Raw genomic sequence first — 57,271 nt, 5'->3', positions numbered from 1 at the left:
TCGAGGCGTACGCTTATGTTCAGGGCACGTGCTTTGGCTCTTCCCTTTGATCGTGGACTTTAGTCACATCACATTCCTCGAAGGCACGGAAAAATCTAACTGCCCGTTGAAGTAGCTGCAAATGATTTTTATTTCGTTCTCTACGCAATCCCACAACTCTCCGGACAAACGTCTCGCAAACCCCCGACAGATATGGATTGGATACCGAAGCAATTCGACAAAAATCTTCATATCAAGTGTTTCTAATTGTCAAAATTACTTTCACGAAGCTGATGTCTTATTGAGGGGAGAGGGCGCGCGATCTTCCCACATATCAGTAAAACCGCCACCAGTCGGCACATGGCACTGAGACGTCGCTGAGCAGTTGCATGCGCCCAGACCGCCAATCGGAATCAAATAACGGAATTCGACGCTTCCACCGCCCGCGCGGTTTGCTCGCATTGCTGTAGGATTACCGCGCCCTTGTCTCGATCCACTCAACCGATGTCCGCCCCCGACTCCCACGCCCCGCTGTCCCGCCCTGCCGTCGCCAAGTCCTGGCATGGCCGCCTCGAACTCGGCTTCGCACAGCACGGCGCGCGCACGACACTCGTTCACCGGCTGCACGACGGCCCGCTGCGCGTGCAACGGCCGCTGTATCCGGAAGGCGACGCGATCTGCCACGCGGTAATCGTTCACCCGCCGGGCGGCGTCGCCGGCGGCGACCGGCTCGACATCGACATCGCACTCGGCGAAGCCACGCATGCCGTACTGACCACCCCCGGCGCCACCAAGTGGTACAAGTCGAACGGACTCGACGCGACACAACGCATCGGCATCACGGTCGGCGAGCGCGCGAAGCTCGACTGGCTGCCGCAGAACAACCTGTTCTTCGACGCCGCGCACGCCGCGCTCGACTTCACGGTAACGCTCGGCGCCGGCGCGACCGCGATCGGCTGGGACGCGACGCAACTCGGCCGGCAAGCAGCCGGCGAAACGTGGTCGGCGGGCCGCATCGTGTCGCGCTCGACAATCGCCGATGCCGACGGCCGGCCGCTATGGACGGAGCGCGCGCTGCTCGACGCGCATGATCCGCTGCGCGGCGCGCTACAGGGCCTCGCCGGCTTTCCCGCATACGGCACGCTGTGGGCGGTCGGTACCGCGTGCGATGCGGCACTTGCGGAAGCGCTCGCCGCGCGAATGCCGTTCGACGAGACGCTGCGCACCGGCGCGACCTGCGTAACGCCGGGCGTCGTGCTGGTGCGTGCATTGTCGACATCAATGGAAGCGCTGCAACGGCACTTCACCGACTGCTGGCTGTCTCTGCGCCCGATCGTGCATGGCGTCGATGCACGGCCGCTTCGTCTCTGGCAGACGTGATCGCCGCGAAAGCGGCACGCACCGTTTCGGCGCAGCGCGTCCGTGCGGGCCGCCCCCGTTCGATGCACCGCGCACCACGAACGCGCATTCGCGCACATTCGATCGGCATGGCACGGGCCTTGCTGCTTACATAACCGATATACGGCGCACGAGAAAGCGGCGCGGTGCTACGATGAGCCGCGCCCGGGCCGCCTTGCAGCGCATCGATAAAATTACGTTTTCCTGAACGAATGCCTTCATGAAACTGACTCCCCGAGAAAAGGACAAGCTGCTGATCTTCACGGCGGCGCTGCTGGCCGAGCGCCGGCGCGCGCGCGGGCTCAAGCTCAACTATCCGGAAGCGGTCGCGTTCATCACCGCCGCACTGATGGAAGCCGCACGCGATGGCAAGACCGTCGCCGAAGTGATGCACTACGGCACGACGCTGCTCACGCGCGACGACGTAATGGAAGGTGTGCCGGAGATGATCCCCGACATCCAGGTCGAAGCGACCTTCCCGGACGGCACCAAGCTCGTCACCGTCCACCACCCGATTCCGTGACCAGGGCCCCGCGCATGATTCCCGGCGAAATCCTCACCGACGACGGCGAGCACGAACTGAACGCGGGCCGCGCGACGCTGTCGCTCGTCGTCGCAAATACCGGCGACCGCCCGGTGCAGGTCGGCTCGCACTACCACTTCTTCGAAGTCAACGACGCGCTGTCGTTCGATCGCGCGGCCGCGCGCGGCTTCCGGCTCAACATCGCGGCCGGCACCGCGGTGCGCTTCGAGCCAGGCCAGACACGCACCGTCGAGCTCGTCGAGCTGGCCGGCGAACGCGCCGTCTACGGTTTTCAAGGCAAGGTGATGGGGCCGCTGTAAGCCGCCCACCGCTCTTCAGGAACAGCACATGACATTACGCTTGAGCCGCCGCGCGTACGCGGAAATGTTCGGGCCGACGACGGGCGACCGCGTGCGGCTCGCCGACACCGAATTGCTGATCGAGATCGAACGCGACTTCACCACTTACGGCGAGGAAGTGAAATTCGGCGGCGGGAAGGTGATCCGCGACGGGATGGGCCAGTCGCAGCGCGTGGCCGCCGACGTGCCCGACACGATCATTACGAACGCGGTGATCCTCGATCACTGGGGCATCGTGAAGGCCGACATCGCGATCAAGCACGGCCGCATCGCCGCGATCGGCAAGGCCGGCAATCCGGACATCCAGCCTGGCGTGACGATTGCGATCGGCGCCGCGACCGAAGTGATCGCCGGCGAAGGGCTGATCGTCACGGCCGGCGGCATCGACACGCACATCCACTTCATCAGCCCGCAACAGATCGACGAGGCGCTCGCGTCGGGTGTCACGACGATGCTCGGCGGCGGCACGGGGCCGGCCACCGGCACCAACGCTACGACCTGCACGCCGGGGCCGTGGCACATGGAGCGGATGCTGCAGGCGGCCGACGGCTGGCCGATCAACCTCGGCTTTCTCGGCAAGGGCAACGCGAGCCTGCCGCAGCCGCTCGTCGAACAGATCGCAGCCGGCGCGATCGGGCTGAAGCTGCACGAGGACTGGGGCACGACGCCGGCCGCGATCGACAACTGCCTGTCGGTCGCGGACGACACCGACACGCAGGTCGCGATTCACACCGACACGCTGAACGAAGGCGGCTTCGTCGAATCGACGGTCGCCGCGTTCAAGGGCCGCACGATCCACACGTACCACACCGAAGGCGCGGGCGGCGGCCACGCGCCGGACATCCTGAAGGTGTGCGGCGAGGCGAACGTGTTGCCGTCGTCGACGAACCCGACGCGGCCGTACACGATCAATACGCTCGACGAGCATCTCGACATGCTGATGGTGTGCCATCACCTCGATCCGTCGATCGCCGAAGATCTCGCGTTCGCCGAGTCGCGGATTCGCCGCGAGACGATCGCGGCCGAGGACATCCTGCACGATCTCGGCGCGCTGTCGATGCTGTCCTCCGACTCGCAGGCGATGGGCCGCGTCGGCGAAGTCATCATCCGCACGTGGCAGACCGCGCACAAGATGAAGGTGCAGCGCGGCGCGCTGCCGGAAGACAACGCGCGCAACGACAACTTCCGCGCGAAGCGCTACGTCGCGAAGTACACGATCAACCCGGCGATCACGCACGGCATTGCTCACGAAGTCGGTTCGATCGAACCGGGCAAGTGGGCCGACCTCGTGCTGTGGGAACCCGCATTCTTCGGAATCAAGCCGTCGATGATCCTCAAAGGCGGAATGATCGCGATGGCGCAGATGGGCGACCCGAACGCGTCGATCCCGACGCCGCAGCCGGTCCACTACCGCGAAATGTTCGCAACGCGCGGCGGCGCGCTCGCGCGCACGTCGCTGACGTTCGTGTCGCAGATGGCGGCCGACGCTGGCATCGCCGAGCGCTACGGGCTCGCGAAGCACATCGTGCCGGTGCGCAACTGCCGCAACGTGACGAAGGCCGACATGATCCACAACGCATGGCGGCCGTCGATCAGCGTCGATCCCGAAACTTACGACGTGATCGCCGACGGCCAGTTGCTCACCTGCGAGCCGGCGACGGTGCTGCCGATGGCACAGCGTTATTTCCTGTTCTGATTTCCGTTTTTTCGTTCCATGCGCACCCTTGATAAACGCATCGCCCCGAACGTGAAGCTCGCCGCATCGCTCGTCGCGCGCGCGCCGACGCTCACGCTCACGTACGAGGCCCGCTGCAAGAGCCGTCTCGCCGCGACGCTCGACACCGGCGAGGACGTCGCGCTCCTGCTGCCCCGCGGCACCGTGCTGCGCGACGGCGACGTGCTCGTCGCCGACGACGGTGCGCTCGTGCGGATCGCCGCGGCGCCCGAGACCGTGCTGCTCGTGCGCGCCGCCGATCCGCTCACGCTGACGCGTGCTGCGTATCATCTAGGCAATCGCCACACGCCGGTCGAGATCGGCGACGGGTATCTGAAGCTCGAAGCCGATCCGGTGCTCGCGGACATGCTGCGCCGGCTCGGCACGCAGGTCAACGAAACGAGCGCACCGTTCCAGCCGGAAGCCGGTGCGTACGGCGGCGGTCACAAGCACGGCCACGATGCGACGTTCGCGGAAGACTACGCGCTCGCGCAACAGGTGTTCGGCGAACATCACGGCCATTCGCACTCGCACTCGCACTCGCACTCGCACTCGCACTCGCACTCGCACTCGCACGACCACGATCACGATCACGATCACGATCATCAGCATGGCCCCGGCTGTGCGCACGGCCACCACGGTCATGACCACCACTGAGCTCGTCGCGCTGCTGCATCTCGCGTCGCCCGCACTGCCGATCGGCGCGTTCAGCTACTCGCAGGGCTTCGAAGCCGCGCTCGACGCGAACCTGATCCGCGACGCCGACACCGCGCGCGACTGGATCGCGAGCGGGCTCGTCGACGTGCTCGCGCACGGCGAATTGCCGTTCCTCGCTCACCAGCTCGCGCGCTGGCAAACGCATGAGCCCGCCGCGCTCGCCCGCGAGAACGCGTGGTTCGTCGCGAGCCGCGAGTCGGCCGAACTGCGCCGCGAGACCGAGCAGATGGGCTGGTCGCTCGCGCAGCTGTGCGCGTCGCTCGAATGGGGCGATCCCGCCCGCCGCGCGACGCTCGCATCGCTCACGCCGATCGCGCTGCCGACTGCATTCGCTTACGCGGCCGCCGCGCACGACGCGCGCCCCGAAGCCGTGCTCGCCGCGTATGCGTTCGGCTGGATCGAAAACCAGACCGCTGCCGCGCTGAAGGCCGTGCCGCTTGGCCAGCTCGCGGGGCAGCGCATCATCGTCGCACTGCGGGATGCGATCGACGCGGCCGTGCGCCGCGCGCTCGCGACACCGCCCGACGCGATCAACACGTTCGCGCCGCAGCTCGGCATTCTGTCGGCACGGCACGAAACCCAGTATTCGCGGTTGTTCCGCTCCTGAACCACGACGCCTCACACCATGAACGCACCCGCCTCCTCCTCTACCCGCCGCACGAAGAAACTGCCGCCGTTGCGCGTCGGCATCGGCGGCCCCGTCGGCTCCGGCAAGACCACGCTGCTCGAAATGCTGTGCAAGGCGATGCGCGAGCGTTACGACCTCGTCGCGATCACGAACGACATCTACACGAAGGAAGATCAGCGCCTGCTGACGGTCGCGGGCGCGCTGCCCGAGGAGCGCATCATGGGCGTCGAGACGGGCGGCTGCCCGCACACGGCAATCCGCGAGGATGCGTCGATCAACCTCGAGGCGGTCGACCGGATGCTGTCGCGCTTTCCGGATGCCGACATCGTGTTCATCGAATCGGGCGGCGACAATCTCGCGGCAACGTTCAGCCCCGAGCTGTCCGACCTGACGATCTACGTGATCGACGTCGCGGGCGGCGAGAAGATTCCGCGCAAGGGCGGCCCCGGCATCACGAAATCCGACCTGCTCGTGATCAACAAGACCGATCTCGCACCGCTCGTCGGCGCGAACCTCGACGTGATGGCGTCCGACACGAAGAAAATGCGTGGCGAGCGGCCCTATGTGATGACGAACCTGAAGGCGCTCGAAGGCGTCGCTGACGTCGTCGCGTTCATCGAGAAGAAAGGATTGCTGACGGTGTGAACGGCAGCGCGCCGCCGCCTCATCCGCGCTGGGGCGGCGTTGCACCGCCCCGCTCAATCGCCGGCTGCGTGCTGCAGCGATTGCGCGCCGCGCTCGACCGGCGGCAGCAACGCCGCGAGCACATCGACCGAACGCGCGGTCGCGCCGCGATGACGCGATGCGAACGCGGCGCCGGCCGCACCCATCGCGACACGCCGCGCATGATCGGCGAACAACGCGTCGAGCACGTGCGCGAGATCGAGCGGATCCGCGACCTGCAGCGCGGCGCCCGCAGCGACCGCATCGGCTGTCGCCTGCGTGAAGTTGAACACGTGCGGACCGATCAGCACCGGCACGCCGACCGCACAGGCCTCGATCAGGTTCTGCCCGCCGAGCGGCAGCAGGCTGCCGCCGATGAACGCGACATCGGCTGCCGCGTAATACGCACCGAGCTCACCCATCGAATCGCCAAGCAACACCGTCACGTCGGCGGGCAACGGTTCAGCCGCGGCGGGCCGGCCGGCCGCGAGCGCCGCCGCATCCGCGCCCCACACCGAACGCCGTACGCACTTGAAGCCGTTGCGCGCGACCAGTGCCTCGACTTCGGCAAAGCGCTGCGGATGACGCGGCACGAGAATCAGCAGTGCATCGGGCGTTTTCATTGCGGCGAACGCCTGCAGTACCAGCGCCTCCTCGTTTTCACGCGTGCTCGCCGCAACCCATACCGGCCGCGTGCCGATCGCATCGCGCCATGCATGGCCGCGCGCCGCGAGTTCCGGCGGGGTTGTCATGTCGAATTTCAGATTGCCGAGCACCGTCACGTTGCGGGCGCCGAGCGACGTCAGCCGCTCCGCATCCGCGGGGCTCTGCGCGAGCACGCGCGAGAAGCCGCCGAACACGTCGCGCGTCGCCGCGCCGAACTTCGCCGCGCGCCGATGCGAACGCGCGGACATCCGCGCATTCGTCAGCACGAGCGGCACGTCTGCGCGTCGGCACTCGTCGATCAGCGTCGGCCATACCTCGGTTTCCATCACGAGGCCGAGCGTCGGCCGCCACGCGCGCAGGAAGCGCCGCACCGCGCCCGGCATGTCGTACGGCAGATAGCAGCGCAGCACGCGATCGCCGAAGATCTGCTCGCCGGTCGCGCGGCCGCTCGGCGTCATGTGCGTGAGCAGGATGCGCGCGTCGGGACGCGCACGCATCAGCGCATCGATCAACGGCTGCGCGGCACGCGTCTCGCCGACCGACACCGCATGCACCCAAATCAGCGGCGCGCGATCGTCCGGTGAACGGCCCGCGACGTGACCGAAACGTTCGCCGATGTGTTCGCGATAGCCGCGCTCCTTGCGCGAGCGCACGAGCAGCCGGATCACCGCGATCGGCGTGACGAGCCACCACAGCGCGCGATAGATCGCCCTCAGCATGCGGCGGCCCCCATGTTGCGTCGAAACTGGCGCGCGCTCAAACCAGCGTCCTGCCGGTCAGGCGCTCGAGAATCCCGAGCGGCGCGCATTCGCGGCGCACCATCGCGTCGACCGGCAGGAAAAAGGTCTGCTCGAGCATGAACTGGCCGGACATCACAGCGTGCGAAGTCTGATCGGAGAAACATATCCACACGCTGCCCGGCGGAAACGGCATCGTCTGCTGCGGACATGTCTTCTGGTAGTCAAGATCGGCCTTCATCCCGTCGTGCAGGTTCAGCATCAGGTGGTCGTACGCGCTGCGCGGCGACTTCGTCACGTGCAACAGGTTCAGCAGCCACGCCGAGCCCGGCAATTGCGGACGGATCTTCGGCAGGAAACGCTTCGCGACGTCCTCGAACGGCTCGCCGACACGCCACACGCGCGGCTGCCCGGCCGGATTCACGTTCGTGAACACGCGCAGGATCCGCTCGCCGTAATTCGGCCGCGACGGGAATGCGTCGACGTGCAGCCGGCTGTCGTCCTTGCGCCACGACGTCTGACGCGTCTCGACCTGCATCAGTCGCAGGCTCGTCGGCGCGACGCGCAGCTTGCCGCGGTATTCGGGGAACAGGCCGTCGACAAGCGTGCCGGCCTGCTGCTGAAAGCGCGCGACCAGCGCGCGCACGGCCGACTGCGTGACGCTGTCGCCGAGCACACCGGCGAGCGCGCCGCCGTTCGGCGCGAGACTGATGTTCTTGCGTTTCGGGTCGGCAAGCGCCGGATCGAGCAGCGCTTCCTCGCCGCCTTCGATCGCGAAGCGCAGGTGCGGGAAATACAGCACCTTGCCCTCCTCGACCGCGGCCAGCAGCTGCTCGCGCGGCGCCGACAGGTTGTGTCCGCTCCAGTCGGCGGACGAGACTTCGATGATCTGGGATTCGCTCATGATCGGTTCGCGTGCATGACAGGCGGCAATGGCGGGACGGGCATGGCGGACGCAGCACGCATCAGAGCAGGCCGAAGCCCGCGAGCGCCGCCTTCACCTGCGCGATCGATGGTGGCTGCCCCGCCGTGCCGAGATTGACGACGTTCGGCGACCAGTAGCCGCCGGTGCGCCACGCCGTCGCGAAATTGTACAGTTCGACGGTCGGGCGCTTCAGCGCCGCCGCGATGTGAACCAGACCTGTATCAACCCCGACCGTTGCGGCCGCGCCGTCGATCAGCCCGACCACGGCGGGCAGCGACAGCTTCGGCGGCACGATCGCGGCCGCACCGAACTCCTTCGCGAGCCGCTCGCTGGTCGCGCGCTCCGCGTCGTTGCCCCACGGCAGCACGAGCGACGCGCCGCGCCGCACGAGCGCCTGCCCGAGATCGATCCATGCGGCGTCGGGCCACTGCTTGTCCGCGCGCGACGTCGCGTGCACGAACACCACGTACGGCACCGGCAGGTTCAGCCCGAGCGCCGCGACCGCGAGCGCGGCCGCGCGCGTATCGAGGCCGAAGTCGACCGGATCGGCCGGGGTCGGCGCCGGGTCGCCGAGCGCGGCCGCGACGAGCTGGCGCGAACGCTCGACCACGTGCGTGCGCGGCGCGATCGGCACGCGCTTGCGATAGAAGAAGCGCACCGGCCACTCATAGCCCGCGCCGTCGGTGCGGTTGCCGAGGCCGGCGAGCGGGCCGCGCGCCCAGCTTGCGACCCACGCCGTCTTGATGAGCCCCTGGCAGTCGATCACGAGGTCGTACTGCTCGGCCGCGAGCCGCTTGCGGAACGCGCGGATCTCGCGCCACGTCGCACCCGAGAACGGCTTCTTGCGCCAGCGGCGCAGCGAGAACGGCAGCACGTCGCGCACGCCGTCGACAAGGCGCACGAGGTCGACGAAGCTCTCCTCGACGAGCCAGTCGATCTGCGCATCGGGGTGGCGACGCCGGATATCGGCGATCACCGGCATGTTGTGCACGACGTCGCCCAGAGACGACACGCGCACGATCAGGATCTTTTGCACGCTGAAAAAACGCCGGCGGACGGCCGGCGACAGGCATAAAGACGCGATTTTATCGCGCCCGGACAGTCACACAGACAAAAAGCGGCCGCATGCCCGTGACATGCGCCGCTTTTCGGGGATGGCGCGCCGATTCGCTCGACCGCCGTGCCGCGGGCAGCCCGCAGGCCGCCCGGGTTCAGAACGGGAGCTTGACGTCCGGCTTCGCGGCCGTCAGCACGCGGCGGAAATCCGCCTGGATGCGCTGCAGGCCCTCCTGCGTCTCGGACTCGAACCGCAACACCACTACCGGCGTCGTGTTCGACGAACGCGCGAGGCCGAAACCGTCCGGATACTCGACGCGCAGCCCGTCGATCGTCACGACTTCGTCGGCGCCGTCGAACTTCGCTTCCTTTTGCAGCTTGTCGATCAGCTGGAAGTTTTCGCCTTCCTCGAGCTTGAGCTGCAATTCGGGCGTGCTCATCGCATCCGGCAGCGCGTTGAGCACAGCGCTCGGGTCGGCCGTCTTCGCGAGGATTTCCAGCAGGCGCGCACCGGTGTAGAGACCATCGTCGAAGCCATACCAGCGATCCTTGAAGAACACGTGGCCGCTCATCTCGCCCGCGAGCGGTGCGCCCGTCTCGCGCAGCTTCGCCTTGACGAGCGAATGGCCCGTCTTCCACATCAGCGGCTCGCCGCCCTTCTCCTTCACCCATTGCGCGAGATGGCGCGTGCACTTCACGTCGTAGATGATCTGCGCGCCCGGGTTGCGCGACAGCACTTCTTCCGCGAACAGCATCAGCTGACGGTCCGGATAGATGATCTGACCGTCCTTCGTGACGACGCCGAGGCGGTCGCCGTCGCCGTCGAACGCGAAGCCGAGTTCGGCATCGGTGTCCTTCAGCGCCTGGATCACGTCCTGCAGGTTTTCCGGGTGGGCGGGATCCGGATGGTGGTTCGGGAACGTGCCGTCGATGTCGGTGAAACGCTCGACGAGCTCACAGCCGAGCGCCTTGAACAGGCGCGTCGCAAGCGGGCCCGCGACGCCGTTGCCGGCATCCACCACGAGCTTCAGCGGGCGCGCGAGTTTCACGTCGCCGACGATGCGCGCGACGTACTGGTCCGCGACGTCGAACGCTTCGAACGAGCCGCTGCCCGTTTCATAGCGTTGGTCGACGATGCGGCGGTACAGCGCCTGGATCTGCTCGCCGTAGATCGCCGCGCCGCGCAACACCATCTTGAAGCCGTTGTAGTCCGGCGGATTGTGACTGCCCGTGACGACGATGCACGAATCGACGCGACGCTCGCCGCCCTTCAATGCGAGCGGCACGCTCGCCGCGAAATAGCCGACCGGCGTGGGCACCATGCCGACGTCGACCACGTCGACGCCTGCCGCACGCAGGCCATCGGCGAGTGCGCCGACCAGCTCGGGCCCCGACAGGCGCCCGTCGCGCGCGACGACGACCGCATCGCCGCCCTGTGCGCGCACTTCGCTGCCGAATGCGCGGCCGATCGCGCGCGCCGTGTCGGCGTCGAGCGTCTTGCCGACCACGCCGCGGATGTCATATGCCTTGAAGATGGATTGGGAGATCATGAGTTCTCTCTCGGTTGCGTGCATGGAAAATAATCTGGCCGCCTTTCGCGCATGCCCGGCATCATACATGCGGGCCCGGCGCTATCAGGAACGGGACGGCTGGCGCAGTCCCGATCCCACTTATAATCGCGGGTTTTGATGACGCGAATTCCGTCCATTTTAATGCCTAGCCGTTCCGCCGCCGCCCACCTGCCGCCTTCGGGCGCCCTGCCGGCCGCCTCGCATGCATGCGGCTGCCCCGCATGCTGAAGCGATTCGGCAATCCGGACGTCGCGAAGGCCGTCGCGAACCTCGTCTGGCTCGGGCTCGAACGGCTCACGCAAATCGGCGTCGCGATCGCGATCAGCGGCCTTCTGGCCCGATATTTCGGGCCGGACGTGTTCGGCAAATGGCAGTATGCGAATACGCTTCTCCTCGTACTGGCACCGCTCACCTGGGTGTGCGGCGCCGAAATCCTGGTTCCGACCATCGTCCAGCGCCCGCCCGCGCAACTCGGCGCGGTGCTCGGCAGTGCGTTCGCGCTGCGCATCGGCGTGTCGGCCGCCGCGCTCGTCGCGACCTGGATCGCGATCGCGGCCGGCGCGTTCGATCCGCTCGTCGGCGCGATGCTCGCGGGCCTCGCGGTCACGATGGTGTTCCGCGAGCCGTTCGTCGGCGTGATCAACGCGTGGCTGCAGAGCATGACCTACAGCAAGCCGCAGCTCGTGACGAGCATGGTCACCGCGCTGGTCAAGGCGCTGCTCGTGTGGCTGCTGGTGCGCGCAGCCGCCGGCCCGGCCCGCTTTGCGTGGCTGTGGGCGCTGGAAGCCGCTGCGATCGGCTTCGCGCTGCTGCTCTACTACCGCCATCGTAACGGCGGCACGCTCGGCTGGACGTTCGACAAACCGCTGTTCGGACACTTTGCGACGGCCGGCACCGTGTTCTGGCTCGGGCTGATCTGCATGTACCTGTTCCTGAAGCTCGATCGGCTGATGCTCGAGCGTCACGTGTCGTTCGCCGACCTTGGCCGCTACGCGGCGGCCCAGCAGCTCAACGAGAACTGGATCACGCTAGCGCTGATGCTCGCGCAGACCATCGCACCCGCATTCGTGTACCGCGTGCAGGACGTCGCGCGGCTGCGCCGCAACATCGTCCGGCTGATCGCGATGACGGCCGGCGTGATGACGGCCGGCGCGCTCGTACTGGACGCGGCCGCACCGCTCATCGTCGGCAAGGTGTTCGGCCGCGGCTACGAGGCGTCGGTCGACATCTTCCGCTGGGCGGTCTGGCTGTCCGTGCCGGCCGGCATCGAGGCGATAGGCAATCTTATCGTTCTCAAATATCAAGCAAAATTCGTGTTGCTGGCGAAATGGGTGCTCGCGCTCGCGATCGCCGCGCTCGTCAACGTGTTCGCGATCCCGCGGCTCGGCCTGTACGGCGCGCTCGTCGGGCTCGCGACCGGCTATGTCGCCGCCGCCACCGTTAACTTCTATTACATTCGTTTCAAGCTGCGCCCATGACGTCTTCCGCTTGCCCGCCCGTGCTCGACGACGTGGCCGTGCTGATGCCCGCCTACAACGGCCACGACGACGTCGTGCGCACCCTCGCGTCGTTTCGCGAGGACGGGCCGGTGCACGTGCTGATCGTCGACGACGGCAGCACGCCGCCGATCGTCGCGCCCGATTTGCCCGGCCTCGCGATCGAGGTGCTGCGCATGCCGCGCAACGGCGGCATCGAGCGCGCGCTCGAGGCCGGCATCGATGCGCTCGCCGTGCGAGGCTTCCGCTATGCGGCGCGGATCGATGCAGGCGATCTCGCCGTGCCGCAGCGCCTCGCGAAGCAGCGCGCCTACCTCGACGCCCACCCGCGCGTCGCGTGCGTCGGCATGTGGACGCAGGTCGTGTCGCGCGCCGGCGAGCCGCGCTTCATGCTGACGCCGCCCGCCGATCCGCGCACGCTGCGTCGCACGCGCTTCCTGCGCTCGCCGCTCGTGCATCCGTCGGTCATGCTGCGCATCGATGCCGTGCGCGAAGTCGGCAACTACCGCGCGAAATACCGTGCGGCAGAGGATCTCGATCTTTTTTTACGGTTAATGCAACGTTACGATTGCGCGAACCTGCCCGAGCTCGGCCTCTACTATGAGCTCAACGAGGGCGGGATCAGCGCGACCAAGCGCCGCCGCCAGCTGATGTCGACGCTGTCGCTGCTGCTGCGTCACTTCAACGTGCTGAACCCGTACGACTGGGCCGGCCTCGCCAAGAACCTGCTGCATTTCGTGATGCCGTACCGTACGCTGCAGCGGATCAAGCAGACGCTGTTCGCGGCGCGGCCGTCCGCATAGCCCGTCTCCGGCATTTTCGGCGCTTTATTTTTTCTTTTTTTTCATGTCCGCTACCTCCTCGCTGCGCATCGCGCTCGTCTGCAACACGGCCTGGGCGATCTACACGTACCGCCACGGGTTGATTCGTGCGCTTGTCGCGCGTGGTGCGGAGGTCATCGTGATCGCACCGCACGACCGCACGGTGCCGCTGCTCGAGCAGATGGGCTGCCGCTACGTCAGGCTCGCAGTCGCGTCGAAGGGCACGAGCCCGCGCGAGGACCTCGGCACGCTCGCCGCGCTGGTGCGCCATTACCGCGCGCTGAAGCCCGATCTCGTGTTTCATTACACGATCAAGCCGAACATCTACGGGTCGATCGCCGCATGGCTCGCACGCGTGCCGTCGATCGCGGTCACGACCGGCCTCGGTTACGTGTTCATCCAGAAGAGCCGCGCGGCCAGCGTCGCGAAGCGCCTGTACCGGTTCGCGTTCCGCTTTCCGCGCGAAGTCTGGTTTCTCAACCGCGACGATCTCGCGACCTTCACCGACGAGCGGTTGCTCGCGCATCCCGAGCGCGCGCGCCTGCTGCACGGCGAAGGTGTCGATCTGGAGCAGTTCGCGCCGGTGCCGCTGCCTGCCGGCAACGGGCCGGTGTTCATCCTGATCGGCCGGCTGCTGTGGGACAAGGGCGTGCGCGAGTACGTCGAGGCCGCGCGCGTCGTGCGTGCCCGTTATCCGGACGCGCGCTTCCGGTTGCTGGGGCCGCTCGGCGTCGACAACCCGAGCGCGATCGGCCGCGCGGACGTCGATGCGTGGGTCGGCGAAGGCGTCGTCGAGTATCTCGGCGAGGCGCACGATGTGCGCCCGCACATCGCGGCGGCCGACTGCGTCGTGCTGCCTTCGTACCGCGAAGGCGTGCCGCGCACGCTGATGGAAGCATCGGCGATGGGCCGCCCGATCGTCGCGACCGACGTGCCGGGCTGCCGTGACGTCGTCGCCGATGGCGAAACCGGGTTCCTGTGCCGCGTGCGCGACAGCGCGAGCCTCGCGGAGCAGCTGATTCGCACGATCGAATTGGGCAACGCGGGGCGCGACGCGATGGGCGCGCGCGGACGCCGCAAGGTGGCCGCGGAATTCGACGAGCAGCAGGTCGTCGAACGCTACCGGCAAACCATTCACGCATTGACCGGCATCACACTCTGAAGGAGCACATCAGCATGACCGCTAAAGGCACCATCCTCGTTACCGGCGGTGCGGGCTATATCGGCTCGCACACCGCCGTCGAGCTGCTCGACAACGGCTACGATGTCGTGATCGTCGACAACCTCGTCAACAGCAAGGCCGAAGCCGTGCGCCGCATCGAGCGCATCACCGGCAAGACGCCGGCATTCCACCAGGTCGACGTGTGCGACGAAGCCGCGCTCGCGAAGGTGTTCGATGCGCATCAGATCACCGGCACGATCCATTTCGCGGCACTCAAGGCCGTTGGCGAATCGGTCGCGAAGCCGCTCGAGTACTACCAGAACAACCTCGGCGGGCTGCTTTCCGTGCTCAAGATCATGCGCGAGCGCAACGTGCGGCAGTTCGTGTTCAGTTCGTCGGCGACCGTGTACGGCGTGCCCGAGCGCTCGCCAATCGACGAATCGTTCCCGCTGTCCGCAACCAATCCGTACGGCCAGTCGAAACTGATTGCCGAGCAAATCCTGCGCGACCTCGAAGTGTCGGACCCGTCATGGCGCATCGCGACGCTGCGCTACTTCAATCCGGTCGGTGCGCATTCGAGCGGGCTGATCGGCGAAGATCCGGCCGGCATCCCGAACAACCTGATGCCGTACGTCGCGCAGGTCGCGGTCGGCAAGCTCGAGAAGCTGCGCGTGTTCGGCTCCGATTACCCGACGCCGGACGGCACCGGCGTGCGCGACTACATTCACGTCGTCGATCTTGCGAAGGGGCACATTGCCGCGCTCGACGCGCTCGCGAAACGCGATGCGAGCTTCGTCGTGAACCTCGGCACCGGCCAGGGCTACAGCGTGCTCGAAGTCGTGCGCGCGTTCGAGAAGGCGTCCGGCCGGCCGGTGCCGTACGAACTCGTCGCGCGCCGCCCCGGCGACATCGCCGAATGCTATGCGAACCCGCAGGCGGCTGCCGAGATCATCGGCTGGCGCGCAACGCTCGGGATCGAAGACATGTGCGCCGACCACTGGAAATGGCAGGAGGGGAACCCGCGCGGTTTTGTATAATCCGCTGTCCATTTTCCGAGCGATCCCATGCTCAGCTTCGCGTCCGGCTTCATCGTCTCCCTGCTCGTCACCTTGTTCATCGTGCGCTATGCGCATCTGCACGAGAAATTCTCGGTCGACAGCGACCTCGCCGGCGTGCAGAAATTCCATGTGCGGCCGGTGCCGCGCGTCGGGGGCATCGGGATCCTCGCCGGAGTCGTCATTGCTGCGCTGATCCTGTCGCGGCGCTATCCGACGATCGCCGGCAGCATTCTGGGGATCGCCGCGTGCGGGATGCCGGCATTCCTGTCGGGGCTCGTCGAAGACCTCACCAAGCGCGTGTCGCCGCGCGCGCGGCTGCTGTGCACGATGGGCGCGGCCGCGCTCGCGTTCTGGCTGATGGGCATTGCGGTCAAGCGCATCAGCGTGCCGCCGCTCGATTTCCTGCTCGGTTACGTGGCGATTTCCGCGTTCATCACGGTGCTCGCAGTCGCGGCGCTGGCGAACGCGATCAACATCATCGACGGGTTCAACGGTCTCGCGTCGATGGTCAGCTTCATGATGTTCGCGTCGCTCGCGTATGTCGCGTTCCACGTGGGCGACCCGGTCGTGATGTCCGCGTCGATCATCATGATGGGCGCCGTGCTCGGTTTCTTCCTGTGGAACTTCCCGGCCGGGCTGATCTTTCTCGGCGACGGCGGCGCGTATTTCATCGGATTCATGCTGGCCGAGCTCGCGATCATGCTCGTGATGCGCAATCGCGAAGTATCGGCTTGGTATCCGGTGCTGCTGTTCATGTATCCGATCTTCGAGACATGCTTCTCCATCTATCGGAAGAAGTTCATCCGCGGGATGTCGCCGGGGATTCCGGATGGCGTGCATTTGCACATGCTCGTATACAAGCGGCTGATGCGGTGGGCCGTGGGGACCAAGCATGCGCACGATCTGACGCGGCGGAACTCGCTGACTTCACCATATCTGTGGCTGCTGTGCCTCGTTGCGGTGATTCCGGCGACGCTGTTCTGGCGGCATACGGTGCACCTGTTCGTTTTTGTCGTGCTGTTCGCGCTGACTTATGTGTGGCTCTATCTCAGCATCGTGAGATTCAGGGTGCCGCGGTGGATGGTGGTGAGGAAGGAACGGCGGGGGCATTGACGCGCGGCAGGAACTCACGCCACGGCGCGTCACGGCCCGCCGCGGTGACGGGCCGTGACGTCGCTGCCGCAAGCAACGACGGACACGAATTCGATACTAGGCGCCTGCCGTATTCGTGGCCCAGCGTGCCATTGGCGCGTAGATGACAACGTTGCCATCGTCCTGAATATACGTCGCCGCGCCTGCATTACCGCTGGTGCCGGAATACCAGAGCGGCACGCCAGTCGAACTATAGACAACCAGATTGCCGTCCCACTGCATCGCCGCAGATGCGCCCGGATGACCATAAGTACCCGAACTCCACTGCGCTACGCCCTGGCGAAGCAGCACCAGATTCCCGTCACCCTGCATGACCAACACGTTCGCGCCATTGCCGGAGGTAAAACTCTGGCCGCTGCCGAGGGCGACACCCCCCTTCCAGACGGCCGGACCGCTTGACGAGTTCGTATAGACGCTGGCAGGGGTCGAGGTGGTGAATACCGGGACGGACGATCGGTACACCACCATGTTGCCGTCGTCCTGGACTGCGAGATACTGGCCGTAGGACGTGCTGCTGGTGGCCGAGTTCCAGAGCGGGTTGCCGCTCGGACCGTACACCACGAAATTGCCATCGGTCTGGAAGACTGCATACGCGCCGGCATTTCCGAACGTGCCGGAATTCCACACGGGGGTGCCGTTCGTCGTGTTGTAAAGCACGAGGTTGCCGTCATTCTGCATGGTCAGCTGGTGGCTTTGGGTACCCGAATACACGATTTGCCCAGGCCTGAGGGTCGTCCCTGCGTTGATCACCCCGCCGTAGATCGGCGCCGTCGGCACGCATATCGCGGAATACAGAACGCTGATGTTCGGTGTGCCCCAGCCAGTCACGAAGTCCCATCCCGAACCCGCACTGTATGCGCCGTTCGATCCGTTGGTGATATCGCGAAAGGCCGACGAAACCGTGGCCTGGGCACTGTACAGAGTCGGCGCCGCAAAACCGAGATTCGTCGCGCAAGCGCTGGACGTCATACGGGCCCACGTCGCGGCAAAAAGCGGTGCGGACAGGCTCGTACCGCCGACCAACTCAAGTTGCCCGCCGACAACGATGAGCGCCCCGCTGTTCGGATCTGCGTCGAACGCGATGTCGGGCATACCGCGGAAAGCGCGCCCCCTGAGCGCCGGAACGTTGGACTGCCAAGACGGAATCGGCTCGATGCCGCTGATACCGCCGCCGCTGCCGTCCCAGGCCGTCTCGCCCGCGTAGCCGCCGTTCGCGTTCGTATAGAGCGACGTCCCGCCCACTGCCACGACATATGGGGAGGTCGCGGGATATTGCACGGACGTTCCCGTACAGCCATATGCCACGCTACCCGAATCCCCGGAGCTGACCGAAAAAGTCTGCCCTTGCGCGACGGCGAGCTGGAATAGCGTGTCCATGGACGCTGTCGGCGCCCAGTTCTCGCAACCGCCGATCGACATGTTGATGACCCGGGCCGTGTTGTCGCTCACGGCACGGTTGATCGCCACGGCGATGTCGCTCCAGGCAAACGACCGGGCAACGTAGAAATTGAGTTGCTTGAGGCCGCCGGACATCCCGACGATTGTCTGGCTATCGAGCGACCATTCGAGATTCGCACTTGTGTCCGTGCCAGACGACCCGGCATGAATCACTGAAACGGGAACTGCGGGCAGTCGATTGTTGCTCTCAAACGTTGCCAGGTCGATGACCGGCTGCGTCACGTCGCCGACGGCGATGATACCGACCGTGGTGTTGGCGGCCGTCGGCGTGCTGCCGACGGAATAGATCGACGGAAATTGGGTCGGACCGTGACCGACCGTGACCGCGGAGGTCGTCGGTGACGCATTGACCGTCGGCGCGGCAGCTGCGCTGGACGCGCGCACGAAATTCGGACGCAGGCGGGTTGCGGTATCGAGTCCGAGAACGCCCTGAACGGTACCGCTGATCGCATCGGGCACCGTCTCGGGGGCGGTGTTGATGTGGGTGCTGGTGCCATCTGCCATTGCGACCGGTACGAGCGTCGTCCGGAAGACATCGGATACCACACCGGCCGGTGCATCGGCTTCCACGATCATGTTGTTGCCGGCGGCGGTGATGTTCGTGAAGCCCTTACTTGCCAGATAAGCCTTCACAGTGGCGACCTGACCGGCGGTCGGTGCGTACTGTGCGGCAATTTGTGCGGAGGTCAGCACGGCGCCGAAGTTGGGGCTGCCCGGTGTTCGCGCATCCTGCACGAAGCGATTCAGCCCGGCCTGGTCATTCAGCTTGAGGACCAGCGCAACATGCACCGGCGCCGTCGTGCTCATCGGCGCCGCGCTCACCGCATTGCCGGTGGCTCGCAACGCCGATAGTTTGCCGGCCTGCGCCGTGGCCACCGCCGGGCTCGCGTCGTCGCCGCCGCCACAGCCCGCAAGCGCGAGCACCATGAGCGCCGCGCCCATTCCCCTGGCAAGTTGTTCCGTTTTCATTGAAGTGGTATTGACCGTAGAGCTCGTATTTTGGCTTTTCACCTTTTTCTTTACGGCAATCGCACGGTTACCTTGAGGAAAACATAGGAAGGAATCGGCCAATGGTCAAACGAACGCGACGGATCAACGCGGGCGGCTGCGAGCAAAATCGGCTGACGCGACCGGCCCGGACCATGGCGCCGCGCGAGTACTGGCGTGGGAACGTACGATCGGACAGAGATTCGACGCTGTCCGTTATGCGATATTCAATATACCGGCCGCTGCCGGTTATAACGCGATGTCAACGTGTCAGCCCGGACTTGCGCCAGCGCCAGTCGATCCACGCGCCGACGACGCCGAGCAGTGCATACCATGCAACTACTACGGCCCACTGCGCGGCCACGGAACGAAGTTGCAGCGCTGCGAGCCCTGCCGCTGAACCGCCGACCATCAACGCGTAATACAGCAGTGCCACCGGTACGTGCGACCCGAGCGTACGCACCAGTCTCTGATACGCATGTTCGCGATGCGCCTGCCAGACCTTCTCCCCCCGCAACAAGCGGCGCATCAGCGTCACGGATGCATCGGCGATGAAGGGCGCGAACGCCATTCCGACGAACCATACCGGCCAGACGCCATGCTGCCAGCCCCACAGTCCGAACGCGCCGGCCAAGAAGCCTAGCGGAATCGATCCGACGTCGCCGAGAAACACCTTCGCCGCGCCGAAATTGAGTACGAGAAAACCCAGTCCCGCGCCAGCGACCACGCCACTCGCCGTGGCCAGTTCCGGCGCGACGCGCGCCGCCGCGATCGCATAGGTTCCGAAGCCGAGCACCGTCATGCCGGCCGCGAGGCCGTTCGCGCCGTCCATGAAGTTATAGAGGTTTACGATCCACACGAGCGCGACGACGACCAGGACAATCGCCCAGAGCGGCAGTTCGATTGATGAGGCCCAGACGGCACCGGCTGCCCCCAGCACATGCACGCTGAAACGCGCCCGGGCGGACAGGCCGCGCCGGTCGTCGATCAACGACACGACGGCCAGCACGAACGCGCCGAGCGCGGCCCAGCCGAATCCCGGCACGCCGAGCGCGATCAACGGAAGCGCCGAACACATGACGCCCCATCCGCCAACGCGCGGCACCGGGCGTTCGTGAAGAGAGCGCTGGTTCGGCACATCGACCGCAAGTCGCCACGCAAGGCCGGACTTCAGCATCCACACGAGCATCGCGAAGCTGGCGCATGCCGCAAACACGGCAACCGCCACGATTGGCAGCGATACGATCATGCGCCGGTACCCTTTGCAAAGTCCGCTACCGTCCGCGCCAACCCCTCGTGGACGGCAAACGGCGGCGTCCATCCGAGTGCGCGCAGACGCGCACCGTCGATCCGCAGCGGGCTGGTCAGCCGGTCGACCACCGCGCGGCGGCCGGTCACGGCGCCCGCGGCGCGCAGCCATACGAGGGGGACAGGCACGAGACGCGGCGGCCGGCCGAGTGCAGCGGCAATACCCATGACGAGTTCCGAAACGGACTGGTCGTTTCCATCAGTGACGTGGAATACACCCTCCGTCGCATCCTCACGCGTCGCCAGGAACCGTAACGCATCGACGAGATTGCCGATATACACCATGCTGCGCCGCGCGTGCGCGGCCCCGAGCGGCAATGGCACCCCACGCGCGACCGCGCGCATCAGGCCGAGAAAATTCGCTCGCACGCCCGGCCCGTACACGAGCGGAGGCCGCACGATCGTCAATTCGATTCCGCATGCCGCGCACGCAGCGCGCAACGCGACTTCCGCCTCGTACTTCGAATTGCCGTAAGGATCGGCGGGGCGAGGCACATCGTCCTCCCGTAACGGGCCGCCATACTCGTGTTCGCCAAGCGCCTTCACGCTGCTCACAAACACGAAGCGGGCCGCCCCGGCCCGTCGGGCGGCCTCGAGTGCATTGAGCGCACCCTGGACGTTCGCAGCCCGATACGAGCTCAGCGGATCGGCCGCATCGTCATGGAGCATGTGCACGCGTGCGGCGAGATGCACGAACGCAGTGCACGATGGCAAAGGCGGCTGTCCGAGTGCGACGCTCGCGAAATTGTCGTCCGCGATCACACACTCGGTCGCCCGCGCATCGATATCGCCGGCATGGCGCCGGACGAGCGCGGCGACCTCGTACCCTGCGTCGCACAACGCCTGCACCAGCGCGCGCCCTACGAAACCGTTCGCCCCGCTCACGCCAATCCGCATTGCAATTGCTCCATCCTCGGCGGTTGTCGCCGCCCGCATATCAGACGAGTGAATGATAGACCGCGCACGTCTTGTCGACCGTTGCATCCCATGTCAATTCCGCTGCTCGCGTCAACCCTTTTTCCACGAGCAGGTGACGCAACGCGGCATCCGTCAGCAAACGCTCGAGCCCCGCCTCGATTTCATCGACCGAATACGGATCCACCTCCAGCGCAGCGCCGTTCGTAACCTCCGGGATAGACGTCACGTTCGACGTCAGCACAGGCGTTCCGCTCGCCATCGCCTCCGCGACCGGCAGACCGAATCCTTCGTACAGCGACGGATACGCGAAAACCGCCGCGGACGCAAACAGGTGCAGCAGGCTCGCGCGCGACAGGTATCCGGGCGAAATGATCTGTCCCGCGCGGGCGAGCGGCTCGATACACGACATCAATTCCGAATTCTTCCAGCCGTCCGCGCCGACGAGCACCAGCGGATACATTCTGCGCAGTTCCTCCGGCAATCGTGCGAACCCCTCCACGAGCCGCTGCAGGTTCTTGCGCGGCTGCAATGTGCAGACCGATAGCACGAAGCGCCGCGACTGAATGCCGAGCGCGTCCAGCGCGGGACGGCATTCTTCCTCAGCGTAGGGGCGGAAAACCGGCTCGACGCCGAGATGAATCGGTACCACCCGCTCCTCCGGAACGTCATAGATGTCGAGCAGTTCCTTCTTCGTGTACAGGCTGTCGACGATGATCGCACCGGCCTGACGCAGCGAGCGCGGCAGGCCGTGATCGAGGTAGTTGACGGCAACCCGCGGATGGAACTCCGGGTGGCGCCGGTGGGACACGTCGTGCACGGTCACCACATTCGGGCCTCGATAGCGCGACGCGACGAAGTTCGTCTCGTGATAGAGATAACCGCGTCGCGCGAAGTCCCTGCGCAGGCTGCGCGATGCAGAATTGCGCACGACCGTGCGCAGGCGATACAGCCCGGGAATCGAGCGCGATTTCTGCAACAAGCTGGCGGTCATTCCGTCGCGAAACTGGACGGCCTTTTGCAGCGACGACTGGTCAACCATCATTGCTTCCAGATGCTCGCCCTGAAATACCGTACGCCCCACCCAACCGGCTACATCCTCGACGTCGCTGCGCCGCAGCAGCCCTTCAAGCAAATGTTGTGTGTAATATCCGATGCCGCTTCGGGGCGGGCGCAGCGAATTGAGATCGAAAAGCAGTTTCATGCGAGCGAGGGCCACACAAGCTTGGCGGCACCGTCACCCATCCGAGGACAGGTAGCGGCGCCGCGTGAGGAATAGGGAGGATGGACTTCGGTGGTCAGGCGGACCGCGCCGACACGACAGACTGCAACTGCGGCATGGTCGTCGGCTGGTATTCAGGCACCCAGCGACGCAGATCGCGTCTTACTTCGTCGTCGGATAGCACGCGATTCTGCATCAGCCACGGCAAAAGCTCGTCGAGCAAGTGATCCGGCACTTCGCGCGCACGCGCAATGCGCAATTTCGGGTGCGGCGTGCGGGTCGCCGTCTCGTCATCGGCGAGTAATTCTTCATACAATTTTTCACCGGGTCGGAGGCCCGAAAACGAGATGCGAATCTGGTTTTCGTCGAGGCCGTAGAGACGAATCAGGTCGCGTGCCAGATCGACGATCCTGACCGGTTGCCCCATGTCGAGCACGAAGATCTCGCCGCCCAGCCCCATACTGGAAGCCTGCAACACCAATTGCGACGCCTCCGGAATCGTCATGAAGAAGCGCGTGACCTCCGGATGGGTGACCGTCACCGGGCCACCCTTTGCGATCTGCTGCTGAAACTTCGGAATGACGCTGCCGGCGCTTCCGAGCACGTTGCCGAAGCGAACCGTCTCGAATTGCGTCGAACTTGACTGCTGCAGTGCCTGGCAGGCCATTTCCGCCAGCCGCTTGCTCGCGCCCATCACGTTCGTCGGGTTGACGGCCTTGTCCGTCGAGATCAGCACGAAGTGGCGCGTCGCATGACGCGTTGCAGCACGGGCGACTCGGTAGGTACCGAGCACGTTGTTGCGAACGGCCTGCCAAGCGTTGAGCTCTTCCATCAGCGGAACATGCTTGTAGGCAGCCGCATGGAAAACGATATGCGGCGCATGGCGGCGAAATACTTCGTCCAGCAGCAGGGAGTCCTTCGCATCGCCCACGATCGGCACGACATCGACACCGGGAAAACGTTCGTGCAGGTCTTCCGTCAGCCGGTAAATCGCATACTCGGACAGGTCAAATGCAACCAGCTGCGCCGGCTCGAACCGCAGAATCTGACGGCACAGCTCCGAGCCGATGGAGCCGCCTGCGCCAGTCACCATCACGACTCGTCCGCGCAGCAGCTCATTGACGTGAGCGGTATCGATCGACACGGGCTCGCGACCGAGCAAATCTTCGAGATCGATCTGGCGCACGCGCGACAGCGCGGCCTGCCCGTGCGCGACGTCGGCAAGCGCCGGCAGCACCATCGCGCGAACGCCCGCCCGTACGCACAGCGTCGCAACGCGTCGCTGCACCTCGACCGGCGCGGACGGGATCGCGATGATCGCGGTTTCGACGCGCAGCGTGTCGGCAAAATGGGGCAGCTCGTCAAAGGCACCGAGCACCTTGTAGCCATAGATCTCCCGGCCGCGTTTGGCCGGGTCATCGTCCAGGAGTCCGATCAGGCGCCATTCGGCCGACCGCGACAGCTCGCGCGCGAGATTCGCGCCGGCCGTGCCCGCACCCAGCACGACAACCGGTTTGCCTTGCGCGACAAGACCGCCGTATCGATAGAATTCCTTCACCGTCCTGTACAGCGCACGCGCGCCGCCCACCATCAGAAACAGCAGCAGCGGCGAAACGAGCAAAACCGAACGCGGGATGATCGGGCTCGGCTGCAGCATCACTGCACCGATCATCACCAGCAGCGCGCCGATGGCGACCGCCTTCGCGATTCGGATCAGATCGGGCAGGCTCGCGAATACCCACATGCCGCGATACAAGCCGCAGATACGGAACAGGATCGCATAGGTCGGGACGACACCCGCCAGCGCAATGAGGCAGCCGTGCAAAAATTCCATCGGCACGGCGCCATTGAAACGAATCACGTAAGCCGATATCCATGCGGCGGCGACGGCGAGCAAATCGAATCCGAATACGCTCAGTGACCGCCACGACGGTTTGAATCGAAGCATGCGTGAGATCCTAGTGAAACAGAACGTTAACTACTGTGCGGAGACCATCGTGCGCCCGGTCCGGCCGCTTGGCCATGTCGTATAGTGTGCGGATCGGCTGGAGGACATCCCGCGCACGATCGCCGTGAACCGGTCGGAATTATGCCGATATACGGAACAAACAGGCAAATTCGGATAGCTGCATGTCGTGGCCGACGTGCTCCGAGCACGATACCCCGTTTCAATTTGTTGTTGTTTTCGTGCAGTGCAACTTCCGTAACGATATGTATGGCGCCATGGTTTGGCAGTGGGAAATCCGCTAGAATCCCAGCCTTCCGATGGTCCCGCACCATGCCGTAAACGGATCGTAACCAGATCGAATCAATGAATATCATACCCGTCATCATCTGCGGTGGCGCGGGCACCCGGTTGTGGCCCGTGTCGCGCGAAGCGTTTCCCAAGCCGCTGTTGCGCCTTGCTGACGGGCAAAGCCTGCTCCAGAAGACCTATCTTCGTGCCGCGCAGGCAACCGCAACACGCGAAATCGTGATTGTCACGAACCGCGAAACCTACTTCCTGACGAAGGACGAATGCACGAATGTGCGTGAATCCGGGGTCCGGCTAGGCTTCGTGCTCGAACCCGAGGCCCGCAATACGGCCGCCGCCATCGGCGCCGCAGCGGAACTGATCCGCCGCGAGCACGGCCCCGAAGCCGTGATGCTGGTACTGCCGGCAGACCACCTCGTGGCCGATCAGGCGGCCTTTGATGCTGCGGTGCAGCAAGGCGCCGCCGCTGCCGCCGACGGCCAAATCGTAACGTTCGGTATTCATCCGACCAGCCCCGAAACCGGCTACGGCTATATCGAATACGATGCGGCACCGGCCTCCGGCCCCGCGTCGCGGAAAGTAACCCGTTTCGTCGAAAAACCGCAATTGTCGGTCGCCGAGGCGCTCGTCGCGGACGGGCGTCATCTGTGGAATGCGGGCATGTTCTGCTTCACCGCGGAAACGATCCTCGCGGAACTCGAGCGCCATGCACCCGGCGTTGCAGCTCCCGTCGCCCACGCGGTCGATACCGCGTCGCGCAGTGCGTCGTCCGACGGGGACTACGCGCTCGAACTCTCTCCCGCCGCGTTCCGGGAAGCCGAGAGCATCTCGATCGACTACGCCGTGATGGAGCGCTCCGCGAACGTCTACGTCGTGCCTTGCGACATCGGCTGGAGCGACATCGGCTCGTGGCTGTCGATCAGCAGCCTCACAGCCCCTGACGAGCGCGGCAACCGCATCAGCGGCAACGCGCAACTTCACGATGCCGACAACTGCTTCGTCCAGAGCGAGGATCGAATGGTCGGCCTCGTGGGCGTGCAGGATCTGATCGTCGTCGATACGCCGGACGCACTGCTCGTCGCCTCCGCGCAACGGGCACAGGACGTCAAGCACATCGTCGCCGGGCTCAAGCAGTCGAATCACAGCGCGTACCGGCTACACCGCACCGTGCATCGTCCGTGGGGAACCTACACGGTGCTGGAGGAAGGCGAACGTTTCAAGATGAAGCGGATCGTCGTCAAACCGGGCGCTTCGCTATCACTGCAGATGCATCACCATCGAAGCGAGCACTGGGTTGTCGTGAGCGGTTGCGCCGACGTCGTCAACGGCGAACAGGTCATCTCGCTGCAACCGAATGAATCGACCTACATTCCGGCCGGTCACAAGCATCGGCTGATCAACCCCGGCGTGCTCGATCTCGTGCTGATCGAAGTGCAGTGCGGTGAATATCTCGGCGAAGACGACATCGTACGCTTCGAAGACGTCTACGGGCGCACATCGTCGAACTGACGGAGGCCACGCGGGCCGATTCACCGGTCGCCCGGCGTGAACGCCGCGGTGCGGCGGCTTTCCCCGGAGCCATCGCACGGCGGCCCGCGCTCGAATGCCGGGGCCCGGCGTCGCGCATACGATCTGTTCATAGGAATTCTGCATGGCAGTAGGAATTATCAAATCCGCGTGGCGATATCGCGGATTCGTCGTCAGCAGCGTGAAGCGCGAATTCCAGTCGCGCTATCGGAACTCGCTGCTCGGCGGGGCGTGGATGGTGATCAATCCGCTGGCGATGATCTTCGTCTATACGGTGATCTTCTCCCAACTGATGCGCGCACGACTCCCCGGCGTCGACAGCAATCTCGCCTACAGCGTGTACCTGTGCGCGGGTTCGCTCACGTGGGGGCTGTTCGCCGATACGCTGACGCGCGCCCAGAACGTCTTTCTCGAGCAGGCCAACCTGATCAAGAAGCTCAGCTTCCCGCGCATCTGTCTGCCGATCATCGTCGCGCTGAACGCGCTACTGAACTTCGGCATCGTGTTCGGACTCTTCACGATCTTCCTGCTGATTTCCAATAATTTCCCCGGCTGGTCGTATTTCGCGCTGATTCCGGTCCTGCTGCTCCAGGTCGCTTTTTCAATGGGCCTCGGTATTGTCCTCGGCGTGCTGAACGTCTTCTTCCGCGACGTCGGCCAGCTCTTCGGCGTGGTCATGCAGTTCTGGTTCTGGTTCACGCCGATCGTCTATCCGATCACGGTGCTGCCGGAGCGCGTGCGCCACTACATCATGTTCAATCCGATGGCGCGCCTGATTACCGCTTATCAAGACATTTGCGTGTGGCACCGCATGCCGAACTGGTATTCGCTGTGGCCCGTTCTCGCCCTTGCGGTACTGCTCTGCGTGGCCGGGGCACATATCTTCCGCAGGCACTCGGCTGAAATGGTGGACGAACTGTAATGACGGCGATCAAGGTAGCCGGTGTCGGCAAGGCATACAAAATCTATCGCTCGCGCTGGGGGCGACTCGTCGAATGGATCGTACCCGGCACGAACCGCCACGACCTGCGATGGGTGCTGCGCGATATTTCGTTCGACATCGAACCGGGCGAAGCCGTTGGCCTGATGGGCGTCAACGGTGCGGGCAAAAGCACGCTGCTCAAGATCATCACGGGCACGACGCGTGCGTCCGAAGGCGAGATCGCGATCAACGGTTCGGTCTCCGCGCTGCTCGAGCTCGGCATGGGTTTCCATCCCGACTTTACCGGTCGCCAGAACGTCTATATGGCCGGCCAGTTGCTGGGCCTCACCAATCACGACGTCGATACGCTGATGTCGGAGATCGAGGAATTCGCCGAGATCGGCGAATACATCGATCAGCCGGTGCGCGTCTATTCGAGCGGGATGCAGATGCGTCTTGCGTTCAGCATCGCGACGGCACGCCGCCCCGACATCCTGATCGTGGACGAGGCGCTGTCGGTAGGCGACGCGTATTTCCAGCACAAGAGCTTCGACCGGATTCGCAAGTTCCGCGAGCAGGGCACTACGCTGCTGCTCGTGTCGCACGACAAAACGTCGATCCAGTCGATCTGCGACAAGGCCATCCTGCTCGAGAAAGGCACGGTGTCCAAAATCGGCCCGCCCGAGGAAGTGATCGATTTCTACAACGCGTCGCTCGCACAGCGCCAGAGCCAGACGATTCGCCAGGAAGTGACGGCAGATGGCAACACGCGCACCATCTCCGGTACCGGCGAAGCCACGGTCGAGCACATCGCGCTTTACGACGGCGCGGGCAACGAGGTCGAAATGGTCGACGTCGGCTCGAGCGCTCAGCTCCAGATCACCGTTCGCGCACACGAGGCGATTCCAAAGCTCGTCCTCGGATACATGATCAAGAACCGGCTCGGCCAGGACATCTACGGCACCAACACATACCACACGAAACAAATCGCCGAGGACGTGAAAGCCGGCGAACGCCTGAAATTCACGTTCGCGTTCGACATGAACGTCGGCCCCGGCTCGTATTCGGTTGCAACGGCACTCACCAGCGGGTCGGATCACCTGACCAACAACTATGAGTGGCGCGACTATGCGCTGGTCTTCACGGTCGCGAACCTTACCCGCCCCTTCTTCCTGGGTTTCAGCTTCATCGAACCTACCATCCGGATAGAGCGGCAATGACCTTTCTCTCCTTTGCGCAGAACTTCGAAGACATTGTTCTCTGGCGCGCGCTCCGCGATGTCGAGCAGGGGTTCTACATCGATGTCGGCGCCAACGAACCAATCGAGGATTCCGTCACGAAGGCATTCTACGAGCGGGGCTGGCATGGCATCAACGTCGAGCCGGTTACCGAACATTTCGATGCGCTCGTTCAGGATCGGCCGCGCGACATCAACCTCGCGTGCGCGCTCGGCGAAAAGCCCGGCCGCCTGACGCTCTATGAAATCGATGCGCGCGGCTTGTCGACCAATGCGCCCGAGATCGCGAATCGCTACCGCGAATCCGGTCGCGTGTACGGTGAACGCGAGGTTGAAGTGCGCACGCTCGCGGACGTCTGCGAAGCCCACGCGCCAGCCGACATTCATTTCCTGAAAATCGATGTCGAAGGCTTCGAGCGCAACGTGCTGCTCGGCGCGGACTTCAAGCGCTTCCGCCCGTGGATTCTCGTGATCGAGGCGACCGAGCCGAATTCACCTGTCGACAACAGCGCGGAATGGGAATCGCTCGTGATCGACGCAGGTTACGAGTATGCGTACTTCGATGGCCTGAACCGGTTCTATGTCGCGGCCGAGCACCGCGACCTGAAGCCGCGCATCGCGGTCGCGCCGAACGTGTTCGATCGCGCGAAATTGCGCCGCGGCCACTGCTTCGTACTGGATCCCGAAGTATCTCCGGATGAACATCGCGCGTTGCAGGACGTCGTTGCGGAACGGGAGCGCGCGCTGGCCGCGTCGAACGACGAACTGGCCGCATTGCGGAGCGAGCTGGCCGCGATTCGTGCACAGCTTGCCGAGGCGAACCTGAATGCTGCCCATTCGGACGCGCAGGTCATGGACCTGAAACGCCAGCTCGCTACCTTGCAGGCGGACCACGCACGCCAGGCCGAGCGACTTGCCCAACCGCTCGTGCGCATGGCGCTGCGGCTCACCGCGCATCGCGATAAGTGACGACGAGGGATCGACGACATGACTCAATCCGACAACCATCCGGACGCTGCTCCGAGCGACGCAGCATCGACTCGCGCCGCGCGAATCCGGGATTCGCAGGCGTTCGCGACGCGTCTCGAACCGACTCGCGACGATGTCCGCCAACAAGCACTGTCCCCGTTGCGAATCGATGCGGAGCTGCTCGCACGCATCGGTATGCTGAGACACTTGGCCGCGCCGCGCACCTCGCTGCCGCCGCGCATCGCGCGCTACCGGGTACTGCGGTTCGCGCCGGTGCAACGCGCGATCTTGCGTGTGTGGAACTACGTCACGCGGCCCGGCCGCACTCAATCGCAAGCGACGGCCGATTGCGTCGACCTGATCTATACGGAACTCAAGCGGATCACGCAGCATGACCAACGGTAATCCGTCCGCACAACGGCGCGTGTTGATTGTTCGCGGCGATCTGAACAGCTACAGTGGCTACGCGTACGCCACCCGACTCTATCTCGAATGGCTGGAGCCGCATTTCGACATCGTGCTCGGCGTCGACCTGCATGGCCACCCATCCCGCCATGTCGCAGTGTGGCCTTATCCGCTGATCGCCGACAACTGTGTCGCAAGCGCCGCGAAGATGCCCGGCAGCGAAGTTGTCGTCCTGACGATTTCGACACCCGATAACTTCCGTCCGTTCACCGGTGCGCGAAACATCGGCCTCTTTTTCTGGGAAACCGATCGCCTCGGCAATCAGTCGTGGATCGCGTCGATCAACGATATCGACGAAGTATGGGTGCCGGCCCGTTTCATGCAGCCGATGCTCGAGGAAGAAGGCGTCGAAATCCCGATCGTCTATACCCCCTGCCCGATGCCGCACGGCAACGCCGAACTGCGCGACGTGTCGATCCCGGAGCTCACGCTGCGCGAAATTCCGCTGCGCGGCGGCATGGCCCCGAACCTCGTTTCGCTGTCCGAGGTACGTACGCAGAGCGATCTGCTGCTGCTGAGCACCAACACGCTAATCCCGCGCAAGGGCTTCCCGGTCCTCGCCGACGAATGGCTCGACGTGATTCGGGCGCATCCGCGCGCGGGGCTCGTGCTCAAGGTGTCGACAATCGACGTTACGGAAACGGCAGATCGCTTGTTCGACCGCGTCGCGACGCTGTTCGCTCAAATCGCGCGCCGCCACGAAGTCGACTCGTCGCGCGTCTACATGTGTACCGGGTCATTGACCCACGACACGATGCAGGCGCTTGGACAAACCTGCGACGGCTTCCTGACGGCATCGTTCGGCGAAGGTCTTGGTCTCGGTCTCTTCGAGAACCTGCTGGCGGGCAAGCCGGCGCTATGCCCGCGCCACACGTCGTTCGCCGAATTCCTGCCCGCGAACTATCGCTATTTCATCGACACCGAGGTGGCCAACTTCGGTCTTGCCGACCCGGTCGGCGTGAACCCGATCTCGGCTCACTGGGGCGTGCTGCGCGAAGGCGCGCTGCTCGCGACGGTCGAAACGCTGCTCGGAGATTTGCGCGACCGGCGTACGCACGCGGAAGTCAGCGCCGCGGTCGAGCATTTTCGAACCGTCTGCAGCCCGCGGGTATGGGAGCACCACGCATGATGCGCCTTGTCATCGACATCACTCCGCTCGCGATCAATCGCACTGCGATGTACTTCATCGTACGCGATACGGTGCGCCACCTCATCATGTCGGGCCACCCGGTGCGATTGCAAGCACTGGGCGAACCGGTCGACCTTGCGGAATTCGTCGCCAACGATTACACGCTGAACGCCAGCTTCGAATCGCGTGTGGGTGCGCTGCTGGGCGCGGCACTCGCCAATCCCGACGCGTTCGCGCGCCGCCACGGTGAGCGGGAGCCCGAGGCGCCATGCATCAACTTCGTGTTCGACCCGCTGTACCTGCTGTTCGTCGGCCGAGCCGTGCGCACGATAGCGTACGTGCTCGACCTGACGCCTATCACGCGCCCCCAATGGCACAACCCGAGCGTGTCCCGCCTCTACTCCATCGCGTACGACCGGTTATACGATCCGTCGATCGATATCCTCTCGATCAGCGAGAGCACGTCGCGCGACCTGTGGGCCAACTACGGCATTCCGCGCAGCCGCATGCGCGTCGTCCCACTCTATGATCGCTTCGATCATCCGGTCGAAGCGAAGCGACGGGAGCCGTCGCGACAATTCCTGTTCGTGGGCAGCCTCGAAACCCGGAAGAACATTACGGGTCTCGTTCAGGGCTTCGCACTGTCAGGACTCGCCAAGGAAGGCTACACGCTGCGCATCGTCGGCGGCGACGGCCATGGAGCGGAGGTCATCAAGGCCGCCGTCGCGCGCGTGGAAGGTGCCGTGCTCTGCGGCCGCCTGCCTGACGACAAGCTGCGCGACGAATACGAGCGCTGTTGCGCGCTCGCGTACCCGTCCTTGTGGGAAGGTTTCGGCCTTCCGGCACTGGAGGCGCTCGCGCGCGGCATCCCGCTGCTGCTGTCCGACACCGGCGCGCTGCCCGAGGTCGGCGGCCCGTTTGCCAGCTATGTCGACCCGTGCAACCCGCATTCGATCGCGCAGGGCCTCATCGAAGCTGCCCGGCGCGCCGCCGCCGACCCGGACTACGGCGCGCACACGCTCGGTGCGCGTCAGGAGTGGGTCCGCAAGTTCTCGCGCGAAGCGTATCTGTCAGTCGTCACTGAAGCCGTACGCCATACAGAAAGCGCGGCGGCACGGTCCAGTGCTCGCAATGACCCGTTGTCCGAAAATGCAGCGGCATCGGGCGAATCGGCGGTCGATACACCGGCGGCGAATCGACCGTTGCCGCTCGCGCGCCGCATCCGGCGCGCGCTGATCCATCGATCGCGCATCGTGCCCGCCACGTTGCGCGACGTGCCGGGCAATTCGTTCTCGCTGGACTACCTGTACTGCCTGCAGCAGGAGCGGCGTTTGCGCCTGTCCCGGATGCTCGCGCGCTTCATGTCCGGGCGAATCTGGATGTATCCGTGGTACGCGGTGCGCGTGGGCGCCGAAGCTGTGTCGCTCCAAGTCACCAATACGCTGGTTCGGTCGATGATCAACGAGACGCTGATCCAGAAACTCGGGACGCGTCTGGAGCGCGATCATGACTGACGTGGCGGTCGTCAAGCCCGATCACCTCGGCGACTTCGTCTTGAGCGTGCCTGCGCTGCGCGCACTGCAGCAGAAGTTCGGGAACTACGATCTCTACGCCGCGCCGGGCAACCGCTTTTTGCTCGAGCATTTCATGCCCGACGGGCCGGCGCTCCATCCGACGAAGCTCGCTCACCTGCAGAAGGACGGGGTCGGCGAACACATGCCGGAATTGATTTCGCAACTGAAGTCATATTCGCTCATCGTGTTCCTGCGCGACGACGGTTTCTGCCAGGAGGCGGTCAGCATCCTCGGCACACGCGCCGTCGCACCGCGCAGTGACAACGTGACCCACGAAACACGCATTCAACAGCGCGTCGTGGAAGCGTTGACCGGCGAGTACTCCCGCTCGTCGCTGATGTGGCCGGGCGGCGCGGCTCCGCAATGGCCGTCATCGCTTCGCACCGTCGGCATCTCTCTGAGCGCCGGTTTCTTCGCGAACAAGATTCCCGCAATGACCTGGGTGCGGCTCGCGCAGTCGCTGCAATCGAAGCACGGGATTGCGATCAAGCTGATCGGCGGCCCGCTCGAAGCAGACGAACTGAACATGCTGGCACGAATGCTGAACCTGACCGGCTCGGACGTGATCCTGGGCGGTGCGAAGCTAGCCGACTTTCATACGCGCGTCAGCGCGTGCGATGTTGTGGTGGGAGCCGATAGCGGCACGCTGCATCTGGTGTCCGTCTGCCGGCCGGTGCTTGGTGTATTCACGTCGAGTCCATGGCAGCGCTTCTCGCCGTTCGGGGCGTCGAATCGCGTGCTGTATTCCGACGTCCCGTGCTCGCCGTGCATCCAGTTTTCAAAGGATGCCTACAACGGTTGCGTGATACGCGAATGCGCTGCCCTGATTACTGCGCCGGATATCGAAGCCGCCCTGCTCGCATCCGGCCCCGGGGCCAAACTCAAGCTGGGACGCCTGCTGCATTTCGTCTGCGGGCCCAGCCATATCTGACGCGAATTCACCCATGGCGATTATCGAGGACAACGTGAATCCCCAGCCGCATATCCTGGTCGTCGGCGACGTGATGCTGGATCAATACTGGTTCGGCAACGTGAACCGAATTTCGCCCGAAGCGCCGGTGCCCGTCGTGGCGGTCCAGCGCACGGAAGACCGACTCGGCGGCAGTGCCAACGTCGCGCACAACTGCGCGCGGCTGGGCGCAACCGCCACACTGCTCGCAGTCGCGGGACGTGACGCGAATGCCGACACGATCCGGCGCCTGTGCCGGGAGAACGGCATCGATGTGCGGCTCTGTGTCGACGACGACTTGCATACGACGGTCAAGCTCCGGGTGGTCGGCCATCAGCAACAACTGCTGCGGCTCGACTTCGAGCGAACGCCGGCCCCCTCCGTGCTCGACCAAATTGCGGCCGCATTCGACGATGCGCTGCCGCGCGCGGACGTCGTGATCTTTTCCGACTACCACAAGGGAGCGCTGGATGGCGTGCAGGCACTGATACAGCGGGCACGTTCTCAAGGGAAGGTAGTCCTCGTCGATCCGAAAGGAGACGACTACGAACGCTATCGTGGCGCGACCTTGCTCACGCCGAATCTGTCGGAATTCAAGGCGGTCGCAGGCCGGTTCGGTTCCGAAGCCGAATTGACCGCGAAAGCGGAGGCGCTGCGCGCGCAGTTGTCGCTCGACAAGCTGCTTGTAACGCGCAGCGAAGAAGGCATGACGCTGTTCGATGCAGCCGGTGCACATCATCAGCCTGCAAAGGCCCGCGAGGTATACGACGTGTCCGGCGCGGGCGATACGGTCATCGCCACGTTGGCGGTACGATATGCAACCCATGGCGACTGGCTGCGCGCGATGCACGAGGCCAATGTCGCAGCGGGCATCGTGGTCGGCAAGCTGGGAACCGCTACCATTGCGCTCGAAGAACTCGAAAGCGCGCTCGCGGCCGAGTAACGCCGCCCGCCCGTTCAATCATCGCAAGTTACAGAGGATCTGACATGCAAAAGAAAACTGCAATCATCACCGGCATCACCGGTCAGGACGGCGCATACCTGGCGCAACTCCTGCTCGGCAAGGGCTATCGCGTGTTCGGCACCTATCGCCGCACGAGTTCCGTGAACTTCTGGCGCATCGAGGAACTCGGCATCGCCGGGCATCCGGACCTCCATCTGGTCGAGCACGATCTGACCGACCTGTCGTCGACGATCCGCCTGTTGCAGACGGCGCAACCGGCCGAGGTGTATAACCTCGCGGCACAGAGCTTCGTCGGCGTGTCGTTCGACCAGCCGGTCACGACCGCCGAAATTACCGGCATCGGGGCGCTCAACGTGCTGGAAGCCATCCGCATCGTGAACGACAAGATCCGCTTCTACCAGGCGTCGACGTCGGAGATGTTCGGTAAGGTTCAGGCCGTTCCGCAGGTCGAAACGACGCCGTTCTATCCGCGCAGCCCGTATGGCGTCGCGAAGTTGTACGCGCACTGGATCACCGTGAACTATCGCGAATCGTACGGCATCTTCGGTTCCTCCGGGATCCTGTTCAACCACGAGTCGCCGCTGCGCGGCCGTGAGTTCGTCACGCGCAAGATCACCGACTCCGTCGCGAAGATCAAGCTCGGCAAGCTGGACGTGCTGGAACTCGGCAATCTGGACGCAAAGCGCGACTGGGGCTTTGCCAAGGAATACGTCGAAGGAATGTGGCGGATGCTGCAGGCCGATGAACCGGACACGTTCGTGCTGGCCACGAACCGTACCGAGACCGTGCGCGATTTCGTCACGATGGCATTCAAGGCGGCCGGCTACACCCTTCGCTTCGAAGGGACGGCAGACAATGAGCGAGGGGTGGACGTCGCTACCGGCAAAACCCTCGTCAGTGTCAACCCGAAGTTCTATCGTCCTGCCGAGGTCGAACTGCTGATCGGCGATCCTGCGAAGGCGAAGGAAAAGCTCGGCTGGGCGCCCGAAACGAACCTCGAAACGCTCTGCGCGATGATGGTCGAGGCCGACCTTCGCCGCAACGAAGCCGGCTTCTCCTTCTGACGGACGCGCGCTCATGGAACGCCATGCGCTGATTACGGGAGCGAGCGGATTCACGGCGGGCTACGTCGCGGATGCGCTGGTGCGCGCGGGCCATCGCGTCACCGGTGCGGGCAATCATGCCCATGATGGCCAGATTGCGCTCGACATCTGTTCGCTGGAGGCCTGTCGGGCGACGATCGAGTCGGTTCGACCGACCAGCATTGTCCATCTCGCGGCGATCAGCTTTGTCGGTCATGACAATGCCAGCATGTTCTATGACGTCAACGTGATCGGTACGCTGAACCTGCTTCAGGCATGTGCAGACGTCGGCCACGTGCCGGACAAGATCCTGATTGCCAGCAGCGCAAACATCTACGGTAACGCGAGTGGCGCCGTGAGCGAAGCGCAACCGTTCGCCCCGGTGAATCACTACGCGGCCAGCAAGGTCGCGATGGAACACCTCGTGCGGACGTGGTTCGACAGACTGCCGATCGTCATTACGCGCCCGTTCAACTACACGGGGCGCGGACAGTCGCCGCGCTTCCTGGTACCGAAGATCGTGTCCCACTTCGCGGAGCGCAAGCCCCGGATCGAACTCGGCAATCTCGACGTGTCGCGCGATTTCTCCGATGTCCGCTACGTCGCGGATGTTTATCGGGCACTCGTCGAGAACGAGACGGCGGGCGAGATCGTCAATATATGCAGCGGCGTGGCGCATTCGTTGACCGACATCATCGACATGTGCCGCGATATCTCAGGACACGACCTCTCGGTCGAAGTCAACCCGGCGTTCGTCCGTGCCAACGAAGTCAAGATGCTGACCGGCGTGCCGGACAAGCTGCGAGCCGCGGTGCCCGACATCGCGCCGATCGACCTGCGTTCGACGCTGCGCTGGATGCTTGCAGCAGACTAACCAAGCCTACCGACCCGCGATGCGCGTCCTGCACTTCTACAAAACGTACAAACCCGACTCGATGGGCGGCGTCGAGCAAATGATCTGGCACATTTGCGATGGCGCTGCAGCGCGCGGCATCCGCAGCGATGTGCTGACCGTCAGCCGCAACACGTCGACGGTCGACCTCGGCAGTCACCTGCACCATCGCGCCAAGGTCACGATCGATATCGCATCATCGCCGTTCTCGGTGTCGGCCTTTCACCGATACCGCGAACTCATGCGCGACGCCGATATCGTGCATTACCACTTTCCGTGGCCGTTCGCGGACATGGTTCATCTGACCGCACGTACCGGCAAACCGTCCGTCGTCACGTACCACTCGGACATCATCCGTCAAAAGAACCTGTTGAAGGTATATCGGCCGCTCATGCTGCGCTTCCTCGACTCGGTCACGCGCATCGTTGCGACGTCGCCGAATTACGTCGACACGAGCCCGGTGCTGCAACGTTACCGCGACAAGGTGGACGTCGTGCCGATCGGCATCGACGAAGCAGCGTATCCGCGCGCGGCCGATGCGACGCTTGCACGCTGGCGGCGAGAGATCGGCGGCAAGTTCTTCCTGTTCGTGGGCAACCTGCGCTACTACAAGGGGCTACATCTGCTGCTGGACGCATTGCACGGTACCCGCCACCGGGTGGTCATCGTGGGCGCCGGGCCGATGGAACGGGAACTGAAGGCGCAAGCGCGCAGGCTCGGCCTGGAAGGCCAATTGCTGTTCACCGGCGCGTCGCCGGACGAGGACAAGATTGCGTTGCTTGAGCTCTGCGAGGCGCTCGTCTTTCCGTCCCACCTGCGCTCCGAGGCTTTTGGAATCTCGCTGCTTGAAGCGTCCCTGTTCGGCAAGCCGATGGTATCGATGGAAATCGGGACCGGCACGTCGTTCGTGAACGTAAATGGTGAAACAGGGTTCGTCGTTCCGCTCGGCGATACGCCGGCTCTACGCAGCGCACTCGATACACTGGCAAACGATCCGGCGCTCGCTGCGCGGTTCGGCGCAGCGGCTCGGCAACGCTACAAAGCGCGCTTCACCGCCGACAAGATGGTCGACGGTTACGTTGAAATTTACGAGCGCGTACTGCGTGAGCAACGGCAGGCCTAGCCGTCGTCAGGGAACCATGCCGTCCAGGCAGAGCCGCAACGCATCCCGCCACTGCGGCGCGGCTAGACCGAACGCACGTACGAACCGCTCGTTAGCCAGCCGGGAATTGACTGGACGCGACGCGGGGGTCGGATACGCGGACGCCGGGATCGGCACGAGTGTCGGCACACGCTGTACGCGCGCCTGCGCGAAGATCGCCGTTGCAAATTCGTACCAGGAGGCCGCCCCCGCCGCCGTCAAGTGATAGAGGCCGCCGTGCCGGTGCCACCACGCGTCGGAGTCGTCCGAAGCAAGCGCTTGCGCGATGACGTGGGCGGTGAGTGCCGCAATCGTTTCGGACCAGGTGGGGGCACCAAACTGATCGTCAACGATCTTCAGTTCGTCCCGTTCGCTCGCCAGGCGCAACATCGTCGTCAGAAAGTTGCGCCCTCGCGCGCCGTAGACCCAACTCGTGCGCAGGATCATGTGCCTGCCCCCGACCGCTGCAATGCCTTGCTCGCCGGCCAGCTTCGATTCCCCATAGATGTTCAGCGGATTCGCCGCGTCCGTTTCGACGTAAGGCTCCGTCTTCGCCCCGTCGAAGACATAGTCCGTTGAATAATGAATCAGCGACGCGCCGATCCGCGCCGCCTCTTCAGCAAGCAAGCGCGGCGCAACCGTGTTGATCGCCATCGCGAGATCACGCTGCGTTTCGGCAGCATCGACTGCCGTATAGGCAGCGGGATTGACAATCACGGTCGGGCGAATCGAGCGCACGACGGACCGGATCGCATCCGGCGACGCAAGATCAAGTGCCGCCCGGTCGAGGCCGATGACGTCACCGAGCCCCTGCATATGGCGCAACAGCGCGAAGCCGACCTGGCCGCGGATACCGGTCACGAGAATTGTGTGTCTACGTTGCATCGTATCGTTCCGGCCCGCGCTCATGCATATACGTCGGCGTCGGCCAGCCGCTTGCCTGCCGCATCCTTCGCCGCCAATTGCGGTTCGCCATCGAACCGCCAATCGATGCCGAGCGCGGGATCGCTCCACAGCAGGCATCGCTCGTGCTCGGGGTACCAGTAATCGGTTGTTTTGTAGAGGAACTGCGCGGTATCGGACAGCACGATGAAACCATGCGCGAACCCGGCGGGTATCCATAGCTGGCGATGATTGCGGGCGCTCAGCACCACGCCCGTCCACTTGCCGAAGTTCGGCGAACTGCGCCGGATGTCGACCGCGACGTCGAACACCTCCCCTTCGACCACGCGGACGAGCTTCCCCTGCGCATGCTCGATCTGATAGTGCAGTCCGCGAAGCACACCCTTTGCAGACAGCGAATGGTTGTCCTGAACGAATTCAACGCCCGCCTCGACATGCTCGGAAAATTCCCGGGCGTTGAAGCTTTCGAAAAAAAACCCCCGCGCATCGCCGAACACCTTCGGCTCGATGAGCTTGACTTCGGGCAGCGCGGTTGCGGTTACTTGGATAGCCATGCGACCTGGTCTGTCAGAATGTTCTTGAGATACTGCCCGTACGCATTCTTCGCCATCGGCTGAGCCAGCCTGAGCAATTGTTCGGCATCGATCCAGCGGCGGCGATACGCGATTTCCTCCGGACATGCGACAACCAACCCCTGGCGCTTCTGCAGCGTCGCGATGAAGCTGGCCGCTTCGATCAATGAGTCGTGCGTGCCGGTGTCGAGCCACGCATAGCCACGCCCCATGATCTCGACATTCAGCGCATTGTCCGTGAGATAGCGCGAATTGACGTCGGTAATTTCCAGTTCGCCACGCTGCGACGGCTTGATATCGGCCGCGATGTCGCATACGCGGTTATCGTAAAAGTACAAGCCCGTGACTGCGTAGTTCGAGCGCGGATGCACCGGCTTTTCCTCGATCGACAGCGCACGGAAGGACTGGTCGAACTCGACCACGCCATAGCGCTCGGGGTCGTGAACGTGATAAGCGAATACGGTCGCCCCAGTGTCGCGGGCGTTGGCACGCTCGAGTTGCTTCGCGAGGTCGTGGCCGTAGAAGATGTTGTCACCAAGGATAAGCGCCGACGGATCATTGCCCACGAAGTCGCGGCCGATCAAAAATGCCTGCGCAAGGCCGTCCGGGGACGGCTGCACCGCATACCGCAGATTCATTCCCCACTGACTGCCGTTACCCAGCATTGCTTCGAAGCGCGGCGTGTCTTGCGGAGTGGAGATGACGAGTACGTCACGAATACCGGCGAGCATCAAAGTCGACAACGGATAGTAGATCATCGGCTTGTCGTATACGGGCAGCAACTGCTTCGATACGACATGCGTAACCGGGTATAGTCGTGTGCCGGAACCGCCGGCGAGAATGATGCCTTTGCGTGCCATGGGGAGCCTTCAGTTCCGTTCCGCGTAATTGGTTTCGACCCACTTGCGATATTCGCCCGACGCGACTTCGTCGACCCATTGCTGGTTATCGATGTACCACCGCACAGTCCGGGCAAGCCCCGTCTCGAACGTTTCAGCCGGACGCCAGCCCAGTTCGCGCTCGATCTTTCTCGCATCGATCGCATAGCGGCGATCATGACCCGGCCGATCCTTTACGTATGTGATTTGCTCCCGATACGACCCAGCCGGCTTCGGGCGCGCGCGATCGAGCAGGTCGCATAACGTATGCACGACTTCCAGATTCGTCTTTTCGTTCCAGCCACCGACATTGTAGGTTTCGCCGGGCACGCCGCGTGCGAGTACGTCGCGGATGGCGCGGCAGTGGTCACCGACGTACAGCCAGTCCCGCACGTTGAGGCCGTCGCCATACACGGGCAGCGGCTTGCCCGCGAGCGCATTTCCGATCATCAACGGGATGAGCTTCTCCGGAAACTGGTATGGACCGTAATTGTTCGAGCAGTTCGTGGTAAGCGTCGGCAGCCCGTAGGTATGATGATATGCGCGCACGAGATGATCGGAAGCGGCTTTCGTCGCCGAGTACGGGCTGTTGGGCGCGTAGGGCGTCGTTTCCGAAAATTGCGGATCGGCCGCCGACAACGACCCGAACACCTCGTCCGTCGATACGTGCAGGAACCGGAATGCCGCCTTGTCGGCATCGCCGAGCCCGCTCCAGTACGCACGGGCCGCTTCAAGCAGCGTAAAGGTGCCGACAACGTTGGTCTGGACGAAATCCGCCGGTCCATGAATCGAGCGGTCGACGTGACTCTCGGCCGCAAAGTGCACGACCGCGCGGGGCTTCGCCTGTGCGAACAGCGCATCGAGTGCCGCGCGATCGCAGATGTCGACGCGCGCGAACGTATGCTGCGGATGGTGTTCGATGGATTTCAGCGTGCGGAAGTTGCCCGCATATGTGAGCTTGTCGACATTGAGCACGGCTTCGTCGGACTGATTCAGCCAGTCGAGGACAAAATTGGCACCAATAAATCCCGCACCGCCCGTAATCAGGATCATGAGATTCCCTCTAGTAGTACGCAGTAGGCACCCGCTGGCACCGCCCGCTTTCGACCTGCCAGTGCAAATGGCCATCGCGTCAGGGCCGAAATTTTACCGGATCATCCTTGAACGGCTTGCGAAGAATGTAAAAATCCGGCGACTGGTCAACCGGCTGCCGCGCGTGCCGAGTTCGAGGCGGATTACGCGTATTCGATGGTCGATTATCATGGACACTCGACGCGTCGCCGTGATTTCGCGGCGGACCTCCATCTCGACTCCGCTCCCCTCGACAACACGCCCAACTTCATGAGCCGGTCCCCCATCGCCATCGGCGACATCCAAGGCTGTCATTCAGCTTTCCAGTCGTTGCTCGAAAAGCTGTCCCCATCGGCCGACACCCCGCTCTGGATCGCCGGCGACATCGTCAACCGCGGCCCGGGCTCGCTCGCTGCACTGCGCTCGCTGATCGACCTCGGCCCCCAAGTCACGGCAGTCCTCGGCAACCACGACCTCCATCTGCTCGCCGTTTCGGCCGGCATCCGCACCGAACGTCCTGGCGACACGATCGGCGAGATCCTCGACGCCCCGGACGCCGACGCCCTTCTCGACTGGGTTCGCCACCGACCGTTCGCGCACTTCGAAGACGGAAAGCTGCTGGTCCACGCCGGCGTGCTTCCGCAATGGGACACTACGCTTGCGCTCGAACTCGCCGACGAACTCCACCGCGCGTTGCGCGCGCCGGACTGGCACGACACGCTTCGTGGCCTCTACGGCAACGAACCGAACCAATGGAATCCGAACCTGAAAAAACGCGACCGGATGCGCGTCGCGTTCAACGCCCTCACTCGCCTGCGCTTCTGCACACCTGACGGCGCGATGGAATTCAAGGCAAACGGCGGCCCTGACAGTGCACCGCCGGGCTACCTGCCGTGGTTCGACGTACCGGGCCGCCGCACCGAAAACGTGACGGTCGTATTCGGCCACTGGGCCGCGCTCGGTCTGATGCTGCGCGACAACCTCGTCGCGCTGGATTCAGGATGCGTATGGGGAAACCAGCTCTCGGCCGTGCGGCTGACGGCCGATCCGACGGAGCGCACGGTCACGCAAGTGCAGTGCGAAGCCTGCCGCACACCGGGCGGCGAATAGCCGGCACGTGCGACGCGCGGGCGAGAAGAAGCGTCACCCCTCCCGCCCCGGCACTGGCGCCTCGTCCGCCGCCTCGCCCGTCGCCCCGCCGCCGACTTCGGTCGCCGGATATGCGTGCTTCTCGAGTTCAGCCAGCGATTCGGGCGACGGCTTGCCGACCTTCGCCTGCATCGCTTCGAGCGCGGCCGCGATCGCGTCGCGCGCCGCCGCCGACGTCGTGCGCCGATCGCCGCCCGGCGGGATCGGCTCGCACACGTACAGATGCGCGACGAGCGGGCCGCCGCGCAACACCATGTCGAGCGACTTCCCGAGCGACAGCTCACCCGTGTAGGCCGGCGCGACCGACTGCCGCCCTTGCGCATCCTCGTACATCAGACACACCGGCTGCACTGCGCACCCCGCCGACACTGCGGCCTGGAACAGGTTCGCGTGAAACGGCAACAGCCCCTGCCCGTCCGACGTCGTACCTTCGGGAAACACGCACATGACGCCGCCGTTGCGCAGCCGTTCTGCCATCTCGTGCATCACCCGCATCGCCTCGGTACGCTTCTCGCGCTGCAGAAACACGGTGTCGAGCTTCTCGGCAAGCCAGCCGACGACCGGCCACTGCCGCACCTCCGCCTTCGACACGAACGGTGTCGGCCGCCATGCATTGACGGTGTAGATGTCAAGCCACGACACGTGGTTGCCGACGACGAGCGCGCCCGCATCGAGCCGCGCGCCGTCGTTGTGCACGACGAGCCGCATCCCGCAGATCCGCAGCATCTTGAGCGACCAGCGGCGTGTGAGCTCGGCGCGGTGCGCGGGCGTGACGTGCGAAAAGCGCAGCGCGACGATCGCCATGCCGCGCAGCAGGTGAAAGACGAGACGCAGCTTGCGAAGAGCGGTCATGGCGAGGATCCGGCGTGGTTCAGTGACGCTCGAACGCGACGTGCCCGGCGACGAGCGTCGCACGCACGCAGGCCGGCAGTTCGTAGCCGAGGAACGGCGAGTTGTGGCCCTGGCTCTTCAGCGCACGCGGCTCGACGCGCCAGTGCGCCCGCGGATCGAACACGCACAGGTCGGCCGCGCCGCCTTCGGCAAGCCGGCCCGCCGGCAGTTGCAGCACGTCGGCCGGCGCGGCGGTGATGCGGCGCAGCGCCTGCGCGAGCGGCGTATTCGTTTCGTCGGCCCATTTCACCGTCAGCGACAGCAGCAGCTCGAGCCCGGTCGCGCCAGGCGTCGCTTCGGCGAACGGCAGCAGCTTCTCGTCGTCGTCGACCGGCGTGTGATCGGAGCAGATCGCGTCGATCGTGCCGTCCGCGAGCGCCGCGCGGATCGCTTCGCGGTCGCGCTCGCCACGCAGCGGCGGATCGAGTCGGAACTGCGAATCGAAATAGCCGATGTCGACGTCGATCAGGTGCAGGTGGTTCGCGCTGACGTCGCACGTCACCGGCAGCCCTTCCGCCTTCGCCGCGCGCACGAGCGCGAGTCCGGCTGACGACGACAGGCGGGCAAGGTGCACGCGCGCGCCCGTGACACGCATCAGCTCGAAAATCGTGTGCAGCGCGATCGTCTCGGCCGCGACCGGCACGCCGGACAACCCGAGTCGCGACGCGAGCGCGCCGCTCGCGGCGACGCCGCCGCGTCCGATGAACGCGTCTTGCGGACGCAGCCACGTCGTGTAGCCGTAAGTGCTCGCGTACTGCAGCGCGCGCAGCAGCACCTGCGTGTCGCGCACGGGCACGTTCGCATGCGTGAAGCCGACGCAGCCCGACTCGGTCAGCGCGACCATCTCGGTAATCACGTCGCCCTTCAGGCCGACGGTGAGCGCGCCGAGCGGATGCACGTTCGCCTGCTTCAGGTTGCGTGCGCGAAACTTGAGCATCTCGACGAGGCCCGGCTCGTCGAGCACGGGGTCGGTGTCCGGCGGGCACACGAGCGTCGTGACGCCGCCCGCGACGGCCGCGGCCATCTCGGACGCGAGCGTCGCCTTGTGCTCGTAGCCCGGCTCGCGCAGGCGCGCGCACAGGTCGACGAGGCCGGGCGCGACGATCAGGCCCGACGCGTCGATCGTGTTGTCCGCGTTGAAACCGGCCGGAGCCGTGCCGAGCGCGGCGATTTTGCCGTCCGCGACGAATACGTCGGCCTGCCGCTCGGTTCCGGCTGCCGGATCGACCACCGTGCCGCCTTTGATATGAATCTTCATGCGCTGTCTGTGAATGCGTTGATTGCGTTGAGTGCCTGGATCAGGATGCGCGAAATCGGGCTCAGTCGCTGTTGCCGGCGACGATGCCCATCACCGCCATCCGCACGGCGATGCCGAACGTGACCTGGTTGAGGATCACCGACTGCGGACCGTCGGCGACCTGCGAGTCGATCTCGACGCCGCGGTTCATCGGCCCCGGATGCATCACGATCGCGTCGGGCGCGGCAAGCGCAAGGCGCTCCGGCGTCAGGCCCCACGTCTTGAAATATTCCTGCGCGGACGGCAGCAGCGCGCCGCTCATCCGTTCGTTCTGCAGCCGCAGCATGATGATCACGTCGACGCCCTTCAACCCCTCGTCGAGGTTATGGAACACCTTCACGCCCATCTGCTCGAGGCCGCCCGGCAGCAGCGTGCGGGGGCCGATCGCGCGCACTTCCGGCACGCCGAGCGTGGTGAGCGCGTGGATGTCGGAGCGCGCGACGCGCGAATGCAGGATGTCGCCGACGATCGCCACGCGCAGCTTCGTGAAGTCGCGCTTGTAGTGGCGGATCGTGTACATGTCGAGCAGCCCCTGCGTCGGGTGCGCGTGACGGCCGTCGCCGGCGTTGATCACGTGCACGTGCGGCGCGCAGTGCTCGGCGATCAGGTACGGCGCGCCGCTCGATGCATGGCGCACGACGAACAGGTCGGCATGCATCGCCGACAGGTTGTTGATCGTGTCGAGCAGCGACTCGCCCTTGCTCGTCGACGACGCATTGATGTTCAGGTTCAGCACGTCGGCCGACAGGCGCGTCGCGGCGATCTCGAACGTCGTGCGGGTGCGCGTCGAGTTCTCGAAGAACAGGTTGAACACCGACTTGCCGCGCAACAGCGGCACCTTCTTCACCTCGCGGTCCGTCACGCTGACGAACTGCTCGGCGGTATCGAGGATGTGGTTGACGATCGAGCGCGGCAGCCCCTCGATCGACAGCAGGTGTTTGAGCTCGCCGTTTTTCGTGAGCTGCGGATTGCCCTTCAGGAAACCGTAGCGGAACCGCTCGGGGCTCGCGGCCGCAGCGGGATTGCCGGTGCGGCCAGTGGTGTCGGTGGTCATGGTGTGCGTGATTCCAACTATGCAAACGGGCCGCGGCGCGAACCGGCGGCCCGGGATACGGTTTCGCGGTTCGTTCAGCCGCCGTGCGCCTCGAGACGCAGCGTGAACTGCGCGGCGGCGTCGCGCGTCAGCACGAGCGTCGCATCGGCCGGCACGTCGACCGTGCCGCCCGAGAAGCGCGCGGCGACCGGCAGCTCGCGGCCGCCGCGATCGGCGAGCACCGCAAGCTCGACCGCGGCCGGACGGCCGTAGTCGAACAACTCGTTGAGCGCGGCGCGCACGGTGCGGCCGGTGTACAGCACGTCGTCGACGAGCACGATGCGCGCGCCGTCGACGTCGAACGGCAACGACGTCGGGCTCGCCTGACTGTGCAGTCCCTTTTTCGCGTAGTCGTCGCGATGCAGCGCGACGTTCACGACGCCGAACGCCGGCGCGCCGAGATCGCGCGCGAGGCGCTCGGCAAGCCACGCGCCGCCGCTGTGAATGCCGGCGAGCCGCGGGCCGCCCGGCTCGGCGAACGCCGTGCCGTACGCTGCGCGAATCTGGTCGAGCAGGACGTGGTAAAGCGCGTCGGCGTCAATGTTGCTCATGGTCTGACAATTGATCGAGATACTGTTGAAGGATCACGGCCGCGGCCTCGGCATCGAGCATCTCGGAGCGCGCGCGGCCGCGTACGTTGCGCTCGCGCAGCCCTGCCTCGGCCTCGACCGACGAATAGCGTTCGTCGACCCACGTGACGGGCAGCCCGAAGCGGCCGTTCAGCTGATTGCCGAAGCGCTTCGCCTGCTGCGTCATCTCGTGCGGCGTGCCGTCCGGGTGCATCGGCAGCCCGACGACGAGCGCGTCCGGCCGCCATTCGGCCAGCAACTCGCCGACCGCCTTGAAGCGGTGCTCGCGGTTCAGGTTGGGAATCACGACGAGCGCGCGGGCCGAGCGCGTCAGCGCATTGCCGATCGCGACCCCGATCCGTTTCTCGCCGTAGTCGAACGCCAGGAGCGTCGCATCGCGCGCGCTCGCGCCACTCATGCGTGCCCTGCTTCGCCGGACAGCATCGACGAGCTGACGCCGAGCAGGCCGAGTGCGGCTTCGAAGCGCTCCTCGGCCGGCGTGTCGAACACGATGCGCGGATCGGCGGCGACCGTCAGCCAGCCGTTGCGGGAAATCTCTTCCTCGAGCTGCCCGGCACCCCAACCCGCATGGCCGAGCGTCAGCAGGAAGCGCTTCGGGCCGGTGCCCGTCGCGACCGCCTCGAGCACGTCTTTCGACGTCGTCATCTCGAGCCCGCCCTCGACCGACATCGACGAGTTGTAGTTCGCGCCCTCGACCGGCTCGTGCAGCACGAAGCCGCGCTCGGTCTGCACCGGGCCGCCGAAATACACGGGGATGTGCAGCAGCGGCTCGATATCGAGCTTCAGGTCGATGCGGTTGAACAGCGATTCGAGATCGATGTCGGTGGGACGATTGATGACGAGGCCGAGCGCGCCGCGCTCGCTGTGATCGCAAAGATAGACCACCGTTCCCGAAAACGTCGGATCCGCCATGTTCGGCATGGCGATCAGGAACTGGTTGGTGAGATTGATGCGATCGGAAGGCTTTGACATGGTTTGAATTTTAGCAAAGACGCCGCGACCTGACCGGGCCGCGATCAACAAGCAACGCCGCACGACGCTGGCAACGACGCGCGCGGATTACACGGCACTCTAACACGCGCGCGGGGGCTGTCGGGAGCGTGTTGGGGGCCCGTGCGGCAAGGCCTGCCGCCGCGGTCGCGCCCCGTTGCGGGTCAGGTCCGGCCAAGCGCCGCACCGAGCGCTTCGGACGCCGCTGTGAGGTCCGGCGGCGCCACGCCCGCGGCGATCTTTAACAGCGCAGCACGCAGCATGTCGGACGCACGGCGGTGCGCGTCGAGCCCGCCATCGGCGAGCGGCAGGCCATGCGCGGCACGACGCCACGCGAGCCCGAGCGTATCGGCCAGCAGCGCCGCGTGACCAAGCCCGAGTGCGCAGGCGGCCGTGCCGACGCGATAGGCGGCCGCGGATGCACGCCACGCCGCGCCCGCATCGGCCGCGGCCGGGGCGGTCGCGAGATCGGCCATCGACGCGTCGGCGGTCTGCAGGAAATCCTCGTACGCGTGCGCGTTGACGGTCACGGCGCCGAGCACGCGGGTCGGTGCGGTTGCGACGGCATCGCGCTCGGCACGCGCCGCACCGGCTTCCCACAGCGCTTCGGACGCGGGCGTGCCGGCAACGTGCCAGTCCACGGTGAGCCCGTAGTCGTGCAGCACGTCGACGAGCGCGCCATCCTCGGCCGCCGCGCCGAACAGCGCGAAATCGCGCCACAGCAACGCGGCCGTCTCGCGCACGAGCTCGGGTGGCGCATGGCGCCGGCCCCGCGCGTGCTCGCCGAGCAGCAGGTTGGTCCGCGCGAGAAACCGTTTCAGCTCGGGCGCGGCGGTGGCGCGCAGCGCGCGCAGGCACGCAGCGGCGAGCCGCCAGAAGTCGTACGGCGTACCGTCCGAGAGCGCGGCGAGGGTCGTATCGAGTTCGTCGAGCGCCGCCTCCTGCGCACCGCTCGCCGCGCGCAGCGCGCCGAGCAGCGCCTGCTCGTAGCGGGCCCGCGCGCGGCTTGCGAATGCGTCCGGCAGCGCGCACAGCGTTGCCGGCGGCATTGCGCGTCCGACGAGCGCCAGTACGTCGAGCGACACGTTCGCGTGCCGGTCCGCCGCGCTTTGCGCGCGCAACCCGCGAAAATGATCGAAAAGAACCGGCGAGCAGGCAAGCTCGCGCAAATTGTGACGGCCGACAGCCGCGCGGAAATCGCGCAGTGCGAGGCGCCAGGCGTGAGCGGCCGGCGCCTCGGCGCCCGGGGGCGCCGACGCCGCCAATTGCCCCGCGAAACGGGCGGCCGGCAACCAGCCGGCTTCCGCCAGCACAGCCGCCGCGGCCGACAACGGCTCTACCGCGTCGTCGCGACGCTCGAATGCGTCGCCGGCCGCCGCAAGCCACGCGTCGGCCGCGCGCACGGCGCCGCCGCGCGGGTTCGGCAGTGCGTCAGGGTGGGGAATGTTCGCCGGATCGGACGTCATGTACACGCGCGCCTGTCATCGTCAAGTCGCTCGCGCCGACCGCGGCGCGCAAGCGCCAGGCAATCGCGAGACCGGAGCGGTGTGCGCGCGGGCCGACGGTCCGGTCAGATCTGGACCATCTCGAAGTCTTCCTTGCGAGCGCCGCATTCGGGGCACGTCCAGTTGATCGGGACGTCTTCCCAGCGCGTGCCCGGGGCGATGCCCTCTTCGGGCAGCCCGGCTTCTTCGTCATAAATCCAGCCGCAAATCAGGCACATCCAGCTCTTGTATTCCATCTTAAGCCGCGTCGGGAAAGTCGGTAAATTCGGGAGCCATGATGGTACCGTGTCGGGGCCGGACTGCCTAGCAATCGCGCTGGAGGGCAGCGACTACGTCGCGTCGCGCTAAAAAATCCGTCGTGCGGGCCGGATTCCGCCGCATAATGGCTGCACAGTGCGGCCTGCCGGGCAACACCGGGCAAAAACCGCCCAATTCGCCTCGCCGTCCGCCTCTCCGTCGCTTTCCCCGTTTTTTTCTTGCCCCATTTTTACATGTCCAGCAACGCCCCTCCGATCGTCCTCACCTTCGGCCTGTCCGATCCCACCGGCGGCTCCGGCCTCCAAGCCGATCTGATGACCCTGGCGAGCATGGGCTGTCACGGCGTGTCCGTCCTGACCGGCTACACCGTGCGCGACTCGGCCGCCTGCGACGAAGTCACCGGCCTCGATCCGGATGTCGTCGCCGCGCAGGCGCGCATGCTGCTCGAGGACATGCCGGTTGCCGCGTTCAAGATCGGCGCGGCGACGCGCGCGGAAGTCGTGAGCGCGATCGCCGAGGTGGTCGCCGATTACGACGGCGTGCCGCTGGTGCTCGCACCCGACTTCACGCTCGACGACGAACACGTGCTCGCCGCCGACGATTTGCGCGAGTCGATCGCCGATCTGCTTGCACCGCAGACGACGCTGCTGGTCGCCGATCACGCGACGCTGATCGCGCTCGCGCAGCCGGACGGCGATGCCGAGGCGCCGAACCTCGATGCGGCCGTGTCGCACCTGCTGTCGCAGGGCTGCGAATACATCCTGTCGTCGGAGACGGGCTCGCACCGGCTCGTCAATACGCTGTACGGCGAGGAAGGCCAGCTCCGCGAGGACATGTGGGATCGCTCGCCGCACCGGCTGATGGGCATCACCGACACGCTCGGCGCGGCGATCGCCGCGTTGCTCGCCAATGGGCAGGAACCGCCCGAGGCCGTTCGCGAAGCGCAGGAATATCTTTACCAGGCCGTGCGCGACGCGTTCCGGCCCGGTATGGGTGCGTACCTGCCCGATCGGTTCTTCTGGGCGCGTAGTAATGACGAGGACGGTGGGCCAGCCGTGACGGAAAACAGCAAAAGCTCGCCACGGATCGCCCGGCATTAACCGCCACAGGCGGCCACACGTTCGCGGGCGTGACGTGCCCCTTCGCGCCCGCTCGCTCGCGATCGCGCGTGCGGCATGCCGCCGATGTCCCCGGCGATCGCGGCCTTGACCGGCTCCCGCAGCCGCCCGCTGTCAATTGCCGTTCGATCCCGGCGCCATGCGTTGCACCTGCCTGTTCCGCTGGCTTTTCCGGGCGTTTGACTGTAAGGTACCGCGCGCGGAGTCTCTGTCCGCCAGCCCACTGGCGCGGACTACCGGGCCGGACAATCACGAAACCAGCATGTCGCCACCAATCCATGAGCTTGCGCCCGCGCGCTGCGTACGCAACTCCGGCAATCGCAGCCTGAATGTAATTTTCTGTAATTTTGCCCGTTTCGATTTGTTCTATATTCCAGCGATGTTCGCCGAATTCGATATGGCCATTTAGATATTTGTACGCCATCAACATACGCGCGAATCCCTCACTGGCAGGCGATGAAATTAATCATTCAAATCCCGTGCTTCAACGAAGCCGCCACATTACCGATTGCACTGGCGGCCCTACCGCGCCGACTCCCCGGATTTGACAGGGTCGAATGGCTCGTTGTCGACGACGGTAGCAGCGACGGGACCCTGGAAGTCGCACGCGCCGCGGGCGTCGATCACCTCATCCGACATCCGCATAACCGCGGTCTTGCGCGCGCATTCATGACCGGACTGGAAGCCTGTCTGCAGCGCGGCGCGGACGTCATCGTCAATACCGACGCCGATAATCAATACAACGCCGCGGATATTCCTGCGCTAGTGCGCCCTATTTATGCCGGTGATGCCGATATCGTCGTCGGTGCGCGGCCGATCGATGAAATCGCCCATTTCTCCACAATCAAAAAAGCGCTGCAGAAAATCGGCAGTTGGGTAGTGCGTACCGTAAGCCGTACCGACATTCCCGACACGACAAGCGGCTTTCGTGCCTATAGTCGCCATGCCGCACAGAGAATAACGGTCTTCAGCAATTACACGTACACCCTCGAGACCATCATCCAGGCCGGCCAACGCGACATGTCGATCGTATCGGTACCAATCAGGGTCAATGGATTCCTGCGACCGTCGCGACTGGTAAAGAGCATCGGTTCGTACGTGATGCGCTCTGCCCACACCATCCTGCGGATTTTCGTGATCTACCGGCCCGCCGCTTTTTTCGGCACGCTGGGCACGATCCTGCTCGGCGCAGGCGCGGCAATCGGACTCCGCTTTGTCTATTTCTGGGCGACCGGTCACGGTGCCGGACACGTCCAATCCCTGATTCTCGCGTCGATACTCGTGGGCGCCGGCTTTCAGACCCTGTTGATCGCCATCATTGCGGACCTGTTGTCGACCAACCGCAAGTTGCTCGAGGATGTGCGCTTCATGGTCAAACAGATGCAAACTGACCGTGCGAGCCCACAGCGGCTCGACAATGATGCGGCACACGCGCTCGAGGTCGTCCGATGAAGATCGCGCAGGGCATGGCCGAAAACGGCATCGTCGTCGGCAACCATTACGACAAGTACGGCTCACGCAACCCCATCGTACGACGTCTCATGCGAGGTTTCGACGAAGCCCTGACCGACTTCGTGGCCCGGGCGGCACCGTCATCCATTCACGAAATTGGCTGCGGCGAGGGGTATTGGGTTCTACGGTGGCAACAGCAGGGTCTTCACGCCACCGGTAGTGATTTCTCCGGCCAGGTCATCGAGATCGCACAAGAGAATGCGATCGCGTCCGGAATCGATCCGGCGTGTTTCTCGCGGCGCGACGTCTATGAGATGCGCCCCCGGGAAGTGCAAGCCGACCTCGTCGTTTGCTGCGAAGTGCTGGAGCATCTCCACCAGCCGGAAGTCGCGTTGCGCAACATCGAGGCGCTGGGCGCACGCCACGTGGTGTTCAGTGTGCCGCGCGAGCCGATCTGGAGCGCAATGAACCTCGCCCGCGGCAAGTATCTGTCAGCCATGGGGAATACGCCGGGCCACGTTCAGCGTTGGTCAACCCGTACATTCCTTGCATTCATCTCCACACGCTTCGAGATCCTGAGCGTGCGCACGCCGTTGCCGTGGACGATGCTGCTTTGCCGCCCTCGCAACGCTGCAAACGCGTGAAATTCGGCCAACGGGAACGGCGCTGCGTGCATCTGGCCGGCAGCACACTGGGTGCGCTCGGCATGATCTTCGTCGGCATGAAGCTTGTCGAATACAGCCGGCAGCTTTCAATCGACACGTTCTCCGCGTTGACATGGAGCGCCGTGGGATTGCTTAGCGCAGGCTACGGTGCGTGCGGTGTGCTGCTCGCGCTCGCGTGGCGGCACCTGCTCGCCCACCACGCCGTCGAGTCGTCACGTACGTGGGCCATTCGGACGTATGGCGTGTCGCAACTTGCCAAATACACGCCTGGAAACATTTTTCATCTTGCCGGTCGCCAGGCGATCAGCATTGCTGCCGGCCTGCCTGCATGGCCGGTCGCCAAGTCAATCGGCTGGGAACTTGCCGTCATCGCATCGACCGCACTGCCCTTCGCGTTGTTGGCGGCTCCGCTCAAATGGGCGGCAATCGGCACTACGACGGCCGCGGCCGCGTTCGCGGGATTGCTTGCCATTGCTGTTTGGGCACTGGGAACGATGTGGTCCCGACAGGTCGCGCGTGCCGTGTCACTGCACGCCCTGTTTCTGGTTGCCGCCGGGCTGATCTTCTGCGCCCTGCTCGCCATCGCGTCCACATCCGCAACGGTCGACGCGCTTCGCGCCGGTTTCTGGTTGCCCGTGTGCGGCGCTTACGTGGTGGCGTGGCTCGCCGGGCTTGTGACTCCCGGGGCGCCGGCGGGTGTCGGCGTACGCGAAGCCGTCCTGTACTGGCTGATGCACGGGATCGTCGGGCAAGCAGATCTCATTACCACGATCGTCCTCGGCCGCACGGTGACCGTGGCGGGCGATCTGATTTTCTTTGTCGGCGCGACGCTCGCCACCAAACACCAGCAGTGATTCAGACATGCGCAACACTCAACGGAACTCGCTTCCATTCATTCACATCTTGCGCAAAGCGCTGCCGTTCGCGGGAGCGCTGACGGTGGTCGCGGTCGTCTACGGAGCCGTGCCCTTCGTCGCCCTTCCGACGCTAGGTCAAGCATTGTGGGTTTCGTCATTCGCTCAGTCTTTCGCCAACAGCGGCTGGCCGTCGATTTTCGCCCACAATTTCGGTCTTCCTGCCCCCGCACCGATCGCGTTCGGCCTGTCCGGCGCGCTCGTCGAGAGTGCAGTGCTGGCCGCGACGCCGCTGAATGCCGCCGACGCGTACAGCGCTACCATGCTGCTATTTCTGGCGCTCGCACTGTGGGGCGCGAAACGCTATGCATTGGCACAAGGCGCTTCGGCACGATATGCGCTGCCGCTTGGCGTGGTGTGGGCGACCCTGCCGGTCGTATGGGCACACGCGGGATATTCGATGTTGTCTGCCGGGATAGCGCTGTTACCACTTTACCTGTGGACGACACACCGACTGTGCGATGCGCTCGCTTCGCAAGACTGGCGGACGATCGCGAGATCGGGGATGGCATTCGCGATCGCCGCATGTCTGGCAGTCTTCACCGACGGGTATACGTTCGTAATGTTCGCTGTGGGCGCAACTGTCCAGTATGCGGGCTGGATCGCGCAGTCAGATAGTCGCCGGGTACGTCAGCTTGCCGCCGGCCTGCCGATTTATGCCGTCGGCTTCGGGATCGCGTTCGCGCTTTACCGACGATACATCGACACGCAAAGCTTCCATACCGACCCATTGTCCGTGTTTCGCGGCTATGGCGTGGATGTGACCATGCTCGTACGGCCCACGCAAGGGCTCCTGTGGATATGGGATACGCTGCGCATCAGTACGCCCAGAAGCGACGCCGCCTACTTCGGCGACGCATCCGTGTGGTTCACAACGTTCGTCGCGCCAGTCGCAATTGCGGGCATGGCCGGATTCGCCCTGACGAGGGCGCGCGCCCGCGGCGTCTCGCTGCTAGTGCTTGGCGCGTTCGCGACATACCTCGCCCTCGGCCCGTCGTTGAAAATCGATTCCGTACGGCCCGATGCCGATCGCGCTGCCGGCAATTTCCAAGCGACGATGCCTGCCGAATACGCAATCGGGCCGACCGGATCGGCCTATCTGTCGACTCACGTGCCAGGCTTCAAAAACATGCGCGCGTCGTACCGATGGATCGCACTGACCGCCTTCGCGTTCTGGGCTCTGTTTGTCCTGCTGATCGGTGAGCTGTCTCGTCGCGACAAGCACGGCATTGCGTGGTCGCTGCTCGGTTTGATGCTGGTATCGAACCTGCCGCATCCGGCTTCCGGTCTCGCGTATTCCGAATCGCACGATTACGTGCGTCAGATGCGTCTGCATGAGCCGCTGCGCTTCCGTGACCAGTTCGAGATGCTCGACCGATCGATCGTCGCCGACTTCAGGGAGGACGCGCCAAAGCAAGGCATTACTGCGTTTATTCCGCAGGGGAACGACTTTCTGGCCGCCTATCTGGCTGCAACGTCCGGTACGCACACCTACAACATCGGCGGCGACAAAAACGTCGCGTTCGCACAAGCGCACTGGCCACCGTCGGTCTCGACGCTGTTTTCATCCGATACCACGACGCTTGCAGGCAACATCGACCGCGTGCTTACGGACCGCAGTGCGCATGCCGTGGTCATCAGCTACGTGAACCTGCTATGGAACGCCCACATTTGGCCGCCATCGCCTGCAGAATTGGACCGCGCTCGCGCGCACTACGCTACAGCAGTGGATGCGTTCTCGGCCAATCCCCGCTTTGTCGTGAAAACGCGACCCTACTACGCATTGATCATGCTGCGCGAATAGCACAGCGGATCCATCGACGATCTGCGCCAAGGCTTTTCATTCGGCATTGACATCAGTACGCAAAAAAAGACCCGCATCGCTGCGGGTCTTTTTTTGGCAGGAACGCGCATCGCTGCGCGCTCCGGACACACGATCGACCGAAGTCGATTACATGTCCATGCCCATGCCGCCCATGCCGCCCGGCATGCCGCCCGGCATCGGAGCGTCTTCCTTCGGCAGTTCTGCGACAGCAGCGTCCGTCGTCAGCAGCAGGCCTGCGACCGAAGCTGCGTTCTGCAGTGCGGTGCGCGTGACCTTGGTCGGGTCGACGACGCCGGCTTCGACCATGTCGACGTACTCGCCCGTCGCTGCGTTGTAGCCGTAGTTGCCCTTGCCTGCAGCAACTGCCGCCACCACGACGCTCGCTTCTTCGCCACCGTTCGTGACGATCTGGCGCAGCGGCTCTTCCATCGCGCGCAGCACGATCTTGATGCCGGCGTTTTGATCGGCGTTCACGCCGGTCAGGCCTGCGATCGCGGTGCGAGCGCGGATCAGCGCAACGCCGCCGCCCGGGACGATGCCTTCTTCAACGGCAGCGCGGGTTGCGTGCAGCGCGTCTTCGACGCGTGCCTTCTTTTCCTTCATTTCGACTTCGGTCGCAGCGCCGACCTTGATCACTGCCACGCCGCCGGCCAGCTTCGCCACGCGTTCCTGCAGCTTTTCGCGGTCGTAGTCCGACGTTGCTTCTTCGATCTGCGTGCGGATCTGCTTGACGCGCGCTTCGATGTTGGTCGCTTCGCCAGCGCCGTCGATGATCGTCGTGTTTTCCTTGCCCACTTCGATGCGCTTCGCCTGGCCCAGTTCTGCCAGCGTTGCCTTCTCGAGCGTGAGGCCCGTTTCTTCCGCGATGACCTGGCCGCCGGTCAGGATTGCGATGTCTTCCAGCATTGCCTTGCGACGATCGCCGAAGCCCGGCGCCTTGACCGCAACGGTCTTCAGGATGCCGCGGATGTTGTTGACGACCAGCGTTGCGAGCGCTTCGCCTTCGACGTCTTCAGCGATGATCAGCAGCGGACGGCCAGCCTTTGCCACTTGCTCGAGCACCGGCAGCAGGTCACGGATGTTCGAGACCTTCTTGTCGTGCAGCAGCACGAACGGGTTCTCGAGAACGGCAACTTGCTTGTCCGGGTTGTTGATGAAGTACGGCGACAGGTAGCCGCGGTCGAACTGCATGCCTTCGACGACGTCGAGTTCGTCGGCGAGCGACTTGCCGTCTTCGACGGTGATCACGCCTTCCTTGCCGACCTTGTCCATCGCTTCAGCGATGCGATCGCCGATCGACGAATCGCTGTTCGCCGAGATCGCGCCAACCTGGGCGATTTCCTTGTTCGTCGTGCACGGCTTGCTGATCTTCTTCAGCTCTTCGACAGCCGCTGCGACTGCCTTGTCGATGCCGCGCTTCAGGTCCATCGGGTTCATGCCCGATGCGACGTACTTCATGCCTTCGCGAACGATCGATTGCGCGAGGACGGTTGCCGTCGTCGTGCCGTCGCCTGCGTTGTCGCTGGTCTTGGAAGCCACTTCCTTGACCATTTGCGCGCCCATGTTCTGGAGCTTGTCCTTCAGCTCGATTTCCTTCGCGACCGAAACACCGTCCTTGGTCACCGTCGGGCCGCCGAAGCTGCGCTCGAGCACGACGTTGCGGCCCTTCGGACCCAGCGTGACCTTGACCGCGTTGGCCAGAATGTTCACGCCTTCGACCATCTTCGAACGGGCGGAATCGCCGAATACGACGTCTTTAGCTGCCATCTTCTAACTCCTTGAATTCTTGGGAATATGTACCGTCTGTGGACGCTTACTTCGCGTTGACCACGGCCATGATGTCTTCTTCGCGCATGACCAGCAGCTCCTGGCCGTCGACCTTGACGGTCTGGCCAGCGTACTTGCCGAACAGCACGCGATCGCCGACCTTCACGTCGAGCGCGATCGGGGCGCCCTTGTCGTCGCGCTTGCCCGGGCCGATGGCCAGGACTTCGCCTTGATCCGGCTTCTCAGCAGCTGCGTCGGGGATCACGATGCCCGAGGCGGTCTTGGTTTCCTGATCCAGGCGCTTGACGATCACGCGATCGTGCAAAGGACGAAGGTTCATATTCACTCCTCTCTTGACTGAGATTGAAGAACGCTTAGGGAATCTGCCCGGCATGTCGCCCGGCAGAGAATTGTTAGCACTCTCGTGCAGCGAGTGCTAATTATATGGACGGGTTTTGACAAATTCAAGAAGGGGAGCCGGAGGTTTTTTCAGCCGGCAGGCAGCGCCGAAAACGCGGGAAAATATCTAAAAAATCGATTTATAAACAACAAGATAGGCGTCGACCGGGCACTCCGGCAGCGGCGACGCTACGGGATTTCCCCGACCTCGCCCTCATTCCGCACGGGGTTGGAACCGGATTGCCGCGACCGTCCGGCTCCGCGCAAAAACGGCTGCCAGGGCGCCGGCGAACGCATCGCTCCGCCGGCCGATC

General features: G+C 64.7%; 52 protein-coding genes and 1 pseudogene. 30 read left to right on the top strand and 23 right to left on the bottom strand.

What is annotated here, in order from left to right; translation table 11 throughout:
- The first annotated feature begins 483 nt into the window (after nt 1-483).
- The 7 genes from KDW55_RS00530 to ureG all read left to right on the top strand — a co-directional run bounded on the left by KDW55_RS00530 (nt 484) and on the right by ureG (nt 5,963).
- Nucleotides 484-1,359: an urease accessory protein UreD gene (locus KDW55_RS00530; protein WP_212159806.1), complete on the top strand. Its 876-nt coding sequence runs from the start codon at nt 484-486 to the stop codon at nt 1,357-1,359.
- A 238-nt stretch (nt 1,360-1,597) separates the two neighbouring features.
- Nucleotides 1,598-1,900 carry an urease subunit gamma gene (gene ureA / locus KDW55_RS00525; RefSeq protein ID WP_006048588.1) on the top strand — a complete coding sequence of 101 codons (303 nt, stop codon included), beginning with the start codon at nt 1,598-1,600 and terminating at the stop codon, nt 1,898-1,900.
- Nucleotides 1,901-1,914: 14 nt separating this feature from the next.
- Nucleotides 1,915-2,220 carry an urease subunit beta gene (locus KDW55_RS00520; protein ID WP_069241049.1) on the top strand — a complete coding sequence of 102 codons (306 nt, stop codon included), beginning with the start codon at nt 1,915-1,917 and terminating at the stop codon, nt 2,218-2,220.
- Nucleotides 2,221-2,248: 28 nt separating this feature from the next.
- Nucleotides 2,249-3,955, top strand: coding sequence for an urease subunit alpha (gene ureC, locus KDW55_RS00515; RefSeq protein WP_040143581.1), 1,707 nt, complete (start codon nt 2,249-2,251; stop codon nt 3,953-3,955).
- Nucleotides 3,956-3,973: 18 nt separating this feature from the next.
- Entirely contained in the window at nt 3,974-4,630 is a 657-nt protein-coding gene (gene ureE / locus KDW55_RS00510; protein ID WP_212197792.1) for an urease accessory protein UreE, read from the top strand.
- Nucleotides 4,617-5,297, top strand: a complete 681-nt coding sequence (locus KDW55_RS00505; RefSeq protein WP_209825001.1) for an urease accessory UreF family protein — start codon at nt 4,617-4,619, stop codon at nt 5,295-5,297. Before ureE ends, KDW55_RS00505 begins: the two co-directional genes overlap by 14 nt.
- A gap of 18 nt (nt 5,298-5,315) precedes the next feature.
- Entirely contained in the window at nt 5,316-5,963 is a 648-nt protein-coding gene (gene ureG / locus KDW55_RS00500; protein WP_040143578.1) for an urease accessory protein UreG, read from the top strand.
- Between the two features lie 53 nt (nt 5,964-6,016).
- Here the strand turns inward: ureG and waaA are convergent, their stop codons facing one another.
- The 4 genes from waaA to KDW55_RS00480 form a co-directional block, all read right to left on the bottom strand.
- On the bottom strand, nt 6,017-7,366 hold the full coding sequence (gene waaA, locus KDW55_RS00495) for a lipid IV(A) 3-deoxy-D-manno-octulosonic acid transferase (RefSeq protein WP_212159804.1): 1,350 nt from the start codon (nt 7,364-7,366) through the stop codon (nt 6,017-6,019).
- Between the two features lie 37 nt (nt 7,367-7,403).
- Nucleotides 7,404-8,288, bottom strand: a complete 885-nt coding sequence (locus KDW55_RS00490) for a Kdo hydroxylase family protein (RefSeq protein ID WP_059543950.1) — start codon at nt 8,286-8,288, stop codon at nt 7,404-7,406.
- 61 nt (nt 8,289-8,349) lie between these two features.
- Nucleotides 8,350-9,411 carry a lipopolysaccharide heptosyltransferase I gene (gene waaC, locus KDW55_RS00485; protein WP_315854893.1) on the bottom strand — a complete coding sequence of 354 codons (1,062 nt, stop codon included), beginning with the start codon at nt 9,409-9,411 and terminating at the stop codon, nt 8,350-8,352.
- Nucleotides 9,412-9,520: 109 nt separating this feature from the next.
- A complete protein-coding gene (locus KDW55_RS00480; protein ID WP_212159803.1) occupies nt 9,521-10,915 on the bottom strand; it encodes a phosphomannomutase/phosphoglucomutase in 1,395 nt (464 codons plus the stop codon).
- Between the two features lie 242 nt (nt 10,916-11,157).
- On the opposite strand from KDW55_RS00480, the gene KDW55_RS00475 reads away from it, so the two are divergent.
- Genes KDW55_RS00475 through KDW55_RS00455 form a run of 5 tightly spaced genes read left to right on the top strand, consistent with a single transcriptional unit; the run spans nt 11,158 to nt 16,586 of the window.
- The gene (locus tag KDW55_RS00475; protein ID WP_212159802.1) at nt 11,158-12,414 is read left to right on the top strand and encodes an oligosaccharide flippase family protein; all 1,257 of its coding nucleotides are present in this window, start codon (nt 11,158-11,160) and stop codon (nt 12,412-12,414) included.
- Nucleotides 12,411-13,235 carry a glycosyltransferase gene (locus KDW55_RS00470; RefSeq protein WP_209821475.1) on the top strand — a complete coding sequence of 275 codons (825 nt, stop codon included), beginning with the start codon at nt 12,411-12,413 and terminating at the stop codon, nt 13,233-13,235. Before KDW55_RS00475 ends, KDW55_RS00470 begins: the two co-directional genes overlap by 4 nt.
- A 43-nt stretch (nt 13,236-13,278) precedes the next feature.
- Nucleotides 13,279-14,415, top strand: coding sequence for a glycosyltransferase family 4 protein (locus tag KDW55_RS00465; protein ID WP_040143571.1), 1,137 nt, complete (start codon nt 13,279-13,281; stop codon nt 14,413-14,415).
- 14 nt (nt 14,416-14,429) lie between these two features.
- Nucleotides 14,430-15,452, top strand: coding sequence for a UDP-glucose 4-epimerase GalE (gene galE, locus KDW55_RS00460; protein WP_040143570.1), 1,023 nt, complete (start codon nt 14,430-14,432; stop codon nt 15,450-15,452).
- A gap of 27 nt (nt 15,453-15,479) precedes the next feature.
- Complete coding sequence (locus KDW55_RS00455) at nt 15,480-16,586, top strand: glycosyltransferase (RefSeq protein ID WP_069241044.1); 1,107 nt, start codon at nt 15,480-15,482, stop codon at nt 16,584-16,586.
- Nucleotides 16,587-16,682: 96 nt separating this feature from the next.
- Here KDW55_RS00455 and KDW55_RS00450 read toward each other — a convergent pair whose 3' ends face one another.
- From KDW55_RS00450 to KDW55_RS00430, 5 genes are all read right to left on the bottom strand, one after another.
- On the bottom strand, nt 16,683-19,052 hold the full coding sequence (locus tag KDW55_RS00450; protein ID WP_212159801.1) for a protease pro-enzyme activation domain-containing protein: 2,370 nt from the start codon (nt 19,050-19,052) through the stop codon (nt 16,683-16,685).
- A 280-nt stretch (nt 19,053-19,332) separates the two neighbouring features.
- Nucleotides 19,333-20,319, bottom strand: a complete 987-nt coding sequence (locus tag KDW55_RS00445) for a glycosyltransferase family 4 protein (RefSeq protein WP_209821473.1) — start codon at nt 20,317-20,319, stop codon at nt 19,333-19,335.
- Nucleotides 20,316-21,275 carry an NAD-dependent epimerase/dehydratase family protein gene (locus tag KDW55_RS00440; RefSeq protein WP_212159800.1) on the bottom strand — a complete coding sequence of 320 codons (960 nt, stop codon included), beginning with the start codon at nt 21,273-21,275 and terminating at the stop codon, nt 20,316-20,318. The genes KDW55_RS00445 and KDW55_RS00440 overlap by 4 nt, the downstream gene beginning before the upstream one ends.
- Nucleotides 21,276-21,315: 40 nt before the next feature.
- The gene (locus KDW55_RS00435) at nt 21,316-22,497 is read right to left on the bottom strand and encodes a glycosyltransferase family 1 protein (RefSeq protein WP_082721465.1); all 1,182 of its coding nucleotides are present in this window, start codon (nt 22,495-22,497) and stop codon (nt 21,316-21,318) included.
- Between the two features lie 94 nt (nt 22,498-22,591).
- Nucleotides 22,592-24,463 carry a nucleoside-diphosphate sugar epimerase/dehydratase gene (locus KDW55_RS00430; RefSeq protein WP_040143565.1) on the bottom strand — a complete coding sequence of 624 codons (1,872 nt, stop codon included), beginning with the start codon at nt 24,461-24,463 and terminating at the stop codon, nt 22,592-22,594.
- Nucleotides 24,464-24,826: 363 nt separating this feature from the next.
- Here KDW55_RS00430 and KDW55_RS00425 point away from each other — a divergent pair, with 363 nt between their 5' ends.
- The 12 genes from KDW55_RS00425 to KDW55_RS00370 all read left to right on the top strand — a co-directional run bounded on the left by KDW55_RS00425 (nt 24,827) and on the right by KDW55_RS00370 (nt 37,602).
- Complete coding sequence (locus tag KDW55_RS00425; RefSeq protein ID WP_040143564.1) at nt 24,827-26,278, top strand: mannose-1-phosphate guanylyltransferase/mannose-6-phosphate isomerase; 1,452 nt, start codon at nt 24,827-24,829, stop codon at nt 26,276-26,278.
- A 142-nt stretch (nt 26,279-26,420) separates the two neighbouring features.
- Complete coding sequence (locus KDW55_RS00420) at nt 26,421-27,218, top strand: ABC transporter permease (protein WP_040143563.1); 798 nt, start codon at nt 26,421-26,423, stop codon at nt 27,216-27,218.
- A complete protein-coding gene (locus KDW55_RS00415) occupies nt 27,218-28,438 on the top strand; it encodes an ABC transporter ATP-binding protein (RefSeq protein ID WP_040143562.1) in 1,221 nt (406 codons plus the stop codon). The genes KDW55_RS00420 and KDW55_RS00415 overlap by 1 nt, the downstream gene beginning before the upstream one ends.
- Nucleotides 28,435-29,424, top strand: a complete 990-nt coding sequence (locus KDW55_RS00410) for an FkbM family methyltransferase (protein ID WP_080294567.1) — start codon at nt 28,435-28,437, stop codon at nt 29,422-29,424. The genes KDW55_RS00415 and KDW55_RS00410 overlap by 4 nt, the downstream gene beginning before the upstream one ends.
- Before the next feature lie 18 nt (nt 29,425-29,442).
- Entirely contained in the window at nt 29,443-29,829 is a 387-nt protein-coding gene (locus tag KDW55_RS00405; protein ID WP_040143561.1) for a hypothetical protein, read from the top strand.
- Nucleotides 29,816-31,018: a glycosyltransferase gene (locus KDW55_RS00400; RefSeq protein ID WP_197416222.1), complete on the top strand. Its 1,203-nt coding sequence runs from the start codon at nt 29,816-29,818 to the stop codon at nt 31,016-31,018. Before KDW55_RS00405 ends, KDW55_RS00400 begins: the two co-directional genes overlap by 14 nt.
- A complete protein-coding gene (locus KDW55_RS00395; protein WP_212197791.1) occupies nt 31,018-32,532 on the top strand; it encodes a glycosyltransferase family 1 protein in 1,515 nt (504 codons plus the stop codon). The genes KDW55_RS00400 and KDW55_RS00395 overlap by 1 nt, the downstream gene beginning before the upstream one ends.
- Nucleotides 32,525-33,523 (top strand): glycosyltransferase family 9 protein, encoded by a 999-nt coding sequence (locus KDW55_RS00390; RefSeq protein WP_040143559.1) that lies wholly within the window; start codon nt 32,525-32,527, stop codon nt 33,521-33,523. Before KDW55_RS00395 ends, KDW55_RS00390 begins: the two co-directional genes overlap by 8 nt.
- A 13-nt stretch (nt 33,524-33,536) precedes the next feature.
- Nucleotides 33,537-34,484: a D-glycero-beta-D-manno-heptose-7-phosphate kinase gene (gene rfaE1, locus KDW55_RS00385; RefSeq protein WP_052111028.1), complete on the top strand. Its 948-nt coding sequence runs from the start codon at nt 33,537-33,539 to the stop codon at nt 34,482-34,484.
- Between the two features lie 44 nt (nt 34,485-34,528).
- Nucleotides 34,529-35,569 carry a GDP-mannose 4,6-dehydratase gene (gene gmd / locus KDW55_RS00380; protein WP_040143558.1) on the top strand — a complete coding sequence of 347 codons (1,041 nt, stop codon included), beginning with the start codon at nt 34,529-34,531 and terminating at the stop codon, nt 35,567-35,569.
- Between the two features lie 13 nt (nt 35,570-35,582).
- The gene (locus KDW55_RS00375; RefSeq protein ID WP_040143557.1) at nt 35,583-36,461 is read left to right on the top strand and encodes an NAD-dependent epimerase/dehydratase family protein; all 879 of its coding nucleotides are present in this window, start codon (nt 35,583-35,585) and stop codon (nt 36,459-36,461) included.
- A 19-nt stretch (nt 36,462-36,480) separates the two neighbouring features.
- Complete coding sequence (locus KDW55_RS00370; RefSeq protein WP_212159798.1) at nt 36,481-37,602, top strand: glycosyltransferase; 1,122 nt, start codon at nt 36,481-36,483, stop codon at nt 37,600-37,602.
- Between the two features lie 6 nt (nt 37,603-37,608).
- On the opposite strand, the gene rfbD is transcribed toward KDW55_RS00370, so the two are convergent.
- The 4 genes from rfbD to rfbB are packed head-to-tail and all read right to left on the bottom strand — an operon-like array spanning nt 37,609 to nt 41,026.
- The gene (rfbD, locus tag KDW55_RS00365; protein WP_249173775.1) at nt 37,609-38,505 is read right to left on the bottom strand and encodes a dTDP-4-dehydrorhamnose reductase; all 897 of its coding nucleotides are present in this window, start codon (nt 38,503-38,505) and stop codon (nt 37,609-37,611) included.
- Nucleotides 38,506-38,525: 20 nt separating this feature from the next.
- Nucleotides 38,526-39,077 (bottom strand): dTDP-4-dehydrorhamnose 3,5-epimerase, encoded by a 552-nt coding sequence (gene rfbC, locus KDW55_RS00360; RefSeq protein WP_040143555.1) that lies wholly within the window; start codon nt 39,075-39,077, stop codon nt 38,526-38,528.
- On the bottom strand, nt 39,062-39,955 hold the full coding sequence (gene rfbA / locus KDW55_RS00355; protein WP_212159796.1) for a glucose-1-phosphate thymidylyltransferase RfbA: 894 nt from the start codon (nt 39,953-39,955) through the stop codon (nt 39,062-39,064). The genes rfbC and rfbA overlap by 16 nt, the downstream gene beginning before the upstream one ends.
- A gap of 9 nt (nt 39,956-39,964) precedes the next feature.
- Nucleotides 39,965-41,026, bottom strand: coding sequence for a dTDP-glucose 4,6-dehydratase (rfbB, locus tag KDW55_RS00350; protein WP_040143553.1), 1,062 nt, complete (start codon nt 41,024-41,026; stop codon nt 39,965-39,967).
- A gap of 288 nt (nt 41,027-41,314) precedes the next feature.
- Here rfbB and KDW55_RS00345 point away from each other — a divergent pair, with 288 nt between their 5' ends.
- The gene (locus KDW55_RS00345; RefSeq protein ID WP_212159795.1) at nt 41,315-42,154 is read left to right on the top strand and encodes a symmetrical bis(5'-nucleosyl)-tetraphosphatase; all 840 of its coding nucleotides are present in this window, start codon (nt 41,315-41,317) and stop codon (nt 42,152-42,154) included.
- A gap of 147 nt (nt 42,155-42,301) precedes the next feature.
- Here the strand turns inward: KDW55_RS00345 and KDW55_RS00340 are convergent.
- The 8 genes and pseudogenes from KDW55_RS00340 to KDW55_RS00305 all read right to left on the bottom strand — a co-directional run.
- A pseudogene (locus KDW55_RS00340) lies at nt 42,302-43,045 on the bottom strand (lysophospholipid acyltransferase family protein); the annotation flags it as partial.
- A 19-nt stretch (nt 43,046-43,064) separates the two neighbouring features.
- The gene (locus KDW55_RS00335; RefSeq protein ID WP_040143552.1) at nt 43,065-44,342 is read right to left on the bottom strand and encodes a dihydroorotase; all 1,278 of its coding nucleotides are present in this window, start codon (nt 44,340-44,342) and stop codon (nt 43,065-43,067) included.
- Between the two features lie 61 nt (nt 44,343-44,403).
- A complete protein-coding gene (locus KDW55_RS00330) occupies nt 44,404-45,435 on the bottom strand; it encodes an aspartate carbamoyltransferase catalytic subunit (RefSeq protein ID WP_044846292.1) in 1,032 nt (343 codons plus the stop codon).
- Nucleotides 45,436-45,509: 74 nt separating this feature from the next.
- The gene (pyrR, locus tag KDW55_RS00325; RefSeq protein WP_040143550.1) at nt 45,510-46,025 is read right to left on the bottom strand and encodes a bifunctional pyr operon transcriptional regulator/uracil phosphoribosyltransferase PyrR; all 516 of its coding nucleotides are present in this window, start codon (nt 46,023-46,025) and stop codon (nt 45,510-45,512) included.
- Nucleotides 46,012-46,461: a Holliday junction resolvase RuvX gene (gene ruvX / locus KDW55_RS00320; RefSeq protein ID WP_040143549.1), complete on the bottom strand. Its 450-nt coding sequence runs from the start codon at nt 46,459-46,461 to the stop codon at nt 46,012-46,014. Before ruvX ends, pyrR begins: the two co-directional genes overlap by 14 nt.
- A complete protein-coding gene (locus KDW55_RS00315) occupies nt 46,458-47,036 on the bottom strand; it encodes a YqgE/AlgH family protein (RefSeq protein ID WP_006751106.1) in 579 nt (192 codons plus the stop codon). The genes ruvX and KDW55_RS00315 overlap by 4 nt, the downstream gene beginning before the upstream one ends.
- A 182-nt stretch (nt 47,037-47,218) precedes the next feature.
- Nucleotides 47,219-48,520 carry a hypothetical protein gene (locus KDW55_RS00310; protein ID WP_069241026.1) on the bottom strand — a complete coding sequence of 434 codons (1,302 nt, stop codon included), beginning with the start codon at nt 48,518-48,520 and terminating at the stop codon, nt 47,219-47,221.
- 104 nt (nt 48,521-48,624) lie between these two features.
- Entirely contained in the window at nt 48,625-48,795 is a 171-nt protein-coding gene (locus KDW55_RS00305) for a rubredoxin (RefSeq protein WP_004186709.1), read from the bottom strand.
- 255 nt (nt 48,796-49,050) lie between these two features.
- Between KDW55_RS00305 and KDW55_RS00300 the strand changes: the two genes are divergently transcribed.
- From KDW55_RS00300 to KDW55_RS00280, 5 genes are all read left to right on the top strand, one after another.
- Nucleotides 49,051-49,917, top strand: a complete 867-nt coding sequence (locus KDW55_RS00300; protein ID WP_040143547.1) for a hydroxymethylpyrimidine/phosphomethylpyrimidine kinase — start codon at nt 49,051-49,053, stop codon at nt 49,915-49,917.
- Nucleotides 49,918-50,391: 474 nt separating this feature from the next.
- The gene (locus KDW55_RS00295; protein ID WP_040143546.1) at nt 50,392-51,387 is read left to right on the top strand and encodes a glycosyltransferase family 2 protein; all 996 of its coding nucleotides are present in this window, start codon (nt 50,392-50,394) and stop codon (nt 51,385-51,387) included.
- Nucleotides 51,384-52,031 carry a class I SAM-dependent methyltransferase gene (locus KDW55_RS00290; protein WP_040143545.1) on the top strand — a complete coding sequence of 216 codons (648 nt, stop codon included), beginning with the start codon at nt 51,384-51,386 and terminating at the stop codon, nt 52,029-52,031. The genes KDW55_RS00295 and KDW55_RS00290 overlap by 4 nt, the downstream gene beginning before the upstream one ends.
- Nucleotides 52,028-52,906: a hypothetical protein gene (locus KDW55_RS00285; protein ID WP_212159793.1), complete on the top strand. Its 879-nt coding sequence runs from the start codon at nt 52,028-52,030 to the stop codon at nt 52,904-52,906. The genes KDW55_RS00290 and KDW55_RS00285 overlap by 4 nt, the downstream gene beginning before the upstream one ends.
- 7 nt (nt 52,907-52,913) lie before the next feature.
- Nucleotides 52,914-54,770, top strand: a complete 1,857-nt coding sequence (locus KDW55_RS00280) for a hypothetical protein (protein ID WP_212159792.1) — start codon at nt 52,914-52,916, stop codon at nt 54,768-54,770.
- 147 nt (nt 54,771-54,917) lie between these two features.
- Here the strand turns inward: KDW55_RS00280 and groL are convergent, their stop codons facing one another.
- Both groL and groES read right to left on the bottom strand, forming a co-directional pair.
- Complete coding sequence (groL, locus tag KDW55_RS00275) at nt 54,918-56,558, bottom strand: chaperonin GroEL (RefSeq protein WP_040143543.1); 1,641 nt, start codon at nt 56,556-56,558, stop codon at nt 54,918-54,920.
- A 46-nt stretch (nt 56,559-56,604) separates the two neighbouring features.
- Nucleotides 56,605-56,898, bottom strand: a complete 294-nt coding sequence (gene groES, locus KDW55_RS00270; RefSeq protein ID WP_004186661.1) for a co-chaperone GroES — start codon at nt 56,896-56,898, stop codon at nt 56,605-56,607.
- Between the last annotated feature and the right edge of the window lie 373 nt (nt 56,899-57,271).

It is taken from the genome of Burkholderia sp. AU19243 (genome assembly GCF_018148075.1).
GTDB classification, from domain to species: domain Bacteria; phylum Pseudomonadota; class Gammaproteobacteria; order Burkholderiales; family Burkholderiaceae; genus Burkholderia; species Burkholderia latens_A.
This window is presented reverse-complemented; position numbering and strand designations above follow the sequence as displayed.

Bases quoted from the DNA above. Each gene is read 5' to 3' on its own strand.
- KDW55_RS00530 (WP_212159806.1), top strand. From the start codon at position 484: ATGTCCGCCCCCGACTCCCACGCCCCGCTGTCCCGCCCTGCCGTCGCC.
- ureA (WP_006048588.1), top strand. From the start codon at position 1,598: ATGAAACTGACTCCCCGAGAAAAGGACAAGCTGCTGATCTTCACGGCG.
- KDW55_RS00520 (WP_069241049.1), top strand. From the start codon at position 1,915: ATGATTCCCGGCGAAATCCTCACCGACGACGGCGAGCACGAACTGAAC.
- ureC (WP_040143581.1), top strand. From the start codon at position 2,249: ATGACATTACGCTTGAGCCGCCGCGCGTACGCGGAAATGTTCGGGCCG.
- ureE (WP_212197792.1), top strand. From the start codon at position 3,974: ATGCGCACCCTTGATAAACGCATCGCCCCGAACGTGAAGCTCGCCGCA.
- KDW55_RS00505 (WP_209825001.1), top strand. From the start codon at position 4,617: ATGACCACCACTGAGCTCGTCGCGCTGCTGCATCTCGCGTCGCCCGCA.
- ureG (WP_040143578.1), top strand. From the start codon at position 5,316: ATGAACGCACCCGCCTCCTCCTCTACCCGCCGCACGAAGAAACTGCCG.
- waaA (WP_212159804.1), bottom strand. From the start codon at position 7,366: ATGCTGAGGGCGATCTATCGCGCGCTGTGGTGGCTCGTCACGCCGATC.
- KDW55_RS00490 (WP_059543950.1), bottom strand. From the start codon at position 8,288: ATGAGCGAATCCCAGATCATCGAAGTCTCGTCCGCCGACTGGAGCGGA.
- KDW55_RS00480 (WP_212159803.1), bottom strand. From the start codon at position 10,915: ATGATCTCCCAATCCATCTTCAAGGCATATGACATCCGCGGCGTGGTC.
- KDW55_RS00475 (WP_212159802.1), top strand. From the start codon at position 11,158: ATGCTGAAGCGATTCGGCAATCCGGACGTCGCGAAGGCCGTCGCGAAC.
- KDW55_RS00470 (WP_209821475.1), top strand. From the start codon at position 12,411: ATGACGTCTTCCGCTTGCCCGCCCGTGCTCGACGACGTGGCCGTGCTG.
- KDW55_RS00465 (WP_040143571.1), top strand. From the start codon at position 13,279: ATGTCCGCTACCTCCTCGCTGCGCATCGCGCTCGTCTGCAACACGGCC.
- galE (WP_040143570.1), top strand. From the start codon at position 14,430: ATGACCGCTAAAGGCACCATCCTCGTTACCGGCGGTGCGGGCTATATC.
- KDW55_RS00455 (WP_069241044.1), top strand. From the start codon at position 15,480: ATGCTCAGCTTCGCGTCCGGCTTCATCGTCTCCCTGCTCGTCACCTTG.
- KDW55_RS00450 (WP_212159801.1), bottom strand. From the start codon at position 19,052: ATGAAAACGGAACAACTTGCCAGGGGAATGGGCGCGGCGCTCATGGTG.
- KDW55_RS00445 (WP_209821473.1), bottom strand. From the start codon at position 20,319: ATGATCGTATCGCTGCCAATCGTGGCGGTTGCCGTGTTTGCGGCATGC.
- KDW55_RS00440 (WP_212159800.1), bottom strand. From the start codon at position 21,275: ATGCGGATTGGCGTGAGCGGGGCGAACGGTTTCGTAGGGCGCGCGCTG.
- KDW55_RS00435 (WP_082721465.1), bottom strand. From the start codon at position 22,497: ATGAAACTGCTTTTCGATCTCAATTCGCTGCGCCCGCCCCGAAGCGGC.
- KDW55_RS00430 (WP_040143565.1), bottom strand. From the start codon at position 24,463: ATGCTTCGATTCAAACCGTCGTGGCGGTCACTGAGCGTATTCGGATTC.
- KDW55_RS00425 (WP_040143564.1), top strand. From the start codon at position 24,827: ATGAATATCATACCCGTCATCATCTGCGGTGGCGCGGGCACCCGGTTG.
- KDW55_RS00420 (WP_040143563.1), top strand. From the start codon at position 26,421: ATGGCAGTAGGAATTATCAAATCCGCGTGGCGATATCGCGGATTCGTC.
- KDW55_RS00415 (WP_040143562.1), top strand. From the start codon at position 27,218: ATGACGGCGATCAAGGTAGCCGGTGTCGGCAAGGCATACAAAATCTAT.
- KDW55_RS00410 (WP_080294567.1), top strand. From the start codon at position 28,435: ATGACCTTTCTCTCCTTTGCGCAGAACTTCGAAGACATTGTTCTCTGG.
- KDW55_RS00405 (WP_040143561.1), top strand. From the start codon at position 29,443: ATGACTCAATCCGACAACCATCCGGACGCTGCTCCGAGCGACGCAGCA.
- KDW55_RS00400 (WP_197416222.1), top strand. From the start codon at position 29,816: ATGACCAACGGTAATCCGTCCGCACAACGGCGCGTGTTGATTGTTCGC.
- KDW55_RS00395 (WP_212197791.1), top strand. From the start codon at position 31,018: ATGCGCCTTGTCATCGACATCACTCCGCTCGCGATCAATCGCACTGCG.
- KDW55_RS00390 (WP_040143559.1), top strand. From the start codon at position 32,525: ATGACTGACGTGGCGGTCGTCAAGCCCGATCACCTCGGCGACTTCGTC.
- rfaE1 (WP_052111028.1), top strand. From the start codon at position 33,537: ATGGCGATTATCGAGGACAACGTGAATCCCCAGCCGCATATCCTGGTC.
- gmd (WP_040143558.1), top strand. From the start codon at position 34,529: ATGCAAAAGAAAACTGCAATCATCACCGGCATCACCGGTCAGGACGGC.
- KDW55_RS00375 (WP_040143557.1), top strand. From the start codon at position 35,583: ATGGAACGCCATGCGCTGATTACGGGAGCGAGCGGATTCACGGCGGGC.
- KDW55_RS00370 (WP_212159798.1), top strand. From the start codon at position 36,481: ATGCGCGTCCTGCACTTCTACAAAACGTACAAACCCGACTCGATGGGC.
- rfbD (WP_249173775.1), bottom strand. From the start codon at position 38,505: ATGCAACGTAGACACACAATTCTCGTGACCGGTATCCGCGGCCAGGTC.
- rfbC (WP_040143555.1), bottom strand. From the start codon at position 39,077: ATGGCTATCCAAGTAACCGCAACCGCGCTGCCCGAAGTCAAGCTCATC.
- rfbA (WP_212159796.1), bottom strand. From the start codon at position 39,955: ATGGCACGCAAAGGCATCATTCTCGCCGGCGGTTCCGGCACACGACTA.
- rfbB (WP_040143553.1), bottom strand. From the start codon at position 41,026: ATGATCCTGATTACGGGCGGTGCGGGATTTATTGGTGCCAATTTTGTC.
- KDW55_RS00345 (WP_212159795.1), top strand. From the start codon at position 41,315: ATGAGCCGGTCCCCCATCGCCATCGGCGACATCCAAGGCTGTCATTCA.
- KDW55_RS00335 (WP_040143552.1), bottom strand. From the start codon at position 44,342: ATGAAGATTCATATCAAAGGCGGCACGGTGGTCGATCCGGCAGCCGGA.
- KDW55_RS00330 (WP_044846292.1), bottom strand. From the start codon at position 45,435: ATGACCACCGACACCACTGGCCGCACCGGCAATCCCGCTGCGGCCGCG.
- pyrR (WP_040143550.1), bottom strand. From the start codon at position 46,025: ATGAGCAACATTGACGCCGACGCGCTTTACCACGTCCTGCTCGACCAG.
- ruvX (WP_040143549.1), bottom strand. From the start codon at position 46,461: ATGAGTGGCGCGAGCGCGCGCGATGCGACGCTCCTGGCGTTCGACTAC.
- KDW55_RS00315 (WP_006751106.1), bottom strand. From the start codon at position 47,036: ATGTCAAAGCCTTCCGATCGCATCAATCTCACCAACCAGTTCCTGATC.
- KDW55_RS00310 (WP_069241026.1), bottom strand. From the start codon at position 48,520: ATGACGTCCGATCCGGCGAACATTCCCCACCCTGACGCACTGCCGAAC.
- KDW55_RS00305 (WP_004186709.1), bottom strand. From the start codon at position 48,795: ATGGAATACAAGAGCTGGATGTGCCTGATTTGCGGCTGGATTTATGAC.
- KDW55_RS00300 (WP_040143547.1), top strand. From the start codon at position 49,051: ATGTCCAGCAACGCCCCTCCGATCGTCCTCACCTTCGGCCTGTCCGAT.
- KDW55_RS00295 (WP_040143546.1), top strand. From the start codon at position 50,392: ATGAAATTAATCATTCAAATCCCGTGCTTCAACGAAGCCGCCACATTA.
- KDW55_RS00290 (WP_040143545.1), top strand. From the start codon at position 51,384: ATGAAGATCGCGCAGGGCATGGCCGAAAACGGCATCGTCGTCGGCAAC.
- KDW55_RS00280 (WP_212159792.1), top strand. From the start codon at position 52,914: ATGCGCAACACTCAACGGAACTCGCTTCCATTCATTCACATCTTGCGC.
- groL (WP_040143543.1), bottom strand. From the start codon at position 56,558: ATGGCAGCTAAAGACGTCGTATTCGGCGATTCCGCCCGTTCGAAGATG.
- groES (WP_004186661.1), bottom strand. From the start codon at position 56,898: ATGAACCTTCGTCCTTTGCACGATCGCGTGATCGTCAAGCGCCTGGAT.